Raw genomic sequence first — 55,802 nt, forward strand, 5'->3', positions numbered from 1 at the left:
AAGGAGGCGGCACTCGGCCTATCCTTCGAATTGCCGAACGGGAGACTTTCCATCTTCTCGAACGAGGGCATGGAGGCCTATTTCGATGCCGAGCCACTTGTCACCGATAACGGCCTCAGGGCGCGCGCAATCGTCTTTTCGGTCGGTGATCTGGCCGTGACAGCGGCGCATTTGGCTGCTAACGGGATCACCCATGTCAGTATGAACAATCGTCTGTTGGTGAAGCCGGCGCCGGGACAGGGCGCAATCTTCGCCTTCGAGGAGACCCAATGACAAATACCAATGCAGAAGTTGTCGCCGGCGAGGGTGCTGGCCGCGTTACCTTTTCGAATACGGGCAAGCTGTCGCTGATCGCCGGTCCCTGCCAGATGGAAAGCCGCGACCACGCTTTCATGGTCGCCGGTGTTTTGAGCGAACTCTGCAAGTCGCTCGGTATCGGCCTCGTCTATAAGTCGTCTTTCGACAAGGCGAACCGGACATCGCTTTCCGCCGAGCGCGGCATCGGTCTTGAAAAGGCGCTCGAAGTCTTCTCCGATCTGAAAAAGGAATTCGGCTTTCCTGTTCTGACCGATATCCACACGGAAGAGCAGTGCGAGCAGGTGGCAACCGTCGCCGACATCCTGCAGATCCCGGCCTTCCTCAGCCGCCAGACCGACCTTCTCGTTGCCGCCGCCAAGACCGGCCGGATCGTCAACGTCAAGAAGGGCCAGTTCCTGGCGCCCTGGGACATGAAGAATGTTCTCGCCAAGCTGAATGCCAGCGGCAATCCGAACATCCTGCTCTGCGAACGCGGTGCCTCCTTCGGCTACAACACACTGGTATCGGACATGCGCTCGCTGCCGATCATGGCTGCACTTGGCGCTCCTGTTATCTTCGACGCCACGCATTCCGTGCAGCAGCCGGGCGGGCAGGGCGGCTCGAGCGGTGGTCAGCGCGAATTCGTCGAGACCCTGGCGCGTGCCGCCGTTGCCGTCGGTGTCGCCGGTGTGTTCGTCGAAACGCACGAAGACCCCGACAATGCGCCGTCTGACGGACCGAACATGGTCTATCTGAAGGACATGCCGCGGCTTCTCGAAAAGCTTCTCGCCTTCGACGCCATCGCGAAAGCGGCCTGACGTTCAAAAGGCTGACATGATCCTGTAATAGGCCTCGGATGAGGCCGGAAACGAAGGCATGTTAGGCGGCTCAAAAACGGCCATTGTAATTTGCGTGCCTTCGATTAAGACGATTTCAAACGATTTATCCCACCCACCGAGCAGGAAGAAACCCATGACTGCAATTACCGATATCATCGCCCGCGAGATTCTCGATAGCCGTGGCAACCCCACCGTCGAGGTCGACGTTTATCTGGAAGATGGCAGCATGGGCCGCGCGGCTGTTCCGTCGGGTGCCTCGACCGGCGCGCACGAAGCCGTCGAAGTTCGCGATGGCGGCAAGCGCTATCTCGGCAAGGGTGTTGAAAAGGCTGTCGAAGCCGCCAACACGGAAATCTTTGACGCCATCGGCGGCATCGACGCTGAAAACCAGATCCAGATCGACAACATCATGATCGAGCTGGACGGCACGCCGAACAAGTCGCGCCTCGGCGCCAACGCCATCCTCGGCGTTTCGCTCGCTGTCGCCAAGGCTGCCGCTGAAGCTGCCGGCCTGCCGCTTTATCGTTACGTCGGTGGCGCTTCCGCCCACCTGCTGCCGGTTCCGATGATGAACATCATCAACGGCGGCGCTCATGCCGACAATCCGATCGACTTCCAGGAATTCATGATCCTGCCCGTCGGTGCCGACTCGATCCGTGAAGCCGTCCGCATGGGTTCGGAAGTCTTCCACGTCCTCAAGAAGGAACTCTCGGCTCAGGGCCACAACACCAACGTCGGCGACGAAGGCGGCTTCGCACCGGGCCTGAAGAGCGCGCCTGAAGCCCTCGATTTCATCATGAAGTCGATCGAAAAGGCTGGCTACAAGCCGGGCGAAGACATCTATCTCGGCCTCGACTGCGCCTCGACAGAATTCTTTAAGGACGGCAAATACGTTCTCGAAGGCGAGGGCCGCACGCTGGAGCCGGGCGCCATGGCCGAATACCTGGCGCAGCTCGCTGCCCAGTACCCGATCATCTCGATCGAAGACGGCATGGCTGAAGACGATTGGGACGGCTGGAAGGCCCTGACCGATCTGGCTGGCAAGAAGGTTCAGCTGGTCGGCGACGATCTCTTCGTCACCAACTCTGCTCGCCTGCGCGACGGCATCAAGATGGGCGTTGCCAACTCGATCCTCGTCAAGGTCAACCAGATCGGCTCGCTGACGGAAACGCTGGACGCCGTCAACACTGCGCACAAGGCAGCCTACACCGCTGTCATGTCGCACCGTTCGGGCGAAACCGAAGATTCGACGATCGCCGATCTCGCAGTTGCCACCAACTGCGGTCAGATCAAGACCGGCTCGCTGTCGCGCTCGGATCGTCTTGCAAAGTACAACCAGCTGATCCGCATCGAAGAGGGCCTCGGCCCGCAGGCCCGCTACGCCGGCCGCTCGATCATCCGCGGCTGATAGCCATTAGCGATCAATGCCTTGAAACCCGCGCTTCACCGGCGCGGGTTTTTTCTTGCCCGCAAAAATTCATAGTCAACGGACGGTTAATCTCTCAGCGCTACTCTCATCGCATAGGTAATGCGTTTTAGAGCATGTGTGCGTATGTGGACAAAGCATCATAAGAAAAAGAAGATCGGCCGGTTCGTTGTTCCGGCTATGACGGTCGCCTTTCTCTCCTATTTCGGCTATCATTGCATCCATGGCGATTACGGCCTGCGTGCGACCGAAGTCTTCGAGCAGCGGCGCATCGCCCGCGAGAAGGAGCTTGCGACGCTGAAGGCCAAGCGCGAGCATATCGAGCAGCAGGTCGCGCTCTTGAGTGATGGCTCTCTCGATAAGGATATGCTGGACGAAAAAGCCCGTTACCAGCTGAATATGTCACGCGCCGACGAGGTCGTCATATTCAATTCATATTCCAATTAACCGAAAACAAGTTAATCGTTAATTATATAGAATTATCAGTGGCTTAATCCTGAATACGTGCCATGCATTTATGGCATTGCTGTGGCCATATTTCTTCCCTATGGTACGCGCCACCTAAGAACCGCAAACCCATAGGGAGGGTTGAATGGCGCCGCGAAAGAACGCGACCGTTTCCAGCCGCAAGACCAGCGCAAAATCCGCAGCCAAGGCCTCGAATGGTGGTCCTGTCGCCGATTTCGATCGCGACGAGGAGCTCAAGGCTTACCGCGAGATGCTGCTGATCCGCCGTTTCGAAGAAAAGGCCGGCCAGCTTTACGGCATGGGCTTCATCGGTGGTTTCTGTCACCTTTACATCGGCCAGGAAGCTGTCGTCGTCGGCATGCAGATGGCGCAGAAGGATGGCGATCAGGTCATTACTGCCTATCGTGACCACGGCCACATGCTGGCAACCGGCATGAGCGCCCGCGGCGTCATGGCCGAACTGACCGGCCGCCGCAATGGCTATTCCCACGGGAAGGGCGGTTCGATGCACATGTTCTCCAAGGAAAAGCATTTCTACGGCGGACACGGCATCGTTGGCGCGCAGGTCTCGCTCGGCACCGGTCTGGCATTTGCCAACCGCTACCGCGGCAATGACTCGGTCAGCGTCGCCTATTTCGGTGACGGCGCAGCCAACCAGGGCCAGGTCTACGAAAGCTTCAACATGGCGGCACTCTGGAAGCTGCCGATCATCTATATCGTCGAAAACAACCGCTACGCCATGGGCACCTCCACGGCCCGCGCGACCGCACAGTCGAACTATTCGCTGCGCGGCTCCGGCTTCGGCATTCCGGGCGTACAGGTCGATGGTATGGACGTGCGCGCCGTCAAAGCTGCCGCCGACGAGGCGCTCGAGCATTGCCGCTCCGGCAAGGGCCCGATCATCCTGGAAATGCTGACCTACCGCTACCGCGGCCACTCCATGTCGGACCCGGCCAAGTACCGTTCCAAGGACGAAGTGCAGAAGATGCGCTCGGAGCATGACCCGATCGAGCAGGTGCGTCAGCGCCTCGTCGAAAAGGGCTGGGCCTCCGAAGACGATCTGAAGGCGATCGACAAGGACGTTCGCGACATCGTCGCCGACAGTGCCGATTTCGCCCAGAACGATCCGGAGCCGGATGCATCCGCGCTCTACACCGACATTCTGCTCTAATCGGGGAGGGAACCAATGCCTATCGATATCCTCATGCCCGCCCTCTCTCCGACGATGGAAGAAGGCACGCTGTCCAAGTGGCTCAAGAATGAAGGCGACAAGGTCACCTCGGGTGACGTGATTGCCGAAATCGAAACCGACAAGGCGACGATGGAAGTCGAAGCCGTCGATGAAGGCGTGATCGGCAAGCTGCTGGTTCCGGCCGGCACCGAAAACGTCAAGGTCAACGCCAAGATCGCGATCCTCCTGCAGGACGGCGAATCGGCTTCCGACATCTCGGCCGCACCCGCTGCTGCACCGGCACCTGCCGCTGCTCCCGCACCGGCCGCGGAAGCCAAGCCTGCCGCAGCACTGGTTCCGGCTGAGCCCAAGGCCGCAGCACCGAACGATCCGGAAATCCCCGCCGGCACCGAGATGGTCTCGATGACCGTCCGTGAAGCGCTTCGCGACGCGATGGCCGAAGAAATGCGCGCTGACGACAACGTCTTCGTGATGGGCGAAGAAGTGGCCGAGTATCAGGGCGCCTACAAGGTGACCCAGGGCCTGTTGCAGGAATTCGGCGCCCGCCGTGTCATCGACACACCGATCACCGAGCACGGCTTCGCCGGCGTCGGCGTCGGCGCTGCGATGGCCGGCCTGAAGCCGATCGTCGAGTTCATGACGTTCAACTTCGCCATGCAGGCGATCGACCAGATCATCAATTCGGCGGCAAAGACGCTCTACATGTCCGGCGGTCAGATGGGCGCTCCGATCGTCTTCCGCGGCCCGAACGGTGCAGCCGCACGCGTCGGCGCTCAGCACAGCCAGGATTACGCCTCCTGGTACAGCCAGATCCCGGGCCTCAAGGTCGTCATGCCTTATACAGCAGCCGACGCCAAGGGCCTGCTGAAGGCCGCGATCCGTGATCCGAACCCGGTTGTCTTCCTCGAGAACGAAATTCTCTACGGCCAGCACTTCGATGTGCCGAAGCTCGACAATTTCGTCCTCCCGATCGGTAAGGCCCGCATTCACCGCCAGGGCAAGGACGTCACCATCGTCTCCTTCGGCATCGGCATGACCTATGCGGTCAAGGCTGTAGCCGAACTCGAAAAGATCGGCATCGACGTCGAACTGATCGATCTTCGCACGCTGCGCCCGATGGACCTTCCGACCGTTATCGAATCGGTCAAGAAGACCGGCCGTCTGGTCACCGTCGAAGAAGGCTACCCGCAGAACTCGGTTGGCACCGAAATCGCCACCCGCGTCATGCAGCAGGCCTTCGATTATCTCGACGCACCGGTCCTGACGATCGCCGGCAAGGACGTTCCGATGCCTTACGCCGCAAACCTCGAAAAGCTGGCGCTGCCGAATGTCGACGAAGTCGTCCAGGCAGTGAAGACCGTCTGCTACAAATAAGGGGAGGGTATTTCGATGCCTATCAACATCACGATGCCTGCCCTCTCTCCGACGATGGAAGAAGGCAACCTGGCCAAGTGGCTGGTCAAGGAAGGCGACACGGTCAAGTCCGGCGATGTCATCGCCGAGATTGAAACCGACAAGGCGACGATGGAAGTCGAAGCCGTCGATGAAGGCACCGTTGCCAAGATCGTCGTTCCGGCTGGTACGGAAGGCGTCAAGGTCAACGCGCTGATTGCCGTTCTGGCTGCCGAGGGCGAAGACGTGAAGGCCGCCGCAAGCGGCGCCGGTTCGTCCGCGCCGGCCCCGAAGGCCGAAGCTGCCCCGGCACCGAAGGCTGAAGCCGCAGCTGCCCCGGCAGCTGCCGCTCCGGCTCCGGCTGCAGCACCTGCTGCTGCCGCATCGTCTGGCAACCGCACCTTCTCTTCGCCGCTGGCACGCCGCCTCGCGAAGGAAGCCGGTATCGATCTCGCCGCTGTCGCAGGCTCCGGCCCGCATGGCCGCGTCGTCAAGAGCGATGTCGAAGCTGCCGTATCCGGTGGTGGCGCCAAGGCGGCTGCGCCTGCTGCTGCCGCAGCTGCACCTCAGGCTGCTGCCGCTTCTGCCGCAGCTCCGAAGGGTGCTTCGGAAGAGGCCGTTCTCAAGCTCTTCGAGCAGGGTTCCTACGAGCTCGTGCCGCATGACAACATGCGGAAGACGATTGCCCGCCGTCTGGTGGAATCGAAGCAGACCGTGCCGCACTTCTACGTCACCGTCGATTGCGAACTCGACGCGCTGATGGCGCTTCGCGCGCAACTGAACGATGCCGCGCCCCGCAAGGACAGCGCACCGGCCTACAAGCTGTCGGTCAACGACATGGTCATCAAGGCGATGGCTCTGGCGTTGCGCGACGTTCCGGATGCGAACGTCTCATGGACCGACAACAACATGGTCAAGCACAAGCATGCCGATGTCGGCGTCGCCGTCTCGATCCCGGGCGGCCTGATCACCCCGATCATCCGCAAGGCCGAGATGAAGACGCTGTCTGCCATCTCCAACGAGATGAAGGATCTCGGCAAGCGCGCCAAGGATCGCAAGCTGAAGCCTGAAGAATATCAGGGTGGTACGACCTCGGTTTCGAACATGGGCATGATGGGTGTGAAAGATTTCGCAGCCGTCATCAACCCGCCGCATGCAACGATCCTGGCGGTCGGCGCAGGCGAGCAGCGTGTTGTCGTCAAGAAGGGCGAGATGGCCATTGCAACGGTCATGAGCGTCACCCTGTCGACCGACCATCGCTGCGTCGACGGTGCACTCGGCGCGCAGCTGCTGCAGGCCTTCAAGGGCTATATCGAAAACCCGATGGGCATGCTCGTCTGAGCATTGAGCGGAGGCGGAAATGACGAAGACCGTTCTTTGCTATGGTGACTCGCTGACCTGGGGCTACAGCGCCGAGACGATCGGCCGCCATGCCTACGAGGATCGTTGGCCGAGCGTGCTGCAGGCAGCGCTCGGCAACGGCACGCGCGTCATCGCTGAAGGCTTGAACGGCCGGACCACCGCCTTCGACGACCATCTGGCCGATTGCGACCGCAACGGTGCCCGTGTGTTGCCGACCATCCTGCAGACGCATGCGCCGCTCGATCTCGTCATCCTGCTGCTCGGCACCAACGACATGAAGCCCGTGGTGGCAGGTTCGGCCTTTGCCGCCTGCCAGGGCATCGCCCGCCTGGTGCGGCTGATCCGCAATCATGCCTGGCCCTTCGAATTCGACGGGCCGGATATCCTGATCGTCGCGCCGCCGGTTCTGTGCGAGACGGCGAACGCGCCGTTTGCCGCGTCCTTTGCCGGTGGTGTCGAGGAGTCGGCAAAGCTTGCGACCCTCTATCGCGATCTCGCCGACGAACTCGGCTGCGGTTTCTTCGACGGCAGTTCGGTTGCGAGAACCACGCCGCTCGATGGCGTGCATCTCGATGCGGAAAATACCCGCGCTCTCGGGCGCGGTCTGGAATCGGTCGTCCGGATGATGCTGGGAGTTTGACTGTGGGCACCTTCGCCGCGCTGCGGCCGGCGGAACGGCGGGATGCGGCAGAACTCGCGATCCTCGTCGATATCGGCTCTCACGGTTTCGCCTCCTGGCTTTGGTTCTCCGAGGTCTCTGGCGGCAAGGTCGATACGCCCCTCGAGCAGGGCCGGCTGAAGATGAGCCGGGATGGCGAGTGGGGCAGCTGGCAGAATGCTGTTGTCGCCGAAGCTTATGGCGAAATCGCCGGAGCGGCGGTGGGTTACGAACTCGGCGCCGGCATCAGCGCCATCGAAACGGATCGTCCGGCGCTGGTGCCTGTGATCACCATGCAGAAGACGGTCGCCGGCGGCTGGTTCATCGGTACGCTGGCCGTCTACCGCCATCTGCGCGGCATCGGCATTGGAATGAAACTGCTCGGCGATCAGATCGACAAGGCAAATGGCTTGCCGGTCAGCCTGATCACATCGAGCGACAATGAGGCAGCGCTGGCGCTGTACAAGAAGAATGGTTTCTCGGAAGCGGATCGCGCGGATGCCGTGCCGATTTTCGAGAGCAGCAAGAAACACGAGTGGGTGCTTTTGACCCGCCTCGCCGGATAAAAAGGCAGGAAACATGGCTGAGAATTACGACGTCATCATCATCGGTTCGGGTCCGGGCGGCTATGTCGCGGCGGTGCGCGCCGGTCAGCTCGGTCTGAAGGTCGCGATCGTCGAGCGCGAGCACCTGGGCGGCATCTGCCTGAACTGGGGGTGCATCCCGACCAAGGCGCTGCTGCGCTCCGCCGAAATCCTCGATCATTCGAACCACCTGAAGGATTACGGCCTCGTTCTCGAAGGTTCGGTCAAGGCCGACACCAAGGCTGTCGTCGCCCGCTCGCGCGCCGTTTCCGGCCGCCTGAATGCCGGCGTCGGCTTCCTAATGAAGAAGAACAAGGTCGATGTCATCTGGGGCGAGGCGAAGATCACCAAGCCCGGCGAGATTGTGGTCTCCAAGTCGACGAAGCCGGTCGTCGAGCCGCAGCATCCGCTGCCGAAGAACATCAAGGCCGAAGGCGGCACCTACACCGCCAAGCACATCATCATCGCCACCGGCGCACGCCCTCGCGCGCTGCCGGGCATCGAGCCGGATGGCAAGCTGATCTGGACCTATTTCGAAGCGCTGAAGCCGGATGTTCTGCCGAAGTCGCTGATCGTCATGGGCTCGGGCGCCATCGGCATCGAATTCGCCAGCTTCTACCGCTCGATGGGCGTCGACGTCACCGTCGTCGAAGTCATGCCGACCATCATGCCGGTCGAAGACGCCGAAATCACTGCTATTGCCCGCAAGCAGCTGGAAAAGCGCGGCCTGAAGATTTTTACCAGTGCCAAGATCACCAAGGTCGAGAAATCGGCAGACAGCGTCACCGCGCATGTCGAGACGGCTGACGGCAAGGTGCAGCAGATCACCGCCGATCGCATGATCTCCGCCGTCGGCGTTCAGGGCAATATCGAGAACCTCGGCCTCGAGGCGCTCGGCGTCAAGACCGATCGCGGCTGCGTCGTCATCGACGGCTACGGCAAGACCAATATCCCCGGCATCTACGCGATCGGCGACGTTGCCGGCCCGCCGATGCTCGCCCACAAGGCCGAGCACGAAGGCGTCGTCTGCATCGAGAAGATCGCCGGCCTGCCGAATGTGCACCCGACCGACAAGAGCAAGGTTCCGGGCTGCACCTATTGCAACCCGCAGGTCGCCTCGGTCGGTCTGACGGAAGCCAAGGCCAAGGAGCAAGGCCGCGATATCCGCGTCGGCCGCTTCTCCTTCGTCGCCAACGGCAAGGCCATCGCGCTCGGCGAAGACCAGGGCATGGTCAAGGTGATCTTCGACAAGAAGACCGGCGAACTGCTCGGCGCCCACATGGTCGGCGCCGAAGTTACCGAGCTCATTCAGGGCTTCGTCGTCGCCATGAACCTGGAGACGACCGAAGAAGAACTGATGCACACGATCTTCCCGCATCCGACCGTTTCGGAATCGATGAAGGAAGCCGTGCTCGACGCTTACGGACGCGTGCTGAACGCTTGATAATTTCCGTTTCCGCCCTCTTTCTTGAGGATGGCAGAGGCCATCCCTGAAAGAGGGAAAAACGAAAGGAAATCATCATGTCAATGAGTACGCAGGCATTGCTCATCTTCCTGCTGATCGGGCTTGTCGCCGGCTTTCTGGCAAGCCTCGTGGTCGGTGGGGGTGGGCTGATACGGTGCCTGTTGAGCGGCGTCATCGGCGCCTTCGTGGGCGGGTTTCTGTTCAATGCACTGGGCATCTCGCTCGGCATTGAAAATGCATTGGTGGTGCAGATCATTCACGCCACGGTCGGCGCCATCATCGTGGTGCTGATCGCAAGGGCAATAGCGTAGGGAAAAAGGGTTCATATGGAAGGCGTCGGCTGGATAGCAGCAATCATCATCGGCGGTTTTGCGGGCTGGCTCGCAGGCAAGCTGATGGAGGCACGGTACGGCATTCTGCTGAACATCGTGCTCGGCATCGTCGGTTCCGTCGTCGCCACCGCCATTCTGGCGCAATTCCATATCGAAGTGGCCGGCGGGCGGCTCGGCTACTTCGTCACCGGCTTCCTGGGCGCCTGCCTGCTGATTTTCCTCGCCCGGCTCGTCCGGCGATGATGCACATGACGGCTCGATTGTAAGATCTGAGTAAAACACTTATGTGCAGACTGATGATGAAGCCGCATGGGGCGGCGGAAAGTTGAAACTGCAATGGTCACTATCCTCGACACGATCAATCCCGATGTAAAGCGCGTGCGCCATCCCGAAAAGGCCCACCGGCCGGACCAGGAAGTGCTGCGCAAGCCCGACTGGATCCGCGTCAAGGCGCCGACGTCGAAGGGTTACTCGGAGACGCGCTCGATCGTGAAGGAGCACAAGCTCGTCACCGTCTGCGAGGAAGCCGGCTGCCCGAATATCGGCGAGTGCTGGGACAAGAAGCACGCTACCTTCATGATCATGGGCGAGATCTGTACCCGCGCCTGCGCCTTCTGCAATGTCTCGACCGGCAAGCCGAATGCGCTGGATATGGCCGAGCCTGAGAATGTCGCCAAGGCCGTCAAGCAGATGGGCCTTTCGCACGTCGTCATCACCTCGGTCGATCGTGACGATCTGGCCGATGGTGGCGCCGAGCATTTCGAAAAGGTGATCTGGGCGATCCGCGCAGCGTCGCCAATGACGACGATCGAGATCCTGACACCCGACTTCCTGAAGAAGCCGGGTGCCCTGGAGCGCGTCGTCGCCGCCAAGCCCGACGTTTTCAACCACAACATGGAGACCGTCCCGGGCAACTATCTGACCGTTCGCCCCGGCGCCCGCTATTTCCACTCCATTCGCCTGCTGCAGCGCGTGAAGGAACTGGACCCGACGATGTTCACCAAATCAGGCATCATGGTCGGTCTCGGCGAAGAGCGGAATGAAGTTCTCCAGCTCATGGACGACCTGCGCACTGCCGACGTCGACTTCCTGACGATCGGCCAGTATCTGCAGCCGACCAAGAAGCACCACGCGGTCATGAGCTTTGTCACACCGGAGGAATTCAAGTCCTACGAGACGGTCGCTTATACCAAGGGCTTCCTGATGGTCGCCTCCAGCCCGCTGACGCGCTCCTCGCATCATGCCGGCGACGACTTCGCCCGTCTGAAAGCGGCGCGCGAAAAGAAGCTGTTGATCGCCGCAGAATAAAATCCCTGCTTGCATTTTTTAGAAGCCGCGGCGATTTTCGCCGCGGCTTTTTGTTTGCGAGCGAGAGACGCGATGCCTGCTTATATCGACGATATCGGTGAAGCCGTCCGCCTCGCGCGCCGGTCCTCCCGAATCATGGTCATCGGCTGCTCCGGCGGCGGCAAGAGCACGCTGTCGCGAAAGCTTGCTGCCAGGCTGGGTCTCACCCATATCTCGATGGACAGGGAATTCTTCTGGCTGCCGGGCTGGGTGAAGCGCCAGAAAGCCGAGGAACGGCAATTGATCACCGATACCGTCAACGGCGATGGGTGGCTGATGGACGGAACCGGCCCGTCGACCTTCGATATCCGCGTCCCGCGCACGCAACTGATCCTCTGGGTGCGCATGCCGCGCTGGCTTTGCCTATGGGGCATCTGCAAGCGCGCTTTCCTTCATCTCGGCAAGACGCGGCCGGATATGGCGCCCGGATGCCGGGAACAGCTGCCGGATCGCGAGTTCCTCACCTACATCTGGACGTTTGAGCAGCGGTTCGCACCGCTCGTCATCGCCGGTATCGATCGCTACGGCCATGATGTCCCGGTTTTCCAGCTGAAAAGCCGGCGAGAGGTGAGCCGCCTTCTTGATCTTCTCGATGCGCCCGCTTAACTGCCCTTCATGCCGCAATTCGAAACGCATCGCCCCGTTCCCCATAGTGCCGAGCAGATGTTCGACCTCGTTGCAGATGTCGAACGCTATCCGGAATTCCTGCCGCTCTGCGAGGCGCTGACCGTGCGCAGCCGCAAGGAGCGCAATGGCAAGATCCTGCTCGTGGCCGACATGACGGTCGGCTACAAGGCGATCCGCGAAACCTTCACGACGCAGGTCCTGCTGAACAAGGCCGAGCACGTCATCGACGTCAAATATATCGATGGCCCATTCAAGTATCTCGACAACCGCTGGAGCTTCACCGGCGCCGCCAACGGCTCGACCGTGAATTTCTTCATCGACTACGAGTTCAAGAGCCGCATCCTCGGCGCGCTCATGGGGACGATGTTCGACAGGGCGTTCCGCATGTTCACGGAAGCCTTCGAAAAACGCGCGACGGCGATCTACGGCAGCTGAGCTCAGCGGTCGAGGAAGTGGTCGAAGACCTGCGTTGCCGGATAGGCATAGTAGCCGCGATCGACGAAGCTGCGGCGGTAGAGGCAGTTCCTCAGCGCCGTATTGTAGCGGAGGCTGCGCGTGTCGGGCGAGCCGCGCCACGACACCGATTCCCGCTCGCAATAGGAGAGGGCGCGGTCGTACCGCGCCAGCAGCACCGGATCGGAATCGACACGGATGCCGGTATAGGTCTGGTAATTGGACGGTGCTTCCGCGGCGGAAATGCAGCCGAGGCTCAATGCAACGCCGAAGACGGCCAAGTATCGCATGGGAACAATCCTTCAAAACCGGCATTGGCCGGCAACGCGGCAGGAACGGTAGCAGAAGACTTTTGTTCCGGCATGCTACTTCAGCGATAGCAGCATTTCCAGTGCTGTCGCAACGGTCGCGAGCCGAACCTTGTCGCGGCCGATATCGCCATAGAGCATCTTGCGGTGGATGAGTTCGCCGCGCCGCGATTTGGCTGCGAGATGCACGAGACCAACAGGCTTCTCCGACGAGCCGCCGCCGGGTCCGGCAATGCCGGTAACGGCAACCGCCACAGCGGCGCGCGAGCGGAAGAGGGCGCCATGCACCATCTGCCTCGCCGTCTCCTCAGAGACCGCGCCGAAGCGGGCAAGCGTCTCCTCCTGAACGCCGAGCATCTCCATCTTGGCGGTGTTAGTATAAGTCACAAACCCACGGTCGACGACGGCTGACGACCCGGAAATCTCCGTCAGGGCGCTGGCGATCAATCCGCCGGTGCAGGACTCGGCGGTCGAGACCATCAGGCCGGCGGCCGAAAACTCCCGGATGATCTTTTCTGAAATAGCGAGGATATCAGCCGGAAACATCGTCACTCCTTCGTACCGCGGAAGACGACGGTTGCTGTAGCGATTGCCGCGATACCTTCACGGCGGCCGACGAAGCCGATCGTTTCGTTGGTGGTCGCCTTGACCGAGCAGCGGCCGATCGAGATACCGAGGAATTCGGCCAGATTGGCGCGCATCCGATCGCGGTGAGGGCCGACCTTCGGCGCTTCGGCGATCAGCGAAACGTCGGCATTCATGATCGTGCCGCCGCAGTCGCGGACGATCTTCGCCGCATGCTCAAGAAAAATCCGCGAGGCGGCACCTTTCCATTGCGGGTCGGATGGCGGGAAATGATCGCCGATATCGCCGGCGCCGCAGGTGGCAAGCAGCGCATCCGTCAGGGCATGCAGCGCGACATCGGCGTCCGAATGGCCCTTGAGCTTCTGGTCGTGCGGAATGAATAGCCCGCAGAGCGTCACGCCGTCGCCGGGCACGAGCTGGTGGACGTCGTAGCCATTGCCTGTGCGAACATCGGGTAAGGCAGACGACGACAGCCGGTTGTCGGCAAGGGCGATATCGCGTTTGACGGTCAGTTTCATGTTGTCGGCTGATCCTTCCACGATGGTTACCGGCATTCCGGCCCATTCGGCAATCGAAGCGTCGTCGGTGAAATCGATGCGGCCCGCGGAATGGGCCTTCTCATGAGCTGCAAGAATGGCATCATAGGCGAAGGACTGTGGGGTCTGAGCTGCGAAGAGGTGCTCACGCGACACGGTTTTGAGAACCGTTCCGTCTTTGTCGGCGCGCTTCAGCGTATCGGCGACCGGTGTTGCCGGGAGAACCGCGGGCGCGCCGTCTGTCAGCGCGCCGGCAATGCGATCGAGCAGGACGTGGTCGAAGAACGGCCGCACCGCATCGTGGATCAGCACGTGGGTGATGCCCTGGTCCTTGAGATGTCTCAGACCCGCCAGGACCGACTGCTGGCGCGTTGCGCCGCCATGCACTGCCACGATCGGCGTTGCCGAGAGGATATGGCGCAGCGCCTTGTCGAACAGCGCCTCGTCGTCGGGATGAATGACGACGACGATCTGCGAGGCGTGTTCCCATGTCATGAAGTTTTCAAGCGTGTGGGCAATAACCGGCTTACCACCGATCATCCGGTACTGCTTCGGGCCCTCGGTGGATGCGCCTGCACGTTCGCCGCGCCCGGCGGCAACGACGACGATCCCGGCCGATAATGGTTGCTTCGAATGCATTTGCGCCATAAATCCCTAAAATAAGCAGAAAGCGACACAGGTGCTCTATAGGCTCGGCCACCGGCTTTCCAGCTTCTGCCCGAAAAATATCAATTCTAACCAAAGCCTCTTGGCAAGCCATTCGTCTATGGCTAAAAATAGTGCAGCAATATTGTGTGCCTGAAAGATAATCAATTGCATCGAGTGAACCTAGCAGCGCCTTTGCAGATCGGAAATGTCTCCGTGCGCAACCGCGTTACGCTGGCGCCCATGTCCGGCGTCACCGATATGCCGTTCCGGCAATTGGCCTGGCGATACGGCGCCGGTCTCGTCGTCACCGAAATGGTCGCGAGCCGTGAACTGGTCAACAACACCGCCGAATCCTGGTCACGGCTGCAAGCCGCCGGTTTCAAGCCGCATATGGTGCAGCTTGCCGGTCGCGAAGCCTACTGGATGGGAGAGGCGGCAAAGGTCGCTGCCGACGCAGGTGCCGATATCATCGATATCAACATGGGCTGCCCGGCAAAGAAGGTCATCGGCGGTTATTCGGGCTCGGCGCTGATGCGCGATCCTGATCATGCTCTCACACTGATCGAGGCGACGGTGAAGGCCGTCAATGTGCCTGTCACGCTGAAGATGCGCCTCGGCTGGGACGAGAATTCGCTGAACGCTCCCGAGATTGCCAAGCGCGCCGAGGATGCCGGCGTCCAGCTGATCACCATCCATGGCCGCACCCGCATGCAATTCTACGAAGGCAAGGCGGACTGGGATGCGATCCGCGCCGTCCGCGATGTCATTTCCGTGCCGCTGATCGCCAATGGCGATGTCAACACGCCCGAGGATGCTGAGGAGATCCTCCGCCGCTCGGGCGCCGATGCGGTAATGCTTGGCCGTGGCTGTCAGGGACGTCCCTGGCATGCGGGCGTCATTGCCGGTGCTGCCGGTCCGAAGCGACAGGAGATCGCTGATATCGCCGTCGAGCATTACCGGATGATGCTTGAATTCTACGGCGAACACGTTGCCATTCGCCATTCGCGCAAGCATCTCGGCTGGTATCTGGAGCGCTATGCGCCAGCGCTGTCAAAGGACGACAAGGCCGTGATCATGACTTCGAAGCAGCCGCTGGAGGTGGAGCGGCGGCTTTACGATGCGCTCTCTGCAGAGGCAGAAGCAGCTGAAAGCCGGGAGGCGGCATGACCGACAAGACGCAGGCCGATCAGACGGGTGGTGTGGCGATGGCGGTTCTGAATGCCATCCAGAACCCTGTCATCATGGTGGACGAGGCCGGTCTCGTCGCCTTTGCCAATTGGGAGGCCGAGGCTTTCTTCGGCGCCAGCGCCTCGCATTTGGCGCGCTACAAAATCTCGACCTTCATTCCCTTCGGCAGTCCGCTGCTGGCGCTGATCGATCAGGTCCGCGAACGCCGCGCACCGGTGAATGAATACCGCGTCGATCTGAGCTCGCCCCGCCTTGGCCAGGACAAGCTGGTGGATCTCTATGTGGCGCCGGTGATCAGCGCGCCGGGTTCCGTCGTCGTCGTCTTCCAGGAGCGCTCGATGGCTGACAAGATCGACCGCCAGCTGACGCATCGCGCCGCTGCCCGCTCGGTAACCGGCCTTGCATCGATGCTCGCCCATGAAATCAAGAACCCTCTCTCGGGCATTCGCGGCGCGGCACAGCTGCTGGAGCAGTCGGCCGTCGACGAGGACCGGGCGTTGACCCGGCTGATCTGCGACGAGACCGACCGCATCGTCTCGCTGGTCGACCGTATGGAGGTTTTCTCCGACGAGCGCCCCGTCGATCGCGTCCCGGTCAATATCCACTCCGTTCTCGATCATGTGAAAGCCGTGGCCAAGGCTGGCTTCGCCCGCCAGATTCGCATCACCGAGAACTACGACCCTTCGCTTCCGGCCGTTTACGCCAATCGCGACCAGCTGGTGCAGGTGTTCCTCAACCTGGTGAAGAATGCAGCCGAAGCCGTCGGGGAACGGCAGGATGGCGAAATCCTGCTGACGACGGCCTATCGTCCGGGTATCCGCCTCTCCGTCGCCGGAACCCGCGAAAAAATCTCGCTGCCACTGGAATTCTGCGTGCAGGACAACGGCCCCGGCGTTCCCTCGGACCTGCTACCGCATCTCTTCGATCCCTTCATCACCACCAAGACCAACGGCAGCGGCCTTGGTCTGGCGCTGGTCGCCAAGATCATCGGCGACCATGGCGGCATCATCGAATGTGACAGCCAGAACAACAAGACCACCTTCCGCGTCCTGATGCCGGCATCCAAGGATGCCTCTTCTGATGACGCGGCAATTGCAAACCCCACAGGAACTTCTCGATGACAGCAACGATCCTCGTCGCAGATGATGATGCGGCCATTCGTACGGTGCTCAATCAGGCGCTCAGCCGGGCCGGGTACGATGTTCGCATTACCTCGAACGCCGCCACGCTCTGGCGCTGGGTTTCGGCAGGCGAGGGCGATCTTGTGGTGACCGACGTTATCATGCCCGACGAGAATGCCTTTGATCTGCTGCCGCGCATCAAGAAGGCGCGGCCGGATCTGCCGGTGCTTGTCATGAGCGCCCAGAATACCTTCATGACGGCGATCAAGGCCTCCGAAAAGGGCGCCTACGACTACCTGCCGAAGCCGTTCGATCTGACGGAGCTGATCGGCATTATCGGCCGGGCGCTTTCCGAGCCGAAGAAGAAGCCGGCAAAGCTCGACGAGGACATGCAGGACGGCATGCCGCTGGTCGGCCGTTCGGCGGCAATGCAGGAAATCTATCGCGTTCTGGCGCGTCTGATGCAGACCGACCTGACGCTAATGATCACCGGCGAATCCGGTACCGGCAAGGAACTCGTCGCCCGCGCGCTCCACGATTACGGCAAGCGCCGCAACGGCCCCTTCGTCGCCATCAACATGGCCGCAATCCCGCGCGACCTGATCGAATCCGAATTGTTCGGTCACGAGAAGGGCGCCTTTACCGGTGCGCAGAACCGCTCGACCGGCCGCTTCGAGCAGGCCGAGGGCGGCACGCTGTTCCTCGATGAAATCGGCGACATGCCGATGGACGCGCAGACCCGCCTTCTGCGCGTCTTGCAGCAGGGGGAATACACCACGGTCGGCGGCCGCACGCCGATCCGCACCGATGTGCGCATTGTTGCCGCCACCAACAAGGATCTGAAGCAGGCGATCAATCAGGGTCTGTTCCGCGAGGATCTGTATTACCGCCTCAACGTCGTCCCGCTGCGCCTGCCGCCGCTGCGAGACCGCGCCGAAGATATTCCGGATCTCGTCCGCCACTTCATCCAGCAAGCTGAAAAGGAAGGCCTGGGTACCAAGCGATTCGATCAGGAAGCACTGGAGCTGATGAAGGCCTATGCCTGGCCCGGCAACGTGCGCGAGCTTGAGAACCTTATTCGCCGTCTGATGGCACTTTATCCACAGGATGTGATCAGCCGCGAAATCATCGAAAGCGAACTGCGCTCCGACGTCCCCGACAGCCCGATCGACAAGGGTCCGATCCGCTCGGGTTCGATGACCATCGCGCAGGCGGTCGAAGAGAATATGCGCACATACTTTGCAAGTTTCGGCGAGAATCTGCCGCCACCTGGGCTTTATGACCGTGTGCTGACGGAACTCGAATATCCGCTGATCCTCGCGGCCCTGACGGCGACACGCGGCAACCAGATCAAGGCAGCCGATCTGCTCGGTCTGAACCGCAATACACTGCGCAAAAAGATCCGCGAGCTCGGCGTTTCGGTCTACCGGAGCTCCCGCACAGCTTGACAATGTGGCGGCATGCGTTGCATTTTCGCCACAATGCGTTGCTTAAAGGTCACGCATAGGGTTTGGACAATCGTAACCATAACAGATGGTCTGTGCCGCTGATCTCGATAGACCGGGATTGCGCGGGCGCTGATGGTTTTTCGGCCCGGTGATTGCAGATGTGGCGTGGCGGCTTGCCGCCAGGAGAATGACCAGATGAAGCAGGATGCGGCATCGCCTGCGGCAGAAGACGAAGGGGTGGCAATCGTCACCGATCGTCGCGCGCTCTTTGCATTGCCCGGTCTCATGCTGGCCGGTGGTGCGCTTCTTTGTGCCACCGCCACACTCTTCGTGCTTCTCGGCTTCACGCCGATCGAACCGACCTCCCGCGTGGTCATCACCTCCGTCGTCGTCAATTCGTTCTTCGTTCTCGGCCTGATGGCGCTGATCGGCCGCGAGGTCGCACGGTTGATGAAGGCCCGTACGCGCGGAAGGGCGGCCGCCCGCCTCCACATCCGCATCGTCGTGCTCTTCTCGCTCGTGGCGATCACGCCGGCGATCCTCGTCGCACTCTTCGCCAGTATCACGCTGAATGCCGGTCTCGATCGCTGGTTCGCGCTCCGCACGCAGTCGATCGTCAGTTCGTCGCGCAATGTCGGCCAGGCCTACATGATGGAGAACGCCAGTTATCTCCAGGGCCAGACCGTATCGATGGCCAATGATCTGGAGCGCAATCGCACGCTCTACAATCTCGATCGGACCGGCTTTGCGGAATTGATGACCCGCCAGGCGCGTGGCCGCGGCCTGCTCGGAGCTTTTCTCGTCGAAAGCAATGGCGACGTCATCACCCAGGCGGACATCAAGACCGAGAAGCCGCTGCCGGCGATCCCGCCGGATGCGCTGACCAAGGCCGCTGCCGGCCAGCCGACGCTGATCCCGCCGGGCGTGACCAATCTCGTCGGCGCCATCATCAAGCTCGAATCTATTCCGGATGCCTTCCTATACACAGTGCGTGCGGTCGATCCAAAGGTCATGGGCGCGATGCGGCTCATGCAGGAAAATGCCAACGAATATCAGTCGATGGAGGCAGGCCGCGTCTCGCTGCAGATCGCCTTTGCCGTGCTCTATATCGGCTTTGCGCTGATCGTGCTTCTCGCGGCCATCTGGACCGCGATTGCCGTCGCCGACCGTATCGTCCGGCCGATCCGCTTGCTGATCACGGCGGCCGACAGCGTTGCCTCGGGCAACATGGACATCGTCGTTCCTGTGCATGCCGTCGATGGCGACGTTGCCAATCTTTCGCGCACCTTCAACAAGATGATCTCCGAGATCCGCACGCAGCGGGACGAAATTCTGGAAGCGAAAGACGAGGTCGACGACCGCCGCCGCTTCATCGAGGCGGTCCTATCCGGTGTGACCGCCGCCGTCATCGGTGTCGAGGGCGACCGGGCAATCACCATCGTCAACAGCTCGGCCGAGGCATTGATGACGCTTGACGCGTCCGACATGCTCGGCAAGCAGCTGGCCGATATCGCCCCCGAGGTCGATCAGGTGCTGACCGAGGCCGCCCAGCGCTATCGCGGCGATTTCCGCAAGCAGATCGCCCTCGTGCGGGGCGGTACCGTTCGCACGCTCAGTGTCCAGGTGACGCGCGAAGAGGTGCGTGATGGCGCCGAATCCTACGTCATCACGCTCGACGACATCACCGATCTGGTCATTGCCCAGCGCTCGACGGCTTGGGGCGACGTGGCGCGCCGCATTGCCCATGAGATCAAGAACCCGCTGACGCCGATCCAGCTCTCGGCCGAGCGCATCCAGCGCCGGTACGGCAAGCAGATCAATCAGGACGACAAGACCGTCTTCGACCAGTGCACCGATACGATTATCCGCCAGGTCGGCGACATCGGCCGCATGGTCGACGAATTCTCGGCCTTTGCGCGCATGCCGAAGCCGACCAAGGAGCAGAGCGACCTGCGCGATATCCTGCGCGACGCGATGTTCCTGCGCGAGATGGGCAACACCCATGTCAGCTTCCTGCAGGATCTCGGCGAACGGCCGCTTGAAGGCATGTTCGACAGCCGCATGCTCGGCCAGGCCTTCGGCAACCTCATCAAGAATGCCGTCGAGGCTATCGAGTCGGTGCCGAGCGAGGAGCGCGACGAGCGCAAGGTGCTTGTGCGCGCCGGCATGGACGAGGGCAGGGACCGCTTCACCGTCGATGTCATCGACAACGGGCGCGGCCTGCCTGTCGAAAACCGGCACAGCATTCTGGAGCCCTATATGACGATGCGCGAGAAGGGCACCGGGCTCGGCCTGGCGATCGTCAAGAAAATTATTGAAGAGCATGGCGGGCAGCTTGAGCTGCATGATGCGCCCGCAGATTTTGACCAGGGGAGAGGAGCCATGATCCGCGTGCATCTGCCGCGTCTCGAGCCGGCCTCGTCCGCCCCTGCTGAAACCGACAAGGAAAGCGTTTATGGCCTCTGATATTCTCGTCGTCGACGATGAGCACGATATTCGCGAGATCGTCTCGGGCATCCTTTCGGATGAAGGTCACGAAACGCGCACGGCGCATGACAGCGACAGTGCGCTGGCAGCGATTTCCGATCGCGCCCCGCGGCTGATCTTCCTCGACATCTGGATGCAGGGCAGCAAGCTCGACGGTTTGTCGCTGCTCGACGAGATCAAGACCCGCCATCCCGATATTCCGGTCGTCATGATCTCCGGCCATGGCAATATCGAAACCGCGGTTTCCGCCATCAAGCGCGGCGCCTTCGATTTCATCGAGAAGCCGTTCAAGGCCGATCGCCTGATCCTGATTGCCGAGCGCGCGCTCGAGAATTCCAAGCTGAAGCGCGAAGTCTCGGAACTGAAGAAGCGGGCAGGCGATGCCGTGGAGCTGATCGGTACTTCGGTTGCCGTCTCCCAGCTTCGCCAGACGATCGAGAAGGTGTCGCCGACCAACAGTCGCATCATGATCTTCGGTGCATCCGGTTCTGGCAAGGAGCTGGTGGCACGGATGATCCACAAGAAGTCGACGCGCGCCAGCGGCCCGTTCGTCGCGCTGAATGCCGCCAACATTACGCCGGATCGCATGGAGATCGCGCTTTTCGGCACCGAAGGTTCGCCAGGTCAGGCCCGCAAGACCGGCGCGCTCGAGGAGGCGCATCGCGGCATTCTCTACCTCGACGAAGTCGGCGAGATGCCCCGCGAGACACAGAACAAGATCCTGCGCGTGCTTGTCGACCAGCAGTTCGAACGCGTTGGCGGCTCGAAGCGCGTCAAGGTCGATGTCCGGATCATCTCCTCGACGGCCTATAACCTGGAGAGCCGCATTGCCGAGGGCTGGTTCCGTGAGGACCTCTATCATCGCCTGGCTGTGGTCCCGGTTCGCGTGCCGGCGCTTGCCGAGCGCCGCGAAGACATTCCGTTCCTCGTCGATCAGCTGATGCGCCAGATCTCCGAACAGGCCGGCATTCGCCTGCGCCGGATCGGCGACGACGCGATGGCGGTGCTGCAGGCGCATGACTGGCCGGGCAATATCCGCCAGCTGCGAAACAATATCGAGCGGCTGATGATCCTTGCCCGCTCGGATGGTCCGGATGCGCCGATCACCGCCGACATGCTGCCGACCGATCTCGGCGACATGCTGCCGAAAGTCTCTGCCAAGAACGACTACCACATCATGACGCTGCCGCTGCGCGAGGCCCGCGAGATGTTCGAGAAGGACTATCTCATCGCCCAGATCAACCGCTTTGGCGGCAACATCTCCCGCACCGCCGAGTTCGTCGGCATGGAGCGCTCGGCGCTGCATCGCAAGCTGAAGTCGCTCGGCGTCTGACAATTTTCCGGCGCGCAAGCCCGCGCCGGCGCTCTTCATTGCCCCACAGCCAGGTTTCCCGATGCCAAGAATTTCCTACGTCAACGGCCAGTATGTTCCCCATGCCCAGGCGGGCGTTCACATCGAGGATCGTGGCTACCAGTTCGCCGATGGGGTCTATGAGGTCTGCGAAGTCAGGCATGGCTATATCGTCGATATCACCCGCCACCTCGACCGGCTGAACCGCTCGCTGAGTGAACTCCGGATCGCAACGCCGATGAGCCGCGCGGCACTGGTCACCGTGATTCGCGAGACGCTTCGCCGCAACAAGGTGAAGAACGGCCTGTTCTACATGCAGGTGACGCGCGGCGTTGCGCGGCGCGACCACGTCTTCCCCGCCGAAGGTACCAAGCCGTCAATCGTCATCACCGCCAAGAGCACGGATCCATCGATCATCGCCAGGAAGAATGCCAGCGGCATCAAGGCGATCAGCGTGCCTGATAACCGCTGGGACCGCGTCGATATCAAGACCGTCGGCCTGCTGCCGAATGCGATGGCCCGCCAGCAGGCCAAGGAGGCCGGTGCCCAGGAAGCGATCTATGTCGATCGCGACGGCTTCGTCACAGAGGGGGCTGCAACGAACGTCTGGATCGTCGATGCCGATGGCACGCTGATCACCCGTCCGGCTGAGCACGGCATCCTGCGCGGCATCACCCGCACGACGCTGATCGATGTCGGCGCCAAGCTCGGCCTCAAGATCGCCGAGCGCAAATTCACCGTCGCCGACATGCTGGCGGCCCGTGAAGTCTTCATCACTGCCGCGACAAGCATTTGTTTTCCCGTTGTTTCCCTGGATGGCCAGACGATTGCCAACGGTCACCCCGGCAGCGTCTCCCAGAATATCCGGGAAGCCTTTTTCGACGTTGCGGAAAAGATTGCGATTTGATACCAAGATTTGCTGGACGCAGGGGATGAGGGTTACCTGCTGATGGCTTGGAGAGGCTGATTAGTATTCCACCGGCTGAGACATGCCGGCAATAAAGAAAGAAGCGGCGCGATGGCGGAACGTTCTCAGAATTTGCAGGACTTATTTCTCAATACTGTTCGCAAACAAAAGATTTCCCTGACAATTTTTCTGATTAACGGCGTTAAGCTGACCGGCGTTGTGACCTCGTTCGACAACTTCTGTGTTCTTCTTCGCCGTGACGGTCATTCGCAACTCGTGTATAAGCACGCGATCTCGACCATCATGCCGGGCCAGCCGATGCAGATGTTTGAGAGCGAAGAAGCCGCTTCCTGATAGGATCAGACGTTATTTCGACACGCGATACGAAGAATGATTCCATCATCCCGGAAGCCGAAAAGCTCCGGGACGATATGAACGCGACCGTCGTCGTGCCTGTTCTCAAGCAGGCACGTGGACGCGGCGCATCCGCTGACGGTGCGATCACCGTCACCCGCTCTCCCGAAAGCCGGCTCGAAGAGGCCAGCGGCCTTGCCGAAGCGATCGACCTCGATGTCGTCTATGGTGCCATCGTGCCAATCAGCGATCCGCGGCCGGCAACACTGCTCGGGACCGGCAAGATCGAAGAGATCAAGGCCAAGCTCGAGGAATACGATTCGGGTCTGGTGATCGTCGATCACCCGCTGACGCCCGTGCAGCAGCGCAATCTCGAAAAAGCATGGAACGTCAAGGTCATCGACCGGACCGGCCTGATCCTTGAAATCTTCGGCCGCCGTGCGTCCACCAAGGAAGGCACGCTGCAGGTCGATCTGGCGCATCTGAACTACCAGAAGGGCCGCCTGGTCCGCAGCTGGACCCACCTTGAGCGCCAGCGTGGCGGTGGCGGCTTCATGGGTGGTCCGGGCGAAACCCAGATCGAAGCCGACCGGCGCATGCTGCAGGACCGGATCATCAAGCTCGAGCGTGAGCTGGAGCAAGTGGTGCGCACCCGCCAGCTGCATCGCGCCAAGCGCCGCAAGGTGCCGCATCCGATCGTGGCCTTGGTCGGATATACCAATGCCGGCAAGTCGACGCTGTTCAACCGCATCACCGGTGCTGGCGTGCTCGCCGAAGACATGCTCTTCGCGACGCTCGATCCGACGCTGCGCCGCATGAAGCTGCCGCATGGCCGCACAGTCATTCTCTCCGACACGGTCGGCTTCATTTCCGATCTTCCGACGCACCTGGTCGCAGCCTTCCGCGCGACGCTTGAAGAAGTGCTGGAAGCCGATCTCGTGTTGCATGTCCGCGACATGGCCGATGACGACAATCCGGCCCAGAGCGCCGACGTGCTGCGCATCCTCAACGACCTCGGCATCGACGAGGCCGAAGGTGCCAAGCGCATCATCGAGGTCTGGAACAAGATCGACCGGCTGGAGCCGGAAACGCATGATGTGATGGTCCAGAAGGCCGCCGGCACCAAGAATGTCGTGGCGGTTTCGGCCGTCAGCGGCGAGGGCGTCGATCGGCTGATGGAAGAAATCAGCCGCCGCCTGTCTGGCGTCATGACCGAAGCAACCATCACTATCCCGGTCGGCAAGCTTGCTCTTCTGCCGTGGATTTACGAGCACGCCATCGTCGATGCCCGCGAAGACAACGAAGACGGGTCGATCACGCTCGACCTGCGCCTGTCGGAGACGGAAGCTACGGCGCTCGAAGGGCGGCTCGGCAGCGGGTCGAAGGCCAAGGAAGATTGGGAGCGCTGAGCGCTCCAAGGCTCTAGCTGTATTTTCGGTTTATGGGAGGGGATGGCATGGCTGGGTTCAAGGCGCGTGCTGGAGGGTTGCTGCTGATTGCGCTTGGATGCGCGATCGCGTGGTTCTTTCTCCTGCAGCCGCTTGAGGAAGCGCAGGCCGGTGTTCCCGAAGTCAGCTATCAGCTGAAAGCCTTTCTTGCCGTGCCCGCCTGCCTGGTCTTCGGCCTGGGCTTTCTGGTCGCCGGTGCGAAGCTCAACTATCGCGATGCCGCCGCGAAAAAGCTGACGGCAACCGGCTGGATAATGATTGCCATCGTCGCTGTTCTGACGGCCGCAGGCTACTGGTGGTTCCAGCAGCAGTTCTCCGCGCTCGGCTATAGCCGCGCCGTCTGATTACTCAAGGCAGTTCGCCGTGGGGCGAAAGCCACTCTAGGCCAATGCGACCAACTGGATCGAGCAGCTCGCCGGTGACCAGCGTCGTGATCAGGTTTCGCAGCAGTGGCAGTTTGGTCGCCGGACCGATCATCACATCTCTGCTCATCGGCAGGAGACGGCTGTCGGACTGATAGAAGGGTGTCAGCACCCGGCTCAGCAGTTGATAGAACCGGATGTGCAATTGCCGTTGCCTGAGATGGCGGGCGATCGCCTCGCTGACCGACGGTTCGCGGGCAAGCGCCGCGCACAGCGAGGCGGCGTCGAGCAGCGCCATATTGGCACCCTGTCCGAGCTGCGGGCTTGTCGCGTGCCAGGCATCGCCGATCTTGACGCTGTTTACTGCCGCAAGCGGTACCCGCGTATGATGCCGGTAACGGGCATGAACGGGCTCGGCCGCAGCGGCGAAATGCGCTGCCTCGGGCCAGAAGCGATGCACGGCCTCCATCCAGGCCTCGCGCCCAGCGTCCCGCCAAGCCGCCACATCCTTATTGCGGATGCTCCAGAAGAAGGTCGCCATCGCCGCCGCGCCATCCTTCGCCGTCCCGACCGGCAGGACGCCCGCCATTTGGCTGGCGCGGTGGTAGCGCTGCTCCAGTTCGTCGGAGCGGAAGATTCCCGACCCATCCCATGGGACGGTGGCCCAGAGTGCGCCATAGTCGAGTTCGGTCGACGATTTGTAGCCGATTGGCGAACTCGCACCCATGGCATCGACGACGAGGTCGGATGCCGATGACATCTTGCCATTGCCGAGCTTCAACCGCGGCCGCACGCCCGGCTCGAGCGCCGTCACCCGCGATGCAGTCTCGAAGCCGACGCCGGCGGCGACCGCTGCATCAAGCAACAGATCGAAAAGTGCGACACGCTGGATGGCGATGCCGGAGGCGCCGTTGCGGTAGCCCACGTCGAGAACGGTGCGGCCCGTCGTCGAGAGCTTTCCGTGCATGCGCCGTATCCTAGCGCCGCGTTGCTCGACCTTATCAAGCAGACCCATCGCAGAGAGAACGGCCGATCCCGTAGGCTGCAACACGAAGCCCGATCCGACCGGCTGCGGTGCCGCCATCTGGTCGTAGATGGTCACGGCAGCACCATGGCGGGCCAAGAGTGCCGCAAGCGACAGTCCACCGATCCCGGCACCAGCAATCGCGATCTCAACGCCGGCGAGCTTCATGGCGCCTCAGCCAAGCTGCCGTTCGATGGCCTTGGCGGCCTGCCAGATTTCCTCCATTCGTTCCAGGCTGGCGGCTTGCAATGTCTCGCCTTCCTTCTCAAGAACAGTTTCTATATGATTGAAACGGCGCCTGAACTTGGTGTTGGTTCCGCGCAGGGATTGTTCCGGATCGGCATCGACATGGCGGCCGATATTGACCACGGCGAAAATCAGATCGCCAAGCTCGTCGCTGACCTTGGCCCTGTCTCCCTGCGCCAGTGCTTCCCGCAATTCGCCGATCTCTTCCTCGATCTTGTCGAGGATCGGCTCCGGCGCCGACCAGTCGAAACCGACCTTGGCGGCGCGCTCCTGCAGCTTCAGCGCTTCGGTCAGTGCCGGAAAGCTGCGCTGCACGGAGCCGAGATGTCCTGCGTTGAAATCCTCGCTCAGGCCACGCTTGGCGCGGCGTTCAGCGCGTTCGCGCTTTTCGGCCTGCTTGATCTCGTCCCATTGCTGCTTTACCCGCGCAGGCGTATCGGCATCCGAACGGTCGAAGACATGCGGGTGGCGACGGATCATCTTGCGGGTGATCGCTTCCACGACATCGCCGAAAGAAAACTCGCCGGCTTCCTCGGCCATCCGCGCATGAAAGACCACCTGCAGAAGCAGGTCGCCGAGCTCGTCGCAGAGATCGTCCATATCGTTGCGCTCGATCGCGTCGGAGACCTCGTAGGCTTCCTCGATCGTATAGGGCTTGATGGTCTCAAAGGTCTGGACGATGTCCCAGGGGCAGCCGGTCTCAGGATTACGCAGCGCCGCCATGATCTCGATGAGGCGCGAAATGTCTTTCGAAGGTTCCATGATCGCTCAATTCAGGGGAATGTCGTTGGCGCTTTTCGAGGATTGGTAGCTATCGGAGAGTGCCGCGTAGCGCGCCTTGATTCTGGCTGCCTGTTCCTTGAGTTGGGCGCTGAGATGATGCTCTTCGGTTTCCACCAGGTCGGCAATCGCAAAACTGTTCCAGAAGGCGTTCTGCTTGCGATAGCCGCCGGGTTCCAGCCCGAAGACTTCCTTCAGGATTTTCAGGTCGTGCGGGATCGCGAAGGCGTCACGCGAATCCTCGTGGCTGAAGAAATAGTAGAAATTGTCGAACCCAGCCCAGGTGATCGCCGACATGCACATCGTGCAGGGCTCGTGGGTCGAGAGGAAAATCAGGTCCTTCGTCGCCGGCTTGTCGCCGATCTCGTAAAAGCGCTTCAGCGTATGAACCTCGCCATGCCACAACGGATTTTCGAGCTCGTTGTTGGTTTCGGCGATGACCAGCGACAGATCGGACTTGCGCAGGATCGCCGCGCCGAACACCTTGTTTCCGGACGCGACGCCGCGCTCGGTCAGCGGCAGGATATCGCGTTCCATCACGTCGAGCAGGCGAGGGGCGATCGTCTTTGAGGCCATGGCTTTCTCCTTTTGCCCCGAAGTCTATCCCGCCCGGGCAAGAAGAAAAATGCCGAAATGCCAGATGGACGTTTTTGATCACAGGCTTTATATTGCACTGCAGCGACAACGGCGTCGCTCGGGCGACTTTTCTCAAATCAGTGGCATGCAGGCAAAAGATTACGCGGAGCGCGTAGGCTTTCGAATTTCTGTTTCTTCAACGCCTTGCCCGTTACAGGCATATTGGCGCAACTTCGAAGTGGAATGATAATGCCTTCCAAGAGCGAACAGCTATCGGTTTTCCCTGCCTTCTTCCGTATGGAAGGGCGGGTCGCAGCCGTCTTTGGCAACGGAGACGAGGCCTTTGCGAAGGTGCGCCTGCTGATGAATACGCAAGCGCGGATCGTTGCCTATGCCGACCGCCCTGATGCGAGCTACCACGCTTTCCTGATTGCCAACCGCATCGAGACGGTTCGCGCGGATTTCAGCCCCGATCAGGTGAATGGCGCAGCGCTCGTCTTTGCCGCCACCGGCGAGGCCGTGCAAGATCGCGCGATCGTCGATGCCGCGCGCGCCGCCAGGATTCCGGCAAATGCCGTCGATCAGCCCGACTATTGTGATTTCTATACGCCGGCCCTCGTCAATCGCGCGCCCGTCGCCGTCGCGATCGGCACCGAAGGCGCCGGTCCCGTGCTGGCGCAGATGATCCGCGCGCAGGTCGATCAGCTGCTGTCGCCGTCGCTTGGGCGTCTTGCAACACTGGCGACCAGCTACCGCCGCGCCGTCGAACAGCTAATTCCGCGCGGCGTTTCCCGCCGCGTCTTCTGGCGCGGTTTCTTTTCCGGTGCCGTGGCCGATGCCGTTGCGAACGGCAATCTGCCCGAAGCCAAGCGTGCCGCGAATGCGCTGCTGCAGGAAACCGGCAAGGCGCAGGGCCGCGTCTGGCTGGTCGGCGCCGGTCCGGGTGCCGAAGATCTGCTGACGCTGCGTGCCCAGCGCGTCATGATGGAAGCCGATGTTCTGGTCTTCGATGCACTGGTCCCGCAGGCGATCGTCGATATGGGCCGCCGCGATGCTGAGCGCATCTCCGTCGGCAAGCGCAAGGGCTGCCATTCAAAGTCGCAGGAAGAGATCAACGATCTGCTGGTGCAGCTTGGCCGCGAGGGCAAGCGCGTCGTGCGCCTGAAGTCCGGTGATCCCCTAGTCTATGGCCGGGCAGGCGAGGAGATGGCGGCGCTGCGCGCGGCAGGTATCGCCTATGAGATCGTCCCTGGCATCACGTCGGCTTTCGCTGCCGCCGCCGATTTTGAACTGCCGCTGACGTTGCGCGGCGTTGCCTCGTCGCTGGTCTTCACCACCGGTCACGATCTGACCGGCGATGTGCTGCCCGATTGGGCAAGCCTTGCGGTTTCCGGCGCGACGATTGCCGTTTACATGGGCCGCACCGTTGCTGCTTCGGTCGCCGAGCGGTTGATGGAGGCAGGCATCCCGGCGGAGACCACGGTCGCTGTCATCGAGAATGCCAGCCGCGCCGATCGCCGCCTGCTGCATGGCATTCTGCGCGATCTTCCCGACCTGCAGCATCTTGACGAATTGACGGGTCCCGTCATGGTCATTATCGGCGATGCGGTAGCAGGCGCCAATTTCGAATTGTCCGAGCCGCTGGTGCGCCGTCAGGCGACCGTGCCGGAACTTGCAAGGAGCTGATTATGGTAGACAAGGTACTGACCGCCAACCGCCTGACGGATGGCATTGCCGTCTGGCTCGATGCCAATGGCGCTTGGGTCACCTCGTTGCAGGATGCGCTCGTCGCCCGCCATGCCGAAGCGGTGGCGGCGCTGGAGGAAATCGGCAAGAAGGCTTACGCCGACAACAAGGTTGTTGACGTGAATGTCATCGAAGTTCAGGAAACCAACGGAGTTCTGTGGCCGCTGCGCCTGCGCGAACGTATTCGCGCGCAAGGGCCGACCATGGAATATGCGCCGGGCTACAAGCCTGCCGATCCGGAATTCATTGCAGTCTGAGGAAGCAGATGTACCGTTACGACGAATTTGACCACGCCTTTGTCGCCGAGCGCGTTGCGCAGTTCAGCGATCAGGTGCAGCGCCGTCTTGCCGGCGAGCTTTCCGAGGATGCTTTCAAGCCGCTGCGCCTGATGAACGGCGTCTATCTGCAGCTGCATGCCTACATGCTGCGCATCGCCATTCCCTATGGCACGCTGAGCTCCAAGCAGATGCGCATGCTCGCCCATGTCGCCCGCACCTACGACCGCGGCTATGGCCATTTCACCACCCGCCAGAACCTGCAGTTCAACTGGCCGAAACTCTCCGACATGCCGGCCGTTCTCTCCGAGCTGGCGACCGTCGAGATGCACGCGATGCAGACATCGGGCAACTGCATCCGCAATGTCACGGCCGACCATTTCGCCGGTGCTGCCGCCGACGAAATCGCCGATCCCAGGCCTTATGCAGAGATCCTGCGCCAGTGGTCGTCGGTCCACCCGGAATTCTCCTTCCTGCCGCGCAAGTTCAAGATTGCCGTCACTGGCGCCGAGCGCGACCGTGCGGCGATCCAGGTCCACGATATCGGCTTGCATCTGAAGAAGAACGACAAGGGTGAGATCGGTTTTGCCGTCTATGTCGGCGGTGGCCAGGGCCGCACGCCGATGGTCGCCAAACTGATCCGCGACTTCCTGCCGGAAGAGGATCTGCTCTCCTACACGACTGCAGTCATGCGCGTGTACAACCTGCACGGCCGCCGCGACAACAAGTACAAGGCCCGTATCAAGATCCTCGTCCATGAGACCGGCGCCGAGGAACTCGCCCGCCAGGTCGAGGTCGAGTTCGCGCAGCTGAAGGATACCGAGCTCAGGCTTCCCGAGCAGGATGTCGAGGCGATCACCGCCTATTTCGCGCCGCCGGCCCTGCCGCAGCGCGCCGAAGGCTGGGAAAACCTCGCCCGGTGGAAGAAGGCCGATCCGGCGTTCGCCCGCTGGGTCCAGCAGAATGTCCAGCCGCACAAGAACCCCGACTACGGCATGGTGACGATCTCGTTGAAGCCGATCGGCGGCATTCCGGGTGATGCGTCCGACAGCCAGATGGATTCGATTGCGGATATCGCCGAGGAATATGCCTTCGACGAGATCCGCGTCAGCCACGAGCAGAACCTGATCCTGCCGCATGTGGCGCTGGCCGATCTCGAAGCCGTCTATCGCGGCCTCGTCGCCATCAATCTGGCCGAAGCCAATGCCGGCCTGATCACCGATATCATTGCCTGTCCGGGCTTGGACTATTGCGCGCTGGCCAATGCGCGCTCGATCCCGCTGGCGCAGGAAATCTCGCGCCGATTCGGCGATGCCGAGCGTCAGGCCGAGATCGGTGAGCTCAAGATCAAGATTTCGGGCTGCATCAATGCCTGTGGCCACCACCATGTCGGCCATATCGGCCTGCTAGGTGTGGAAAAGAAGGGTGCCGAACTCTATCAGATCACCCTTGGCGGCTCGGGTGATGAGCACACCTCGATCGGCGAAATCATCGGCCGCGGCTTCGAGCCTGAGAAGGTGACGGATGCGATCGAGACGATCGTCGATACCTATCTGAAGATCCGCAAGGATCCGTCAGAAATCTTCCTCGAAGCCTACCGCCGCGTCGGACCGCAGCCTTTCAAGGATGCGCTCTACGGCTCGGCAGCGGAAGCGGCATAAGGAGGGGATGATGACCAAGATCTGGAGAGAAACCGGTTTCGTCGAAAACGATGCCTGGATCATCGAGACCGAGGAAGTGAAGGCGACCGGCGATCAGAAGCCGCTGCTTCCCCTCGATGAGCTGCTTGCCAAAGTGCAGGAGAGCAACGATGTCGGCCTCGGCGTGCTGATCAAGCCCGCCGACGATGTTCGCAAGCTCGAGCCTTATCTCGACCGTCTCGCGATCATTGCCGTTGCCTTCCCCGCCTTCAACGACGGCCGCGCCTTCAGCCATGCCTCGCTGCTGCGTGATCGCCTCGACTACAAGAGCGAGTTGCGCGCCGTCGGCGACGTGCTGATCGACCAGGTGCCGCTGATGCTGCGCGTCGGTATCGACAGCTTCGCTGTCACCAACGAGACGGCCTTGAAGCGTCTGTCGGAAAACCGTCTTCCGGGAATTCAGCATCATTATCAGCCTGCTGTGCGTGACGCGGACAGTGGCAAGGGCTATAGTTGGCGCCGTCAGGCGAAACCGGCGGCATAAGGCCGGCTCGCCGTCATCTGATGACGGAAGCGATGCGATGAAGAATTTCGAAGTGGCGGTGATCGGTGGCGGTCTCGCCGGCATGGTTGCCGCGGTAGCGATTGCCCGCGGCGGCCGCAATGTGGCGCTGATCGCGCCGCCTGCGCCCAAGGAAGACCGGCGCACCACGGCGCTGATGGATCAATCGATCCGCTTCCTCGACCGCCTGACCCTTTGGGGCAAGCTGAAACCGGCCACCGCGGCGCTGACCAGCATGCGCATCATCGACGGCACGAATCGCCTGCTGCGCGCACCGGCAACGATCTTCCGCGCCCCTGAGGTCGGCCTCGATGCCTTCGGTTACAATTTCCCAAACAAGGCGCTGACCGAGGTGCTGGAAACGGCGATTGCAGGTGAGGGCAACATCACCCGCTTCGATGCCTTCGCCGAGACGATCGAGATCGGTGCCGAAAGCGTGACGCTGACGCTTGCCGGCGGCGAGCAGCTGACGGCGGATTTCGCCGTGGGCGCTGACGGGCGCAAATCGAAGCTGCGCGAGACGTCCGGTATCGATGTTCGCAACTGGTCCTATCCGCAATCCGCCATGGTGCTGAACTTCAGTCATTCCGTGCCGCATCAGAATATCTCCACCGAATTCCACACCGAGCATGGGCCGTTCACACAGGTCCCGCTTCCCGGAAGCCGCTCCAGCCTCGTCTGGGTCCAGAACCCGGCGGAAGCGGCTGCAAATGCGGAGCTCTCCCTGGAGGATTTGAGCCGGCTCGTCGAGGAGCGCATGCAGTCGATGCTTGGAAAAGTCACCGTCGAGGACGGCGTCCAGGTCTGGCCGCTCTCGGGCATGATGGCGCACCGTTTCGGCAAGGGCCGCATTGCCCTTGTCGGCGAGGCGGCGCACGTCTTCCCGCCGATCGGCGCTCAGGGCCTCAATCTCAGCCTGCGCGATATCATGGCGCTGACCGACATTCTTTGCAGCCGCGCCGAGCTGCCGGTGGCAGCCGATTCGGGCGATCAGTTCGACCGCAAACGCCGCGCCGACATCATGACGCGCACCGCGAGCGTCGACTTGTTGAACCGGTCTCTGCTGTCCGATTTCCTGCCGGTACAGATGCTGCGGGCCGCTGGGCTGCATGTTCTGTCAGCCATCCCGCCGCTGCGCAGCATCGTGATGCGCGAGGGCATAGAGCCAGGCCGCGGTCTGCGCGGCATACCGGCTGCGTTGAAGGAAAGGCTAAGCCGGCAGAAAGCCTGATTTGATCGCGATCAGAAACACCGACACCGTCACGACGGAAAGGGCCGTTGCGATGAGAATCGTTGCCGAGGCGCGTTCCTGCCAGACGTGATACTGCTGGCCGATGACGAAGACGTTGGTCGCGGTCGGCAGCGCCGCGAGCAGCACCGCGGCATAGACCCAGATCGGATCGAACCCGCCGACCAGTGTCAACGCCCCATAGACGACGAGCGGGTGCATGATCAGCTTTGCCGGAACGATATAGCCGATTTCGGGCGGGATTCGCTTCAACGGTCTAAGCGCGAGTGTCACACCCATCGCAAACAGTGCACAGGGCGCGGCGGCCTGCGCCAGATAATCGACGAACTGCCGCAGCGCTGACGGTTGCTCGAATTGCAATGCGGCTGCGAGAAAGCCTGCTGCCGTCGACAGGATGAACGGGTGCAGCGCCACCTTCTTGATAATATCCGCGGCGATCTGTCCGCGTGAACGATCGTCATCGCCAGCCGCCGCCATCATCGCCGGCGCGACGATGAAATGCATCGCATTCTCCAGACAGACGATCAGCGCCACCGGGACGGCCGCCTTGTCGCCGAAGGCGATCAGCGCCAGACCCGGCCCCATATAGCCGATATTACCGTAAGCACCCGCGAAGGCCTGGATCGTCGATTCGTCCATGCGGCTTTTCCGGACATAACGGCCGATGACGAAGAGTGCGATGAAGATCGAATAGGTGGCGGCGAGATCGGTGGCGATGAAGTCGATTCGCGCCAGGTCTTCCACCGGTGTCCGCGACACCAGCTTGAAGAACAGCGCAGGCAGCGCGGCATAGATGATGAAGGTGTTCAGCCACCCGAGCGCCTCGGCGGGCTGCTTGGTCGCCTTTGCGGCAATATAGCCGATCAGGATCAGGCCGAAGAACGGCAGAAGAAGGCTAATGATGTCGGTCACGGGACCGTCCGATGATGTTGCAGTTCGAAGCTTGTGCTTCCGGCTTAGCCGATCTGCATCAGGATTGGAAAGGTCTGCTGGAACCAGATTGCGGCTTGACTGATGAATCCGAACATGAAGGCCAGCCCCGTCAATACCAGAAATGCGCCGAGAACCTTCTCGACCGTGCCGAGGTGACGGCGGAAACGCGCCAGGAAGCGCATGAACGCGCCGGAAAAGCCTGCAGCAATCCAGAACGGAATGGCAAGCCCGAGCGAATAGATCGCCAGCAGGCCAGCGCCGGAACCGACCGTTTCGCGCGAAGCGGCGACACCAAGGATCGCACCCAGTACCGGACCGATGCAGGGCGTCCAGCCGAAGGCGAAGGCAAGGCCCATGACATAGGCACCGGTCAGCGTCGCCGGCTTGCCGCCGCTCTGGAACCGCGCCTCACGTGCCAGCAGGCCGATTCGGAAGAGGCCGAGAAAATTCAGCCCCATGATAACGATGATCAGCCCGCCGATCTTCGACAGCAGATCAAGGTGCTGGCGAAGAGCCATGCCAATACTGGAGGCGCCGGCACCCAGCGCCACGAAAACGGTGGCAAATCCAAGTGTAAAGAACAGCGCCGAAAAGAACACGCTGCGGCGTACATCGGGCGCGACGGTCACCGCCGCGCCGCCACGGAACTGATCGACGGAAATGCCTGCCATATAGCAGAGATAGGGCGGAACGAGCGGCAGGACACAGGGAGACAGGAATGAGAGGGCGCCGGCGATCAACGCGCTCCACAAGGAAATATCGGCAATCGACACGCATTCTCTCCGGCTGCAATCCAGGCCGTTGTCTAGCGCTGCGACCTGCCGATTGCCAATCACCTTTTTGCGCTCCCGCAAGAAATGTGCCTAACGCTTGTGAAAGTCATGATTTTTCGGTTGACCGCAATGGGTCGCCTGCCTATGTTCCGCGCACTTCCGGCAGGGGCAGCAAAAATGCTGTTCTTGGGGTTAGGTTGCGTAGCTCAGCTGGTAGAGCATTTGACTTTTAATCAAAGGGTCCTGGGTTCGAACCCCAGCGCAGCCACCACACACTTCAAGCTTTGTTTTTCGCAATCGATGCGCCGGGTTGTCCGCGTGTCGTTCTAAGCTTTGCCTGAAATGCAATGGGCCTACACCGTAGCGCCGGTGCAAGCCCATGGAATAGCCGGTTAGCGTCTTCCGGTCAGGCTGCGTCAGACCGGTGAGGGGCCGGAACCGCCGCGGTTGCCTGGCTTGTCGTTGCCTGGCTTGTCGTTGCCCGGCTTGTCATTGCCCGGCTTGTCGTTGCCTGGCTTGTCGTTGCCCGGCTTGTCGCTGCCCGGCTTGTCGTTGCCTGGCTTGTCGTTGCCCGGCTTGTCGCTGCCCGGCTTGTCATTGCCCGGCTTGTCGTTGCCCGGCTTGTCGTTGCCTGGCTTGTCGTTGCCTGGCTTGTCGTTGCCCGGCTTGTCATTGCCCGGCTTGTCGTTGCCTGGCTTGTCGTTGCCTGGCTTGTCGTTGCCCGGCTTGTCGTTGCCTGGCTTGTCATTCCCCGGCTTGTCATGACCAGGCTTGTCATTGCCCGACTTGTCATGACCAGGCTTTCCCTCACCGGGCTTACCATGGCCAGGCTTTCCCTCACCGGGCTTACCGTGGCCAGGCTTTCCATCACCAGGCTTACCGTGGCCAGGCTTTCCGTCACCGGGCTTGCCATGACCAGGCTTTCCGTCACCTGGCTTGCCGTGGCCAGGCTTTCCGTCACCGGGCTTGCCATGACCAGGTTTTCCATCACCTGGCTTGCCGTGGCCAGGCTTTCCGTCGCCGGGCTTGCCATGACCAGGCTTTCCATCGCCGGGCTTGTCATGGCCCGGCTTTCCGCCGCCACCGTTGTCACTGCTGCCGCCGTTGTCGCTATTGCCGCCATTGCCGCCATTGCCATTGCCATTGCCATCGCCGCCGGCCGTCCCGGCGTTGGATGACTGCTGGCCTCTGCTGCTGCCCTGGCTGCCGCCCTTGCTATCGTTTGACCCGCTGTAGCCAGCGTCCGGGATCGACTCCGTCGGCTTGCAGAGCCGGTATTCAAGCGTGCCTGGCTTGGCAATTCTGCAGTTCAGGAGGGTGGTAGGCGCTGCAAATGCGAGACTGCTGCTGGCCAATAGGTAAGCAACGGCGACGCTGTACTTCGCTGCTTTGCGGATCATTGATTTGTCTCCCAAGGTTAACGAAATGCTAACGGAGACAATTCTTATATTAGCAACTAATTAATATGAAGAAATATTTGTGGATAGCCGGACGAGATCTTAATCTATAGTTAATTACGTAAGTATAAAATTTTACTAAAGCTCTAATAAAAAGCATGTTATTGTCCCGCCGCAAATAGAGGGGCTTACATATGATTCGTCTTATTGCTGCTGTTTTCGCTTTGTTTCTTTCTCTGCAATTTCAAGCCTTTGCGGGTCAGTTCCTGCCGGTCACGCGCAGTATCGGCGCGCCTGTCGGATTCGCGTCGGCCTGCGCCAAGTACAGGTGGCTTTGTCACAAGACCTCGTCGCATCAGGCCGGTGAGGGCGCCGGTGTGCCGTTGCTGCAAAAAGTCAACCGTGCCGTAAACGGACGGGTCATTCCGCAAAATGATGGTCCGCTGGCCGCAAATGGCGACGACTGGTCGCTGCCGACAGGCGGCCGCGGCGATTGCGAAGACTACGCGCTGCAGAAGATGAAGGATCTGATCGATGCCGGTTTCCCGGCGGACCGGCTGGCGCTGTCGGTGGTGATTGGCCCGCACGATCAGAATCACGTCGTGCTGATTGCCCGCACCGATGGCAGCGACTACGTGCTCGATAATCTGACGAATGCGGTGCGGCCCTGGCAGCGTACGCCTTACACCTTCCTGGCAACCCAGGATTTCCGGGCGCGATCGGTCTGGCGCGTGACGCTTGCAGGCCCTCGGGCGGGCGAGTTCTCCTGATCGCAATGCGGCCGGAAAGGCGTGCGTGGTGCACACGTCGTTAATGCTGGATTAATCGCAATGATGCCATTGTTTCCATGTTTGAGTGCGGTGCGCGAAGCGCGGAAGCTCGACTGGAGACATGATGAAGAAGATACTCATTTCGACCCTTGCGGCGGTCATCGCGGGAAGCGCCATGCTGGCGACCGCGCCGGCTTCCGTCGCTCAGGATTATGGATGGCAGCGGCGTGACCGCGGCTATTACCCGCCACCACCACCGCCGCGCCGCCGCCACCATGACAATACCGGTGCTGCGATTGCCGGTGGTCTGGCTGCAGGTGTGATCGGTGGCATGATCGGTGGCGCGATCGTCAATAACAGTGGTCCGCGCTATGTCGAGCCGCCACCGCCGCCTCCGCCGCGCTGCTGGTTCGAAGACCGCCGGGTACCCAACGCCTATGATGGCGGCTGGCATATGGAGAGCATGCGCGTCTGCCGCTGATCGCAGACAAGCCTCAAAAGAAAAGCGCGCCGTCAGGGCGCGCTTTTTTGTTTCCGACTGTCAAAAGAAATTGCTGGATCAGCGCCGGGGAAAGTCGTTCCAGCCCGAGGCGCGTGCCTTCGCAACCACCGTCTGCGCCTCGCGGCCGATGAACAAGATGCTGAAGATTGCGACGATCGTAATGATATCCCACATGGCCTGATCCCTCGTTTTGCGGCCCCGCCTCGGGGTCGCTCTATCCTGGCGCGACCGCCATCGCGCGTTTGGATGGCATAGTTATGATCGAAGGCCGCGTTTCAGGATATCGTGAGATTTGGGGATGCCCCGCCGAACGCGCAGCGGGGCATGGCATGACATCAGGCTATGCTCAGCTCTTCAGCTTCGCATTGCAGAGGCTGTAGTAACCGCCGCCTTTCTGGATCCACTTCAGACCGCCAAGCGAATTGCTGGCCTTGTCCTCGTTATAGGCGTCGACGCAGGTATGCATGCGTGCCTTGCCGGGTTTTTCGCTGGCATATTTCGTCGAGATCGCCGTCGGGAACTTGACGCCTGATGGAGCCGCCGTGGTGGGTTTTTCCGGCTCTTCGTTGGTGTTGAGCGAGACATCGGGCTCGGCGGTCGCGTCCGCGCCGCACTGTGCCTTGCGGAAGTCGTTCCACTTGACGCCCTTGGCCGAACCATCCGTCTGCGCGGACTTATACTTGGCGCTACATTCCTTCATCGTCAGTGCCGAAGCGGGCGTTGCCATGAAGGCGGTAGCGCCGAGAAACGCAAGCGAGGTCAGCAGAACTGCACGATTAAGCATTGGTCCATCCTCCGATTGTACCTTGTACGGGTAAACTATCGGTCCGGACGAAATTCTTAGTCAACGTGGCATTTCATCTCACCAACCATAAGTATAATTCCTGAAAATATTGAAGGTTGCACTTTCGTCTTCCTGGCTGGGCTGTCCTTTCCATCATGCGGCCGCGCCCTAGTTTCCTTTGGAACCGAAGGAGGGATGTTTCATGTCAGAGCAATCATGCGAGGGGATCACTGCGCCCCGCAAAGTGCTGCGCGGGCGCCCCTACAGCATCAGCGAATTCGCCCGCAAATACCGGCTCGACGATGAAGAGGCGAAACGGCTGTTCGAGAAATTCGGACCATCGGCGACCGAACTCGACCTACTGATGGCGGCCAAGCGCAAGCCGCCGCTCCCGGCGCCGGGTGTCCGCATGTGAGCCTGTCGCGTAAAGGCGCTTGCCTCTGCGGCGCCGTCCGCTACGTCATTGCCGGCGCGCCTTTGCTCTCCGGTCTGTGCCATTGCGCGGATTGCCGCAAGGAAAGCGGCTCCCTGTTTTCAGCCTTCGCCATCTGGCCGCGCGCTGCATTATCTTATTCGGGCACGGTCTCAGCCTTTGCGGGCCGCAGTTTCTGCCCGCTCTGCGGCGGCCGGCTTTTCTGTCTGACCGAAGACAAGGCCGCCCGCTTTCCGTGGCAATGCGCCTCTATCGCTAATCTCCGGTTCATCTTGCCTATGACTATCTAGGGCTGAACCGAGCAGATGCTCTTATATCTCTGTTTGAGGACTTTCATGAGCGATTCCGAATCTGGAACCGGCCCGAAACCGTCTGCCCCGCAAGCGCCCGGCCATGCCGATCTGGCAGCCGTTCTCGCCGCGTCGGGCAAGCAGCGCCGGTCCGGCCGGTGGCGCGGCAGGCTGCTGGCAGCGGTGGCAATCATTATCATCGGCGGCGGCGCGGCCTATTATTATGCCGGCCGCGGCGGCAACGAATACAGCTACACGACCCAGCCGGTGAAGCGCGGCGATCTGACGGTTCTGGTGACCGCGACCGGCTCCGTCCAGCCGACCGAGCAGGTCGATATATCGAGCGAGCTGTCCGGCACCGTCCGGGACGTCAATGTCGACTACAACAGCACCATCAAGGCAGGCGACGTGCTTGCCGTTCTCGACACCACCAAGCTGGAGGCTGACGCCAAAAGCTCGCGGGCGAAGCTGGCATCGGCACAGGCCAATGTCACCAAGGCCAGCGCCGATCTCGAATCGGCCCGTACCTCGCTGGATCGCGTGAAGAACCTCGTGCAGAGCAACGTCACCACCCGCCAGAGCCTAGACGACGCGACCTACAAATATGACTCCGCCGTCGCCGCCAAACAGATCAACGAGGCCGATGTGCTGTCTGCCGAGGCCGATCTCCAGCTTGCCGAGGTCAATCTGCAAAAGTCGCGTATCGTTTCGCCGATCGACGGCGTCATCCTGACCCGCTCCGTCGATCCCGGCGCGACGGTCGCCGCATCGCTGTCGGCGCCCGTTCTCTTCGTCATCGGCGGCGATCTGAAGAAGATGGAGCTGCAGGTCGATGTCGATGAGGCCGATGTCGGCCAGATCGCTGTCGGTCAGAAGGCGACTTTCACCGTCGATGCCTATCCGGACCGCACGTTCCCGGCTGAAATCGAGCAGATCCGCTTTGCCTCCGAGACCACCAACAATGTCGTCACCTACAAGGCGGTGCTGTCGGTCGACAATGCCGATCTTCTGCTGCGCCCCGGCATGACGGCGACCGCAGACGTGACGGTCGAGGCCGTCAAGAACACGCTGATGGTGCCGAATGCCTCGCTGCGCTATGCCCCGCCGGAAGCGGGCTCCGGCCGCAACCGCGGACTGCTCGGTCTCTTCCGTCCGCCGCGCATGGGGCCACGTTCGGGTGCCGGCGGTGAAGCGCTGACGGGAAACAAGCGCCGCATCTGGGTTCTCCGGGGCGAGCGGCAGGTACCCGTGGTGATCCAGGTCGGCTCCTCCGATGGCCAGTTCACACAGGCGGCGTCTGGCGACATCAAGGAAGGCGACGCGCTTGTGACCGACGCCACGGCGAAGACCCGGTAGGCGGCAGAGCGATGAGCAATCCGCCGCTTCTGGAATTCAAGCAGGTGTCGAAAGTCTACGGCGAGGGCGAGGCGGCAATCCGCGCGCTCGACCATGTCGACATGACGATCAATGCCCATGAGTTCGTCGCCATCATGGGCCCCTCGGGCTCCGGCAAATCGACGGCTATGAATATCCTCGGCTGCCTCGATGTGCCGACATCGGGCGACTATGTCTTTCAGGGCATCTCGACCGGCGGGTTCGATCGCAGCCAGCTGACACTGTTGCGGCGCCACATGCTGGGCTTCGTCTTCCAGGGTTTCAACCTGCTGTCGCGCACATCCGCTGTCGAGAATGTCGAGCTGCCGCTAATCTATCGCGGCATGCCGGCCGGCGAACGCCACGAGCGGGCCAGGGAAGCGTTGAAGCTGGTCGGCCTGTCTGGCCGTGAAAACCACAAGACTCAGGAGCTTTCTGGCGGCCAGCAGCAGCGCGTCGCCATTGCCCGCGCCATCGTCACCGAGCCGGCGCTGCTGCTCGCCGACGAACCGACCGGCAATCTCGACACCAGGACCAGCGTCGAAATCATGGATCTGATGACCCGGCTGAACCGGGAACAGGGGATCACCATCGTCATGGTCACGCACGAGCCTGACATCGCCGCCTATGCACAGCGGCTGCTGCGCTTCGTCGATGGCAAGCTCGAAACCGAAACCGTGCATCAGGCGAGGGCAGGCCATGTTTCTTGAGACGCTGAAGCTGGCACTGCGCGCCATCACCCGCAACATGCTGCGTTCGTTCCTGACGGTGCTCGGCGTGGTCATCGGCGTTGCCGCCGTCATCGCCCTTGTGACGATCGGCAACGGTACGACGGCCCAGGTCACCACTGAATTGCAGCGCCTCGGCACCAACATGCTGTTCGCAAGGCCCGGCCAGTTCGGTCCCGGACGCGCGAGTACCGAAGCGCGCCGCTTCACGGTCAAGGACGTCGAGGCGATCCGCGATCAGGTCGGCGGTCTGCGCGCTGTTGCCCCGCTCAACCAGACGACGGCGACGGTCATCTATGGTGGCCAGAGCCATTCAACCAGCGTCATGGGGACGACCAACGACTATTTCGTGGCGCAGGATTGGGACATGGCCCTTGGCCGCACGTTCGATGCCGCGGAGGAACGCGGCAGGGCGCGCTGCATTCTCGGCGAGACCGTACGCTCGCAGCTCTTCGGAGCCGCCGATCCGACCGGCCAGCAGATCCGCGTCGGCAAGGTCTCCTGCAGCGTCATCGGCGTTCTCGCCAAGCGTGGCCAGTCGGGCATGGGCAACGACCAGGATGATGTCGTCATCATGCCGGTGAAGGTCTACCAGCGCCGCATCGGCGGCAAGGCCAACGCCAACGTGCAGATGATCGTCATCTCGGCCCGAGACGGCGTTGCGACATCGAAGATCCAGGACGAGACGGAGAACCTGCTGCGTGAGCGGCGCAAGATCATTCCTGGCCGCGAGGACGATTTCAACGTCAACGACATGACGCAGATCGCCGAGGCGATGACCGGTACGACGACGCTGCTGACCGGCCTGCTCGGCGCGGTCGCGGCCATCAGCCTGCTCGTCGGCGGCATCGGCATCATGAACATCATGCTTGTTTCGGTCACCGAGAGGACCCGCGAGATCGGCATTCGCCTGGCGATCGGCGCGCTGGAAACGCAGGTGCTGATGCAGTTCCTCGTCGAGGCGGTGGCGCTGTCGCTCTTCGGCGGCATCACTGGCATCGTGCTCGGCATGGGGATCGGCTTCGTTTCGGTGACCCTACTCAAGGTTCCCTTCGTCGTCAGCCCGCTGATGATCGGCGTCGCCTTTGCCTTCTCGGCGGCGATCGGCATGATCTTCGGATATTTCCCAGCCCGCCGCGCCGCGCAGCTGAACCCGATCGAGGCGCTTCGTCACGAGTGAGGTGTCTTTGATTTGCCGTTCGCATCTGTGATCTTGTCATCGCCCGAAAGGCATGCAAGGGATGATATATCAGTAACTTGCAGCGGATCGCCTGATGCAGAACTCGCAAAGCCACCAATCCTATCTGGCGCTGGAGCACGCGATCGTCACGCTTGCGCTGAAGCCGGGTGCTCTGGTGACGGAACGGCAGCTGATCGACATGACCGGCCACGGTCGTACCCCGGTTCGCGAGGCGATCCAGAAGCTTGCCTGGCAGGGCCTGATCGTGGTGCGCCCGCGTGTCGGTTTGCAGATCGCCGAGATCGCGCCGGGTGATCATRCAAGCGTCATGCAGGTGCGCCGCGAACTGGAGCCGATTGCTGCCTCCCTCGTCGCCGAACATGCCGGTGACGACCATCGAATTGCTCTGGCGGCGTGCGAGAGCGCCATGCGGGCCTGCGCAGATAGCGGCGATCTCGCCGCCTTTTTCGCTGCCGACAAGGCTTTCGACGAAATCCTCGAGGAAGCCTGTCCCAACCAGTTCATCACCGCGGCGCTCGGCGCGGTACAGACGCATTCGCGCCGGATCTGGTACTCGACGGCCAATCCGTCGCGCATGGAGCGCTCCATCGCTCTGCATGCCGCCACGATTGAGGCGATCCGCGAGGCGCGCACCGATGAGGCGCGCGACACCATGGTGGTGCTGATCGACTATCTCAGCCAGAAATGAAAACGGCCCCGTTTCCGGAGCCGTTCGAAACAATCTGATGGGGCGTGTCAGCCGACGAAAGCACGCTCGATGACGAATTCGGCCGGCTTGCTGTTGGCGCCTTCTTCAAGGCCAGCCTTTTCCAGCAATTCCTTGGTGTCCTTCAGCATCGCAGAGGAGCCACAGATCATGCCGCGGTCGATGGCCGGATCGATCGGCGGAATGCCGAGATCGGTGAAGAGCTTGCCGGATTCAATCAGGTCGGTGATGCGGCCGGTGCGCTCGAAGTCCTCGCGGGTAACGGTCGCGTAGTGACGCAGCTTGTCACCGACGACTTCGCTGAGCAGTTCGTCGTTGCGGATCTCGTCAACGAGGTCGAAGCCGTATTTCAGTTCGGCGACGTCGCGGGTCGTGTGGGTGAGGATGACTTCCTCGAACTTTTCGTAGGTCTCAGGATCGCGGATCAGGCTGGCGAAGGGCGCAATGCCAGTGCCGGTCGAGAACATGTAGAGACGCTTGCCGGGGGTCAGTGCATCGAGAACCAGCGTACCGGTCGGCTTCTTGCGCATCAGCACCTGGTCGCCGGGCTTGATGCCCTGCAGATGCGAGGTCAGCGGACCATCGGGAACCTTGATCGAGAAGAACTCGAGTTCTTCGGCCCAGGCGGGGCTCGCGATCGAATAGGCGCGGAACACCGGCTTGCCTTCGACCATCAGGCCGATCATCGCAAACTCGCCGGAGCGGAAACGGAAGCCCTGCGGCCGGGTCATCGTGAAGCGGAACAGCCGGTCGGTATAATGCGTGACGCTCAGCACCGTTTCGGCATAGACGTTTGCCGGAATGGAGGAGGCGAAGTCTTCGGTCTTTGCAGGGGCGTTCATTTCGGTATCGGATCCCGTATTCATCGCACGATAATTCTATTGCGAGGCTGATATTACAAAACCACCGCAAATTAAAGGCAATCCATTCTCTGCCGCGTGCCAGCCGCGAAATATGCATGTCATTCTCATGATTCAATGCCCTGTGGGCTCTTTTCGCTTTTGATCTGGCGGAGCGGGGCAAAGGATGCATATTAGGGCCAAAACGCGCCCGGTAGTAATGGGGGCGGCAGGCGGTACGGGGAAACATGAAGATTTTCAATTACAAGCGCGTGCCCTATGCGGAGATGCGCGCCTTTTCCGTCCACATTCTGACGGCTTCCGGCTCGTTTCTGGCTTTTCTCGGTGTCGTCGCCGCTGCCGAGCATCGCTTCATCGATATGTTCTGGTGGCTGGGTCTGGCACTGCTCGTCGATGGTATCGACGGCCCGATCGCCCGCAAGGTCCGCGTCAAGGAAGTGCTGCCCAACTGGTCTGGCGATACGCTCGACAACATCATCGACTACGTCACCTACGTGCTGCTGCCAGCCTTTGCGCTCTATCAGAGCGGCATGATCGGCGAGCCCTGGTCTTTTGCCGCGGCCGGCATGATCGTCGTCTCCAGTGCCATCTATTATGCCGACATGGGCATGAAGACGGAGGAGTATTTCTTCTCCGGCTTCCCTGTCGTCTGGAACATGATCGTCTTCACATTGTTCGTCATGGATGCCAGCGCCTTGACCGCGATGATCGTTGTCACGGTTTCTGTGGTGCTGACCTTCCTGCCGATCAACTTCCTGCATCCGGTCCGCGTCAAGCGGCTGCGGCCGCTCAATCTCGGCGTCTTCTTCCTCTGGTCGGCGATCGGCATCTATGCGCTGCTGATGCATTTCAGCATTCCGCACTGGGCTGTTGTTCTCTTCATCATCAGCGGTATCTATCTCTATTGCATCGGCGCCGTGCTGCAGTTTTTCCCGGCGCTCGGAAAATCGGCATAAGGACAGGCACGATGGCACAGACGAAGGCAGTCGCATTCAGCCGCAACGGCGGACCAGAGGTTCTGGAATATGTCGATGTCGATCTGCCGCCGCCATCTGCAGGTGAAGTGCAGTTGAAGCATGCCGCAATCGGCCTGAATTTCATCGACGTCTATTTCCGCGATGGCACCTACAAGGCGCCGCATCTGCCCTTCGTTACCGGCAAGGAAGCCGCAGGAACGATCACAGCGGTCGGGCCCGGTCTCACCGATTTTGCCGTCGGCGACCGCGTTGCCTATGCCGGCGCGGACGGCGCTTATAGCGTCGAGCGCAATGTCGAGACGAAGCATCTCGTCAAGGTTCCCGACGGTGTCAGCCTGGAGACCGCGGCGGCGATGATGCTGAAGGGCATGACCGCCGAGTATCTCCTGAACCGAACCTTCAAGGTCGGCCCTGAAACAGTGCTGCTGTTTCACGCTGCTGCCGGCGGCGTCGGTCTGATTGCCGGGCAGTGGGCGAGGGCGCTTGGCGCAACGGTCATCGGCACGGCCGGTTCCGACGACAAGGTCAAGCTGGCGCTGGAATACGGCTATGACCACGTCATCAACTACAAGTCCGGAAACTTCCTCGACCGCGTGAAGGAAATCACCGCGGGCAAGGGCGTTGACGTCGTCTATGACTCCATCGGCCGCGACACCTTCCCGCAATCGCTCGACTGCCTGAAGCCGCGCGGCCTGTTCGTTTCCTTCGGCCAGTCCTCGGGCGCCATCGAGAACTTCACCATGTCGGCGCTGGCGCAACGGGGCTCGCTCTACGCCACCCGGCCGACGCTCTTCAGCTATATTGCGACACCGCAGGAGCTTAAGGATTGTGCAAACGCGCTATTTGCTGTTGTGCTGAGCAACAAAGTGCGTATCAATATCAATCAAACCTATCCGTTGCGTGAGGTGGGACGGGCTCACACGGATCTGGAAACAAGAAAAACGACTGGAACTACGCTGCTGATCCCATAGGGATTCCGTGCAAAAAGGACGGATCGGCAGAGAGAAATGAGGGGAACGTGTCGTCATCCAATGCGCCGTCGTCTGGTGCGTTACTGTCGGTCCAGAAGCTGACCAAGCATTTTGGCAGTTTTGCTGCCTGCAATGAAATCGACCTCGATATTGCGCCCGGCGAAATCCATGCATTGCTTGGGGAAAACGGTGCGGGAAAATCGACCCTGGTGAAAATGCTGTTCGGCGTGCTGGAGCCGACGGCAGGTCACATCCTCTGGCAAGGCAAGTCGGTCTCGATCGGCTCTCCCGGCGAAGCCCGTAATCTCGGCATCGGCATGGTCTTTCAGCACTTCTCGCTGTTTGAGGCGCTGACTGTTGCCGAAAACATCGCGCTTTCCCTCGCTGACACCATTCCGATCGGCAAGATCGCCGAAGAGGCGCGCACGCTGTCGGCAGCTTACGGTCTGCCGCTCGATCCGCATGCCCATGTTGCCGATCTCTCGGTTGGCGAGCGCCAGCGTATCGAGATTGTCCGCGCATTGCTGCAGAACCCCAAGCTGATCATTCTCGACGAACCGACATCAGTGCTGACGCCGCAGGAAGCCGACAAGCTGTTCGAAACGCTTTTCAAGCTCAAGGCCGAGGGCCGGTCGGTTCTCTATATCAGCCATCGTCTCGAGGAAGTGCAGCGCATCTGTGATCGCGCCACCGTCCTGCGCCACGGCAAGGTGACGGGTGCCTGCGATCCAAAGCAGGAGACGCCGGCATCGCTTGCCCGCATGATGGTCGGCAGCGATGTCGCAGCCGTCACCCACCCCGATCGCGGCAACAAGGGCGAAGTCCAGCTTGCTGTCACCAGCCTGTCTGTCGCCGCGCGCACGCCCTTCGCGATGCCGCTGAGGGACGTTTCGCTTGCGGTGCGTTCCGGTGAAATCCTGGCGATCGCCGGTGTTGCCGGAAATGGCCAGGGCGAGCTCTTCGATGCGCTGTCGGGCGAGTATCCGGTCTCCGAGCCATCGGCCGTCGTCATTCGCAGCAAGCCGGTGGGCAACGTCGGGATTACCGCGCGCCGCCTGCTGGGCGCAGGCTTCGTTCCCGAGGAACGCCACGGTCACGCGGCTGTCTCCGCCATGAAGCTTTCCGACAATCTCGTCCTGGCGCGCTGCCAGTCCGACCGCAAGTCGTTCCTCGGCGGCGGCTTTCTCGGCGTCATCCGCCACGGCGCGGTCAAGAATGCGGCTCGCCGCATCTCCGAAGCGATGGACGTGCGCAAGAGCGGCGAGGATCCCACAGCCGGATCGCTGTCGGGCGGCAATCTGCAGAAATTCATCGTCGGCCGCGAACTCGACCGCCAGCCGGCCGTGCTCGTCGTCAACCAGCCGACCTGGGGCGTCGATGCCGGTGCGGCAAGCCGCATCCGCCAGGCGCTTGTCGATCTGGCGCGCGCAGGTTCGGCCGTCATCGTCATCAGCCAGGATCTCGACGAGATCTTCGAGGTGGCAACCGAGATCGCCGTCATCTCCGAGGGACGTCTGTCGCCACCGTTCCCGGCAGGCGAACTGACGCGCGAAAAGATCGGCCTGCTGATGGGCGGCCTGCACGACAGCAAGTCCGCTGCGGAGGCCGCACATGCGCATTGAACTCGAAAAGCGCCCGCAGGTCTCGAAGCTATACGCTTTCGTCTCGCCGCTGCTGGCTTTGGCACTGACGCTGATCGCCGGTGCCATCATGTTTGCGATCCTTGGAAAGGATCCGATCCAGGCGCTAGACGCCTTCTTCATCGAGCCGCTGCTCGAGGTCTGGTCGCTGCATGAGCTGGCGATCAAGGCCGCACCGCTGATCCTGATCGCCGTCGGCCTGTCGGTCTGTTATCGCTCCAACAACTGGAATATCGGTGCCGAAGGTCAGTTCACGGTCGGCGCCATCACCGGCTCGATCCTGCCGATCGTCTTCACCGAATGGCATTCGCCGATGGTGCTGCCGCTGATGCTGATCATGGGCGCGATCGGCGGCGCTCTGTTTGCCGCGATCCCGGCGCTGCTGAAGGCACATTTCAATACCAACGAGATCCTGACATCGCTGATGCTGGTCTATATCGCCCAACTGTTCCTCGACTGGCTGATCCGCGGCCGCTGGCGCAATCCACAGGGCTTCAATTTCCCTGAGAGCGTCAGCTTCCCGCCGGAGGCGACGCTTCCGGCCATCTGGGAAGAATCCGGACGAGCCCACTGGGCCTTCATCTTCGCGATCGTGGCGGCAATTCTTGTCTGGTTCATGGTGAAATACACGCTGAAGGGCTTCGAGGTTGTCGTCCTCGGCCAGTCGGAACGGGCAGGGCGCTTTGCAGGATTTTCCTCGAAGCGGATGATCTGGTTCGGCTTCCTCTTCTCCGGCGCGCTTGCAGGCCTTGCCGGTATTTCGGAAGTCTCCGGCTCGATCGGCCATCTGCAGCCGGCGATCTCGCCGGGCTACGGCTTCACCGCAATCATCGTCGCTTTCCTTGGGCGCCTGAACCCGCTCGGCATCATTCTCTCCGGCCTGGTGCTGGCGCTGACCTATCTCGGCGGCGAGGCGGCGCAGCTCTCAATCGGCGTTTCCGACAAGGTGACGCGCGTCTTCCAGGGGCTGCTGCTGTTCTTCGTGCTCTCCTGCGACACGCTCATTTACTACAAGATCCGCATCATCTGGTCGCGGGTCCGGGGAGGTGCGGCATGAGCATCTTCGAAGCCATTCTGCTCACTGTCATCACCGCCTCCACACCGCTCGTCATCGCGGCACTCGGCGAACTGGTGGCGGAGCGCTCCGGCGTGCTGAACCTCGGCGTCGAGGGCATGATGATCATGGGTGCTGTCGCCGCCTTTGCCGGTGCGCAGTTGAGCGGTTCGCCCTATATCGGCCTGATCTGCGGCATCGCCGCCGGTGCGCTGTTCTCGTTGCTCTTCGGCTTCCTGACGCTGACGCTGGTCGCCAACCAGGTCGCGACAGGTCTGGCGCTGACCATCCTCGGCCTCGGTGTTTCAGGCATGCTCGGCGAATCCTTCGTCAGCGTCCCCGGTATCCGGCTGAGCCCGATCGTGTTCCCGTTCCTGTCTGACATTCCGGTGATCGGCTCGGTGCTCTTCCGCCAGGACCTGACTTTCTACCTGTCGATCGCACTGCTGATCGGTGTCAGCTGGTTCCTGTTCCGCAGCCGTGCCGGGCTGAAGCTGCGCGCCATCGGCGATAATCACGCCTCGGCCCATGCACTCGGCATCAATGTCATCAGAACCCGTTATCTCGCCGTCATCTTCGGCGGCGCCTGCGCCGGTCTGGCCGGTGCTCAGCTGTCGCTGGTCTATACGCCGCAATGGGTGGAGAACATGTCATCCGGGCGCGGCTGGATCACGCTGGCGCTGGTCGTCTTTGCCTCCTGGCGGCCGCTGCGCGTCTTTGCCGGCGGTTATCTCTTCGGCGCCGTGACGATCCTGCAGCTGCATGCCCAGGCCTTCGGCATTGGTATCCCGGCGCAGTTCCTGTCGATGCTGCCCTATGCGGCCACTATTGTGGTTCTCATCATCATTTCTCATAATCGGCGCACGACGTTGATCAACACGCCCGCGTCGCTTGGCAAAGCCTTCGTACCGGAGCGATAGAAGAACAAGAATCAGACGGGTTTCCGGAAATCTCTTCAAAACCAACAGGGGTCACCATGAAGAAAATAGCACTCGCACTCGCCGCTTCCGCTGCCGCGCTGATCAGCGTCGGCTCGGCTCAGGCTGCGGACAAGACCAAGATCTGCTTCGTCTATGTCGGTTCGCACACCGACGGCGGCTACTCGCAGGCACATGATCTCGGCCGCCAGCAGATCCAGAAGGAATTCGGCGACAAGATCGACACGCCTTACCTCGAAAACGTTCCGGAAGGTCCGGATGCAGAGCGCGCCATCGAGCGTCTCGCCCGTTCGGGCTGCAAGCTGATCTTCACCACCTCCTTCGGCTTCATGGATGCGACCGTCAAGGTTGCCGCCAAGTTCCCGGATGTGAAGTTCGAGCACGGCACCGGCTACAAGTCCGGCCCGAATCTCGCGACCTACAACTCGCGCTTCTATGAAGGCCGTTACATCCTCGGCCAGATCGCCGCCAAGACGTCGAAGAAGCACGGCGCGGCCTACATCGCTTCCTTCCCGATCCCTGAAGTCGTGATGGGTATCAACGCTTTCGAACAGGGCGCAAAGTCCGTCGATCCGAGCTTCAAGCTCAAGGTCATCTGGGTGAACACCTGGTTCGACCCGGGCAAGGAAGCCGACGCTGCCAAGGCGATGATCGACCAGGGTGTCGATGTTCTGACCCAGCACACCGACACGACCGCGCCGATGCAGGTTGCCGAAGAGCGCGGCATTCACGCTTTCGGTCAGGCATCCGACATGATCGCAGCCGGCCCCAAGGCGCAGCTGACGGCAATCGTCGATACCTGGGGCAACTACTACTCCAAGCGCGTGCACGCGCTGCTCGACGGCACCTGGAAGTCCGAGCAGAGCTGGGATGGTCTGAAGGATAACATCCTGAAGATGGCGCCCTACACGAACATGCCGGATGACGTGAAGAAGATGGCCGAGGAAACCGAAGCCAAGATCAAGTCCGGCGAGCTGCATCCCTTCACCGGTCCGATCAACAAGCAGGACGGTACGCCGTGGCTCAAGGCTGGCGAAAAGGCTGACGACGGCACGCTGCTTGGCATGAACTTCTATGTCGAGGGCGTCGACGACAAGCTGCCGCAGTAATATCTGGCCGCAACTTTTGCGATTGCGAAAGGCGCTCCGAAAGGGGCGCCTTTTTTTGCTGCAGCGCATGCTAAAATGTCCATTTACAAAAGTAATACTATATGATTTTTTGAACCTGCCGCGAGGAGCGGCAATTGGGAGAGACAATCATGAAATTGAAAACTGCACTTTTGAGTGCCACGGTTTTGGCTGCCTGCATGTTCGGTTCGGCCAACGCGGCCCAGCTCGTCGTCGGCTTTTCGCAGATCGGCTCGGAGTCGGGCTGGCGTGCGGCGGAGACGACCGTCACCAAGCAGGAAGCCGAGAAGCGTGGCATCGACCTGAAGTTCTCCGATGCTCAGCAGAAGCAGGAAAACCAGATCAAGGCGATCCGCTCCTTCATCGCACAGGGCGTTAATGCCATCCTTCTCGCACCGGTTGTCGAAACCGGCTGGGACGACGTTCTGAAGGAAGCCAAGGAAGCCGAAATCCCGGTCATCCTTCTCGACCGCACGATCAAGGCTCCGGATGACCTCTATCTGACGGCTGTGACATCGGACCAGATCCACGAAGGCAAGGTTGCCGGCGACTGGCTCGTCAAGAATGTCGGCGACAAGAAGTGCAACGTCGTCGAGCTTCAGGGCACAACCGGCTCCTCGCCGGCGATCGCCCGCAAGAAGGGCTTCGAGGAAGCCATTGCCGGCCACAAGAACTTCAAGATCGTCCGCAGCCAGACGGGTGACTTCACCCGTGCCAAGGGCAAGGAAGTCATGGAAAGCTTCCTGAAGGCTGAAAATGGCGGCAAGGATATCTGCGCCCTCTACGCCCATAACGACGATATGGCCGTCGGCGGCATCCAGGCGATCAAGGAAGCCGGGCTGAAGCCAGGCAAGGACATCCTCGTCGTCTCGATCGACTCGGTTCCGGATATCTTCACGGCGATGGCCGCAGGTGAGGCCAACGCGACCGTCGAGCTGACGCCGAACATGGCAGGCCCGGCCTTCGAGGCCCTCGACGCCTACCTGAAGGACAAGAAGGCACCGCCGAAGTGGATCCAGACGGAATCGAAGCTCTACACCCAGGCTGACGATCCGAAGAAGGTCTACGAGTCCAAGAAGGGTCTCGGTTACTGATCGGCACTGAACCCGCACCGGCCCATCATGGGCCGGTGCGGACCTGCCTCTGCACGCGGGACATCATGTCCCGCGCCTGCAACGGCAAGACGGCTGAATATCAGGAAAAGACCGGACCATGATTCACGATTTCGAGAACGTCCTCGTCGCGTCAGGCATATCGAAATTCTTCCCCGGCGCGGTAGCGCTGGACAAGGTTGATTTCACGCTGCGCAAGGGCGAAGTGCATGCGCTGCTCGGCGAAAACGGGGCAGGCAAGTCGACGCTGATCAAATGCATGACGGGCGCCTATCGCCGCGACGAAGGCACGCTGACCCTCGACGGCAACCACATCGATCCTGCCGATACGCTGGCAGCTCAAAAGCTCGGCATCGGCACCGTCTATCAGGAGGTCAACCTCCTCGCCAATCTCAGCGTCGCGGAGAACCTGTTTCTCGGCCGCCAGCCGCGCCGCTTCGGCATGCTGGATAACCGCGCCATGAACCGCCAGGCGCGCGACCTGCTGGCACAATACGGTCTTACCATCGACGTCACCGCACAGCTCGATCGCTTCTCGGTCGCCGTGCAGCAGGTCATCGCCATTGCCCGCGCCGTCGATCTCTCAGGCAAGGTCCTGATCCTCGACGAGCCGACCGCCAGCCTGGACACCCAGGAAGTGGCGATGCTCTTCGGCATCATCAAGAACTTGAAGGAGCGGGGACTAGGCATTGTTTTCATTACCCACTTCCTTGAGCAGGTTTATGAGATCAGTGATCGCATCACCGTGCTGCGCAACGGCAAGCTGGTCGGCACCCGCGACAAGACGGACCTGCCGCGGCAGGGGCTGATCTCGATGATGCTCGGCCGCGAACTGGCCCATGCCGAAGAGGCCGCCAAGGAGCGCAGCATCGCCGCCGGCGCCGTCAAGTATCACTTCGAAGGCTATGGCAAGCGCGGCAAGGTGAAGCCCTTCGATCTCGATGTGCGTGTCGGGGAAGTCGTCGGCATCGCTGGTCTCCTCGGATCCGGCCGCACCGAGACTGCGGAATTGCTGTTCGGCATCGAGAATGCTGATAGCGGCAAGGCCGAAGTTGACGGCAAGCCGGTAGCGCTGGCCAACCCGAGGGCGGCGATCCGCCATGGCTTCGGCTTCTGCCCGGAGGATCGCAAGACCGATGGCATCATCGGCGACCTGTCGATCCGCGAGAATATCGCGCTCGCGCTTCAGGCCCGCCGCGGCTGGGCGAGGCCGCTCTCCCGCAGCGAGCAGAATGCGCTGGCCGACCAATATATCAAGGCGCTGGATATCCGCACCACGGATCGAGAGAAGCCGATCCGGCTGCTGTCAGGGGGGAACCAGCAGAAGGCCATTCTGGCGCGCTGGTTGGCCACCAATCCGGATTTCTTGATCCTCGACGAGCCGACACGCGGTATCGATGTCGGCGCCCATGCAGAGATCATCCGGCTGATCGAAGAGCTCTGCGCCAAGGGCATGTCGCTGATCGTCATTTCATCCGAACTGGAAGAGCTCGTCGCCTACAGCTCGCGCGTCATCGTGCTGCGTGACCGCGAGCATATTGCCGAGCTGACAGGCGACCGCATAACCGCATCCGGCATCGTCGATGCCATCGCTGCGGCTGACAAGAAAACGGAGGATGCATGAGTTCCTCGCTGAAGGCGCTTGCCATACGCCTGGCGCCGCAATTGATTGCGCTTGCTGTCATTCTTTTGTTGAATTTCATCATGTTCCCGCAATTTTTTAATGTCGTTATTCAAAATGACCGCCTCTATGGCAGTTTGATCGATGTGCTGAACCGCGGGGCGCCGGTGGCGCTGCTGGCGATCGGCATGACGCTCGTGATCGCCACCAAGGGGATCGATCTCTCGGTCGGCGCCGTCATCGCCATCTGCGGCGCGGTCGCGGCTTCCTCGATCGTCTCAGGAAACTCGCTCGGCTATACGCTGGTTGCGGCCCTTGTCGTCGGTCTGCTGTGCGGGGTCTGGAATGGCTTCCTCGTTGCCGTCCTCAACATTCAGCCGATCATCGCCACACTGGTGCTGATGGTCGCCGGACGCGGCATCGCCCAGCTGATCACCGAAGGGGTGATCATGACCTTCAACGATCCCGGCCTGATCTTCTTCGGCAGCGGCTCCTTCGCCTTCCTGCCGATGCCCGTCGTCATCTGGCTGGTGGCCGGGGCGATCGTGATCGCGCTGGTTCGCCGCACCGCTCTTGGCATGCTGGTTGAAGCAGTTGGCATAAACCACAGAGCGAGCACGCTTTCCGGCGTTCGCACGCCCGTCTTGTTGATGGCCGTCTACATGCTGAGCGGCCTTTGCGCTGCCATCGCCGGGATCATCGTTGCCGCCGATATCAAGGGCGCGGATGCCAACAATGCCGGGCTCTGGCTGGAGCTCGATGCCATCCTGGCAGTCGTCGTCGGCGGCAATTCGCTGCTCGGCGGGCGGTTCAGCATTCTCGGTTCGCTGATCGGCGCGATGATCATCCAGTCGGTCAACACAGGCATCCTGCTGTCGGGCTTCCCGCCGGAGTTCAACCTCATCATCAAGGCGGTGATCATCCTGGTGATCCTGATCATTCAGTCGCCGGCGCTGCAGTCTGCCGCCGTCTTCTTCAGCCGCAAGTCCAGAGCGGAGCAGCCGAAATGAATTCCCGATACCTGCCGCTGCTCGCGACCATCGTCATCTTCATCCTGGCCTATGCGGCCTGTGCGCTGCAGTACCCCAACATGCTGTCGACGCGCGTTGCCGGAAACCTTCTGACCGACAACGCCTTCCTTGGCATCGCCGCCGTCGGCATGACCTTCGTCATCATTTCCGGTGGTATCGATCTGTCAATCGGTTCGGTCATCGCCTTCACCGGCGTCTTCCTCGCCGTCATCCTGCGCGACACCTCCATTCACCCGCTGCTCGCCTTCGTGCTGGTGCTTGTTATCACCACCGTCTTCGGCGGGCTGATGGGCGCGGTGATCCACTATCTGAAGATGCCGCCCTTCATCGTCACGCTCGCCGGCATGTTCCTGGCGCGCGGCATGTCCTATGTGCTGTCGATCGACAGCATCCCGATCGAGCACGACTACTATTCGACGCTGACCAGCATCTACTACCGCCTACCGGGCGGCGGACGTCTGACGCTGATCGGCGGCATCATGCTCATCGTCTTCATCGCCGGCATCTTCGTCGCCCACCGCACCCGCTTCGGCGCCAACGTCTATGCGCTTGGCGGCGGAGTGCAGACGGCCGAGCTGATGGGGGTTCCGGTCGCCAAGACGACCATCCAGATCTATGCGCTTTCAGGCTTTCTCGCGGGCCTATCCGGAATCGTTTTTTCTCTCTATACCTCGGCCGGTTATTCCCTTGCAGCGGTAGGCGTCGAGCTCGATGCCATCGCAGCGGTCGTCATCGGAGGGACGCTGCTGACTGGGGGTGCAGGATTTGTAGCAGGGACCTTCATCGGTCTCCTGATACAGGGGCTCATTCAGACATACATCACCTTCGACGGGACCCTGTCGAGCTGGTGGACGAAGATCTTGATCGGGCTTCTGCTCTTTGCATTCATTCTGATGCAGAAGGCCATTCTGTTCCTTTCCAGCCTGAACAAGAGGTATGCCTGACGGAGGACGTGTTGCTTGCGCAACAGAATGATTGATACCCGCAGAACGGGGCGGAAGACACGGACAAGCCACGCACAGGTCGTGGACGAGCTTGGCAGGGCCATGGTCGCCGGAACATATCCGGTCGGCTCGATCCTGCCCGGCGACGTGGAGCTCGCCCAGCGCTTCAAGGTTTCCCGCACGGTGCTTCGCGAAACCATGAAGACGCTTGCCGCCAAGGGTATGGTCGTTGCCAAGGCGCGCGTCGGAACGCGTGTGACGGAGAAGAACCTCTGGAACATGTTCGACAGCGAGATCATCGCCTGGCACTTCGATAACGGCGCCACCGAAGAATTCCTGCTGCAGCTCTACGA

General features: G+C 61.3%; 60 protein-coding genes and 1 tRNA gene (2 of these 61 running past the window's edge). 50 read left to right on the top strand and 11 right to left on the bottom strand.

Annotated elements, in window-relative coordinates:
* From AC1DJO_RS18215 to AC1DJO_RS18285, 15 genes are all read left to right on the top strand, one after another.
* Window positions 1-273, top strand: the end of a protein-coding gene (locus AC1DJO_RS18215) for a VOC family protein (protein ID WP_477972225.1). Its footprint begins 606 nt before the window's first position; 273 of the gene's 879 nt are visible here — the last part of the coding sequence; its start codon lies beyond the left edge, outside the window; its stop codon occupies window positions 271-273.
* The gene (kdsA, locus tag AC1DJO_RS18220; RefSeq protein ID WP_310299137.1) at window positions 270-1,115 is read left to right on the top strand and encodes a 3-deoxy-8-phosphooctulonate synthase; all 846 of its coding nucleotides are present in this window, start codon (window positions 270-272) and stop codon (window positions 1,113-1,115) included. Before AC1DJO_RS18215 ends, kdsA begins: the two co-directional genes overlap by 4 nt.
* Window positions 1,116-1,269: 154 nt before the next feature.
* Window positions 1,270-2,544 (top strand): phosphopyruvate hydratase, encoded by a 1,275-nt coding sequence (eno, locus tag AC1DJO_RS18225; RefSeq protein ID WP_112388121.1) that lies wholly within the window; start codon window positions 1,270-1,272, stop codon window positions 2,542-2,544.
* 144 nt (window positions 2,545-2,688) lie between these two features.
* Window positions 2,689-3,009, top strand: a complete 321-nt coding sequence (locus tag AC1DJO_RS18230) for an FtsB family cell division protein (RefSeq protein ID WP_112518610.1) — start codon at window positions 2,689-2,691, stop codon at window positions 3,007-3,009.
* A gap of 145 nt (window positions 3,010-3,154) precedes the next feature.
* Window positions 3,155-4,201 (top strand): pyruvate dehydrogenase (acetyl-transferring) E1 component subunit alpha, encoded by a 1,047-nt coding sequence (gene pdhA, locus AC1DJO_RS18235; protein WP_112388123.1) that lies wholly within the window; start codon window positions 3,155-3,157, stop codon window positions 4,199-4,201.
* Window positions 4,202-4,216: 15 nt separating this feature from the next.
* Window positions 4,217-5,596, top strand: a complete 1,380-nt coding sequence (locus AC1DJO_RS18240) for a pyruvate dehydrogenase complex E1 component subunit beta (protein WP_477972227.1) — start codon at window positions 4,217-4,219, stop codon at window positions 5,594-5,596.
* 15 nt (window positions 5,597-5,611) lie between these two features.
* Window positions 5,612-6,955: a pyruvate dehydrogenase complex dihydrolipoamide acetyltransferase gene (locus AC1DJO_RS18245; RefSeq protein ID WP_477972229.1), complete on the top strand. Its 1,344-nt coding sequence runs from the start codon at window positions 5,612-5,614 to the stop codon at window positions 6,953-6,955.
* 19 nt (window positions 6,956-6,974) lie between these two features.
* Window positions 6,975-7,616: an SGNH/GDSL hydrolase family protein gene (locus tag AC1DJO_RS18250; protein ID WP_112539530.1), complete on the top strand. Its 642-nt coding sequence runs from the start codon at window positions 6,975-6,977 to the stop codon at window positions 7,614-7,616.
* Between the two features lie 2 nt (window positions 7,617-7,618).
* On the top strand, window positions 7,619-8,200 hold the full coding sequence (locus AC1DJO_RS18255) for a GNAT family N-acetyltransferase (protein ID WP_112388127.1): 582 nt from the start codon (window positions 7,619-7,621) through the stop codon (window positions 8,198-8,200).
* Window positions 8,201-8,213: 13 nt separating this feature from the next.
* Entirely contained in the window at window positions 8,214-9,662 is a 1,449-nt protein-coding gene (lpdA, locus tag AC1DJO_RS18260) for a dihydrolipoyl dehydrogenase (RefSeq protein ID WP_477972232.1), read from the top strand.
* Window positions 9,663-9,739: 77 nt separating this feature from the next.
* Window positions 9,740-9,994, top strand: a complete 255-nt coding sequence (locus AC1DJO_RS18265; protein WP_112539526.1) for a GlsB/YeaQ/YmgE family stress response membrane protein — start codon at window positions 9,740-9,742, stop codon at window positions 9,992-9,994.
* A gap of 15 nt (window positions 9,995-10,009) precedes the next feature.
* Complete coding sequence (locus AC1DJO_RS18270; protein ID WP_112388129.1) at window positions 10,010-10,258, top strand: GlsB/YeaQ/YmgE family stress response membrane protein; 249 nt, start codon at window positions 10,010-10,012, stop codon at window positions 10,256-10,258.
* A 93-nt stretch (window positions 10,259-10,351) separates the two neighbouring features.
* Window positions 10,352-11,323: a lipoyl synthase gene (gene lipA / locus AC1DJO_RS18275; RefSeq protein ID WP_477942626.1), complete on the top strand. Its 972-nt coding sequence runs from the start codon at window positions 10,352-10,354 to the stop codon at window positions 11,321-11,323.
* Between the two features lie 72 nt (window positions 11,324-11,395).
* Window positions 11,396-11,968, top strand: a complete 573-nt coding sequence (locus AC1DJO_RS18280; protein ID WP_477972234.1) for a P-loop NTPase family protein — start codon at window positions 11,396-11,398, stop codon at window positions 11,966-11,968.
* A gap of 9 nt (window positions 11,969-11,977) precedes the next feature.
* The gene (locus AC1DJO_RS18285) at window positions 11,978-12,424 is read left to right on the top strand and encodes a type II toxin-antitoxin system RatA family toxin (protein WP_477972236.1); all 447 of its coding nucleotides are present in this window, start codon (window positions 11,978-11,980) and stop codon (window positions 12,422-12,424) included.
* 2 nt (window positions 12,425-12,426) lie between these two features.
* On the opposite strand, the gene AC1DJO_RS18290 is transcribed toward AC1DJO_RS18285, so the two are convergent.
* From AC1DJO_RS18290 to AC1DJO_RS18300, 3 genes are all read right to left on the bottom strand, one after another.
* Entirely contained in the window at window positions 12,427-12,732 is a 306-nt protein-coding gene (locus AC1DJO_RS18290; protein WP_112388133.1) for a hypothetical protein, read from the bottom strand.
* A gap of 75 nt (window positions 12,733-12,807) precedes the next feature.
* Window positions 12,808-13,302 (bottom strand): CinA family protein, encoded by a 495-nt coding sequence (locus AC1DJO_RS18295; RefSeq protein WP_477972238.1) that lies wholly within the window; start codon window positions 13,300-13,302, stop codon window positions 12,808-12,810.
* Entirely contained in the window at window positions 13,299-14,519 is a 1,221-nt protein-coding gene (locus AC1DJO_RS18300) for a bifunctional 2-C-methyl-D-erythritol 4-phosphate cytidylyltransferase/2-C-methyl-D-erythritol 2,4-cyclodiphosphate synthase (protein ID WP_477972240.1), read from the bottom strand. Before AC1DJO_RS18300 ends, AC1DJO_RS18295 begins: the two co-directional genes overlap by 4 nt.
* 144 nt (window positions 14,520-14,663) lie before the next feature.
* Between AC1DJO_RS18300 and dusB the strand changes: the two genes are divergently transcribed.
* The 9 genes from dusB to AC1DJO_RS18345 all read left to right on the top strand — a co-directional run bounded on the left by dusB (window position 14,664) and on the right by AC1DJO_RS18345 (window position 25,167).
* Window positions 14,664-15,686, top strand: a complete 1,023-nt coding sequence (gene dusB / locus AC1DJO_RS18305; protein WP_477831709.1) for a tRNA dihydrouridine synthase DusB — start codon at window positions 14,664-14,666, stop codon at window positions 15,684-15,686.
* Window positions 15,683-16,828, top strand: coding sequence for a two-component system sensor histidine kinase NtrB (locus AC1DJO_RS18310; RefSeq protein ID WP_112388137.1), 1,146 nt, complete (start codon window positions 15,683-15,685; stop codon window positions 16,826-16,828). The genes dusB and AC1DJO_RS18310 overlap by 4 nt, the downstream gene beginning before the upstream one ends.
* Entirely contained in the window at window positions 16,825-18,276 is a 1,452-nt protein-coding gene (ntrC, locus tag AC1DJO_RS18315) for a nitrogen regulation protein NR(I) (protein WP_112388138.1), read from the top strand. The genes AC1DJO_RS18310 and ntrC overlap by 4 nt, the downstream gene beginning before the upstream one ends.
* Window positions 18,277-18,471: 195 nt before the next feature.
* A complete protein-coding gene (locus AC1DJO_RS18320) occupies window positions 18,472-20,742 on the top strand; it encodes a sensor histidine kinase NtrY-like (RefSeq protein WP_112388139.1) in 2,271 nt (756 codons plus the stop codon).
* Window positions 20,732-22,096, top strand: coding sequence for a nitrogen assimilation response regulator NtrX (ntrX, locus tag AC1DJO_RS18325; protein WP_112388140.1), 1,365 nt, complete (start codon window positions 20,732-20,734; stop codon window positions 22,094-22,096). Before AC1DJO_RS18320 ends, ntrX begins: the two co-directional genes overlap by 11 nt.
* A gap of 61 nt (window positions 22,097-22,157) precedes the next feature.
* Window positions 22,158-23,021 carry a D-amino-acid transaminase gene (locus AC1DJO_RS18330; protein ID WP_477972242.1) on the top strand — a complete coding sequence of 288 codons (864 nt, stop codon included), beginning with the start codon at window positions 22,158-22,160 and terminating at the stop codon, window positions 23,019-23,021.
* A gap of 111 nt (window positions 23,022-23,132) precedes the next feature.
* Window positions 23,133-23,375 carry an RNA chaperone Hfq gene (hfq, locus tag AC1DJO_RS18335; protein WP_003539403.1) on the top strand — a complete coding sequence of 81 codons (243 nt, stop codon included), beginning with the start codon at window positions 23,133-23,135 and terminating at the stop codon, window positions 23,373-23,375.
* 77 nt (window positions 23,376-23,452) lie between these two features.
* A complete protein-coding gene (gene hflX / locus AC1DJO_RS18340; RefSeq protein WP_477972244.1) occupies window positions 23,453-24,784 on the top strand; it encodes a GTPase HflX in 1,332 nt (443 codons plus the stop codon).
* Between the two features lie 47 nt (window positions 24,785-24,831).
* Window positions 24,832-25,167, top strand: coding sequence for a hypothetical protein (locus AC1DJO_RS18345; RefSeq protein WP_477972246.1), 336 nt, complete (start codon window positions 24,832-24,834; stop codon window positions 25,165-25,167).
* 4 nt (window positions 25,168-25,171) lie between these two features.
* Here AC1DJO_RS18345 and AC1DJO_RS18350 read toward each other — a convergent pair whose 3' ends face one another.
* The 3 genes from AC1DJO_RS18350 to AC1DJO_RS18360 are packed head-to-tail and all read right to left on the bottom strand — an operon-like array spanning window position 25,172 to window position 27,811.
* A complete protein-coding gene (locus AC1DJO_RS18350) occupies window positions 25,172-26,377 on the bottom strand; it encodes an FAD-dependent oxidoreductase (protein WP_477972248.1) in 1,206 nt (401 codons plus the stop codon).
* 6 nt (window positions 26,378-26,383) lie between these two features.
* A complete protein-coding gene (gene mazG / locus AC1DJO_RS18355) occupies window positions 26,384-27,217 on the bottom strand; it encodes a nucleoside triphosphate pyrophosphohydrolase (protein ID WP_477972250.1) in 834 nt (277 codons plus the stop codon).
* 6 nt (window positions 27,218-27,223) lie between these two features.
* The gene (locus tag AC1DJO_RS18360; protein WP_477972252.1) at window positions 27,224-27,811 is read right to left on the bottom strand and encodes a deaminase; all 588 of its coding nucleotides are present in this window, start codon (window positions 27,809-27,811) and stop codon (window positions 27,224-27,226) included.
* Between AC1DJO_RS18360 and AC1DJO_RS18365 the strand changes: the two genes are divergently transcribed.
* From AC1DJO_RS18365 to AC1DJO_RS18390, 6 genes are read left to right on the top strand one after another with little or no spacing between them, the layout of a single operon-like run.
* On the top strand, window positions 27,810-28,058 hold the full coding sequence (locus AC1DJO_RS18365; protein ID WP_477972254.1) for a hypothetical protein: 249 nt from the start codon (window positions 27,810-27,812) through the stop codon (window positions 28,056-28,058). The genes AC1DJO_RS18360 and AC1DJO_RS18365 overlap by 2 nt on opposite strands.
* A 2-nt stretch (window positions 28,059-28,060) precedes the next feature.
* A complete protein-coding gene (gene cysG / locus AC1DJO_RS18370) occupies window positions 28,061-29,497 on the top strand; it encodes a siroheme synthase CysG (protein ID WP_477972256.1) in 1,437 nt (478 codons plus the stop codon).
* 2 nt (window positions 29,498-29,499) lie between these two features.
* Entirely contained in the window at window positions 29,500-29,814 is a 315-nt protein-coding gene (locus tag AC1DJO_RS18375; RefSeq protein ID WP_477972258.1) for a DUF2849 domain-containing protein, read from the top strand.
* 8 nt (window positions 29,815-29,822) lie between these two features.
* The gene (locus tag AC1DJO_RS18380) at window positions 29,823-31,493 is read left to right on the top strand and encodes a nitrite/sulfite reductase (RefSeq protein WP_477972260.1); all 1,671 of its coding nucleotides are present in this window, start codon (window positions 29,823-29,825) and stop codon (window positions 31,491-31,493) included.
* A gap of 10 nt (window positions 31,494-31,503) precedes the next feature.
* Window positions 31,504-32,016 (top strand): DUF934 domain-containing protein, encoded by a 513-nt coding sequence (locus tag AC1DJO_RS18385; RefSeq protein ID WP_477942874.1) that lies wholly within the window; start codon window positions 31,504-31,506, stop codon window positions 32,014-32,016.
* A 37-nt stretch (window positions 32,017-32,053) separates the two neighbouring features.
* Entirely contained in the window at window positions 32,054-33,265 is a 1,212-nt protein-coding gene (locus AC1DJO_RS18390; protein ID WP_477972262.1) for a UbiH/UbiF family hydroxylase, read from the top strand.
* Here AC1DJO_RS18390 and AC1DJO_RS18395 read toward each other — a convergent pair.
* Window positions 33,245-34,195, bottom strand: coding sequence for an AEC family transporter (locus tag AC1DJO_RS18395; protein WP_477972264.1), 951 nt, complete (start codon window positions 34,193-34,195; stop codon window positions 33,245-33,247). The two genes, AC1DJO_RS18390 and AC1DJO_RS18395, sit on opposite strands and share 21 nt — an antisense overlap.
* A 44-nt stretch (window positions 34,196-34,239) precedes the next feature.
* Window positions 34,240-34,989, bottom strand: coding sequence for a cytochrome c biogenesis CcdA family protein (locus AC1DJO_RS18400; RefSeq protein ID WP_112387438.1), 750 nt, complete (start codon window positions 34,987-34,989; stop codon window positions 34,240-34,242).
* A 195-nt stretch (window positions 34,990-35,184) separates the two neighbouring features.
* On the opposite strand from AC1DJO_RS18400, the gene AC1DJO_RS18405 reads away from it, so the two are divergent.
* Window positions 35,185-35,260 (top strand) — tRNA-Lys (locus AC1DJO_RS18405).
* A gap of 145 nt (window positions 35,261-35,405) precedes the next feature.
* Here AC1DJO_RS18405 and AC1DJO_RS18410 read toward each other — a convergent pair.
* Window positions 35,406-36,389, bottom strand: coding sequence for a hypothetical protein (locus AC1DJO_RS18410; RefSeq protein ID WP_477972266.1), 984 nt, complete (start codon window positions 36,387-36,389; stop codon window positions 35,406-35,408).
* Window positions 36,390-36,580: 191 nt separating this feature from the next.
* Between AC1DJO_RS18410 and AC1DJO_RS18415 the strand changes: the two genes are divergently transcribed.
* Both AC1DJO_RS18415 and AC1DJO_RS18420 read left to right on the top strand, forming a co-directional pair.
* A complete protein-coding gene (locus AC1DJO_RS18415) occupies window positions 36,581-37,156 on the top strand; it encodes a transglutaminase-like cysteine peptidase (protein ID WP_112387435.1) in 576 nt (191 codons plus the stop codon).
* 124 nt (window positions 37,157-37,280) lie between these two features.
* A complete protein-coding gene (locus AC1DJO_RS18420; protein WP_112387434.1) occupies window positions 37,281-37,637 on the top strand; it encodes a hypothetical protein in 357 nt (118 codons plus the stop codon).
* Window positions 37,638-38,004: 367 nt separating this feature from the next.
* On the opposite strand, the gene AC1DJO_RS18425 is transcribed toward AC1DJO_RS18420, so the two are convergent.
* Window positions 38,005-38,442, bottom strand: a complete 438-nt coding sequence (locus tag AC1DJO_RS18425) for a hypothetical protein (protein WP_112387433.1) — start codon at window positions 38,440-38,442, stop codon at window positions 38,005-38,007.
* A 202-nt stretch (window positions 38,443-38,644) separates the two neighbouring features.
* On the opposite strand from AC1DJO_RS18425, the gene AC1DJO_RS18430 reads away from it, so the two are divergent.
* The 6 genes from AC1DJO_RS18430 (at window position 38,645) to AC1DJO_RS18455 (ending at window position 43,156) form a co-directional block, all read left to right on the top strand.
* On the top strand, window positions 38,645-38,857 hold the full coding sequence (locus AC1DJO_RS18430; RefSeq protein ID WP_477972268.1) for a hypothetical protein: 213 nt from the start codon (window positions 38,645-38,647) through the stop codon (window positions 38,855-38,857).
* Entirely contained in the window at window positions 38,854-39,165 is a 312-nt protein-coding gene (locus AC1DJO_RS18435; protein WP_477972270.1) for a GFA family protein, read from the top strand. Before AC1DJO_RS18430 ends, AC1DJO_RS18435 begins: the two co-directional genes overlap by 4 nt.
* Before the next feature lie 45 nt (window positions 39,166-39,210).
* Window positions 39,211-40,521 (top strand): efflux RND transporter periplasmic adaptor subunit, encoded by a 1,311-nt coding sequence (locus tag AC1DJO_RS18440; RefSeq protein ID WP_477972272.1) that lies wholly within the window; start codon window positions 39,211-39,213, stop codon window positions 40,519-40,521.
* An 11-nt stretch (window positions 40,522-40,532) separates the two neighbouring features.
* Entirely contained in the window at window positions 40,533-41,249 is a 717-nt protein-coding gene (locus AC1DJO_RS18445) for an ABC transporter ATP-binding protein (protein ID WP_477972274.1), read from the top strand.
* Window positions 41,239-42,447 (top strand): ABC transporter permease, encoded by a 1,209-nt coding sequence (locus AC1DJO_RS18450; protein WP_112387428.1) that lies wholly within the window; start codon window positions 41,239-41,241, stop codon window positions 42,445-42,447. The genes AC1DJO_RS18445 and AC1DJO_RS18450 overlap by 11 nt, the downstream gene beginning before the upstream one ends.
* 94 nt (window positions 42,448-42,541) lie before the next feature.
* Window positions 42,542-43,156 (top strand): GntR family transcriptional regulator, encoded by a 615-nt coding sequence (locus tag AC1DJO_RS18455; protein WP_477972276.1) that lies wholly within the window; start codon window positions 42,542-42,544, stop codon window positions 43,154-43,156.
* Window positions 43,157-43,203: 47 nt separating this feature from the next.
* Here the strand turns inward: AC1DJO_RS18455 and AC1DJO_RS18460 are convergent, their stop codons facing one another.
* Window positions 43,204-44,016, bottom strand: a complete 813-nt coding sequence (locus AC1DJO_RS18460; protein ID WP_112387494.1) for a ferredoxin--NADP reductase — start codon at window positions 44,014-44,016, stop codon at window positions 43,204-43,206.
* A gap of 245 nt (window positions 44,017-44,261) precedes the next feature.
* On the opposite strand from AC1DJO_RS18460, the gene pcsA reads away from it, so the two are divergent.
* The 11 genes from pcsA to AC1DJO_RS18515 all read left to right on the top strand — a co-directional run.
* Window positions 44,262-44,990, top strand: a complete 729-nt coding sequence (gene pcsA, locus AC1DJO_RS18465; protein WP_112387426.1) for a phosphatidylcholine synthase — start codon at window positions 44,262-44,264, stop codon at window positions 44,988-44,990.
* Between the two features lie 11 nt (window positions 44,991-45,001).
* Window positions 45,002-45,982, top strand: coding sequence for a quinone oxidoreductase family protein (locus tag AC1DJO_RS18470; RefSeq protein ID WP_477972278.1), 981 nt, complete (start codon window positions 45,002-45,004; stop codon window positions 45,980-45,982).
* Window positions 45,983-46,029: 47 nt separating this feature from the next.
* Window positions 46,030-47,604, top strand: coding sequence for an ABC transporter ATP-binding protein (locus AC1DJO_RS18475; RefSeq protein ID WP_477972280.1), 1,575 nt, complete (start codon window positions 46,030-46,032; stop codon window positions 47,602-47,604).
* Window positions 47,594-48,679, top strand: a complete 1,086-nt coding sequence (locus AC1DJO_RS18480) for an ABC transporter permease (RefSeq protein WP_477972281.1) — start codon at window positions 47,594-47,596, stop codon at window positions 48,677-48,679. The genes AC1DJO_RS18475 and AC1DJO_RS18480 overlap by 11 nt, the downstream gene beginning before the upstream one ends.
* The gene (locus AC1DJO_RS18485; RefSeq protein WP_112387423.1) at window positions 48,676-49,596 is read left to right on the top strand and encodes an ABC transporter permease; all 921 of its coding nucleotides are present in this window, start codon (window positions 48,676-48,678) and stop codon (window positions 49,594-49,596) included. The genes AC1DJO_RS18480 and AC1DJO_RS18485 overlap by 4 nt, the downstream gene beginning before the upstream one ends.
* A gap of 56 nt (window positions 49,597-49,652) precedes the next feature.
* Window positions 49,653-50,723, top strand: a complete 1,071-nt coding sequence (locus AC1DJO_RS18490; protein ID WP_112443912.1) for a BMP family ABC transporter substrate-binding protein — start codon at window positions 49,653-49,655, stop codon at window positions 50,721-50,723.
* 149 nt (window positions 50,724-50,872) lie between these two features.
* Window positions 50,873-51,835, top strand: a complete 963-nt coding sequence (gene ytfQ / locus AC1DJO_RS18495) for a galactofuranose ABC transporter, galactofuranose-binding protein YtfQ (RefSeq protein WP_477972283.1) — start codon at window positions 50,873-50,875, stop codon at window positions 51,833-51,835.
* A 118-nt stretch (window positions 51,836-51,953) separates the two neighbouring features.
* On the top strand, window positions 51,954-53,477 hold the full coding sequence (gene ytfR / locus AC1DJO_RS18500) for a galactofuranose ABC transporter, ATP-binding protein YtfR (protein WP_477972285.1): 1,524 nt from the start codon (window positions 51,954-51,956) through the stop codon (window positions 53,475-53,477).
* On the top strand, window positions 53,474-54,484 hold the full coding sequence (locus tag AC1DJO_RS18505; protein ID WP_477972287.1) for an ABC transporter permease: 1,011 nt from the start codon (window positions 53,474-53,476) through the stop codon (window positions 54,482-54,484). Before ytfR ends, AC1DJO_RS18505 begins: the two co-directional genes overlap by 4 nt.
* Entirely contained in the window at window positions 54,481-55,449 is a 969-nt protein-coding gene (gene yjfF, locus AC1DJO_RS18510) for a galactofuranose ABC transporter, permease protein YjfF (RefSeq protein WP_477972289.1), read from the top strand. Before AC1DJO_RS18505 ends, yjfF begins: the two co-directional genes overlap by 4 nt.
* 27 nt (window positions 55,450-55,476) lie before the next feature.
* A protein-coding gene (locus AC1DJO_RS18515) for a FadR/GntR family transcriptional regulator (RefSeq protein WP_477942870.1) crosses the window boundary here: on the top strand, window positions 55,477-55,802 show its beginning. The gene runs 415 nt beyond the window's last position; only the first 326 of its 741 coding nucleotides appear in the window; the start codon lies at window positions 55,477-55,479; the stop codon falls past the right edge of the window.

Source organism: Rhizobium sp. 05N430, assembly GCF_056396985.1.

Coding starts and splice junctions, on each gene's coding strand:
- ytfQ (WP_477972283.1), top strand. CDS start 50,873: ATGAAATTGAAAACTGCACTTTTGAGTGCCACGGTTTTGGCTGCCTGC.
- AC1DJO_RS18285 (WP_477972236.1), top strand. CDS start 11,978: ATGCCGCAATTCGAAACGCATCGCCCCGTTCCCCATAGTGCCGAGCAG.
- AC1DJO_RS18375 (WP_477972258.1), top strand. CDS start 29,500: ATGGTAGACAAGGTACTGACCGCCAACCGCCTGACGGATGGCATTGCC.
- AC1DJO_RS18490 (WP_112443912.1), top strand. CDS start 49,653: ATGAAGAAAATAGCACTCGCACTCGCCGCTTCCGCTGCCGCGCTGATC.
- ytfR (WP_477972285.1), top strand. CDS start 51,954: ATGATTCACGATTTCGAGAACGTCCTCGTCGCGTCAGGCATATCGAAA.
- AC1DJO_RS18300 (WP_477972240.1), bottom strand. CDS start 14,519: ATGGCGCAAATGCATTCGAAGCAACCATTATCGGCCGGGATCGTCGTC.
- AC1DJO_RS18265 (WP_112539526.1), top strand. CDS start 9,740: ATGTCAATGAGTACGCAGGCATTGCTCATCTTCCTGCTGATCGGGCTT.
- AC1DJO_RS18425 (WP_112387433.1), bottom strand. CDS start 38,442: ATGCTTAATCGTGCAGTTCTGCTGACCTCGCTTGCGTTTCTCGGCGCT.
- AC1DJO_RS18450 (WP_112387428.1), top strand. CDS start 41,239: ATGTTTCTTGAGACGCTGAAGCTGGCACTGCGCGCCATCACCCGCAAC.
- AC1DJO_RS18505 (WP_477972287.1), top strand. CDS start 53,474: ATGAGTTCCTCGCTGAAGGCGCTTGCCATACGCCTGGCGCCGCAATTG.
- AC1DJO_RS18330 (WP_477972242.1), top strand. CDS start 22,158: ATGCCAAGAATTTCCTACGTCAACGGCCAGTATGTTCCCCATGCCCAG.
- AC1DJO_RS18270 (WP_112388129.1), top strand. CDS start 10,010: ATGGAAGGCGTCGGCTGGATAGCAGCAATCATCATCGGCGGTTTTGCG.
- AC1DJO_RS18385 (WP_477942874.1), top strand. CDS start 31,504: ATGACCAAGATCTGGAGAGAAACCGGTTTCGTCGAAAACGATGCCTGG.
- ntrC (WP_112388138.1), top strand. CDS start 16,825: ATGACAGCAACGATCCTCGTCGCAGATGATGATGCGGCCATTCGTACG.
- AC1DJO_RS18230 (WP_112518610.1), top strand. CDS start 2,689: ATGTGGACAAAGCATCATAAGAAAAAGAAGATCGGCCGGTTCGTTGTT.
- AC1DJO_RS18365 (WP_477972254.1), top strand. CDS start 27,810: ATGGCTTTCTCCTTTTGCCCCGAAGTCTATCCCGCCCGGGCAAGAAGA.
- AC1DJO_RS18380 (WP_477972260.1), top strand. CDS start 29,823: ATGTACCGTTACGACGAATTTGACCACGCCTTTGTCGCCGAGCGCGTT.
- AC1DJO_RS18320 (WP_112388139.1), top strand. CDS start 18,472: ATGAAGCAGGATGCGGCATCGCCTGCGGCAGAAGACGAAGGGGTGGCA.
- AC1DJO_RS18410 (WP_477972266.1), bottom strand. CDS start 36,389: ATGATCCGCAAAGCAGCGAAGTACAGCGTCGCCGTTGCTTACCTATTG.
- pcsA (WP_112387426.1), top strand. CDS start 44,262: ATGAAGATTTTCAATTACAAGCGCGTGCCCTATGCGGAGATGCGCGCC.
- kdsA (WP_310299137.1), top strand. CDS start 270: ATGACAAATACCAATGCAGAAGTTGTCGCCGGCGAGGGTGCTGGCCGC.
- AC1DJO_RS18460 (WP_112387494.1), bottom strand. CDS start 44,016: ATGAACGCCCCTGCAAAGACCGAAGACTTCGCCTCCTCCATTCCGGCA.
- ntrX (WP_112388140.1), top strand. CDS start 20,732: ATGGCCTCTGATATTCTCGTCGTCGACGATGAGCACGATATTCGCGAG.
- AC1DJO_RS18430 (WP_477972268.1), top strand. CDS start 38,645: ATGTCAGAGCAATCATGCGAGGGGATCACTGCGCCCCGCAAAGTGCTG.
- lpdA (WP_477972232.1), top strand. CDS start 8,214: ATGGCTGAGAATTACGACGTCATCATCATCGGTTCGGGTCCGGGCGGC.
- pdhA (WP_112388123.1), top strand. CDS start 3,155: ATGGCGCCGCGAAAGAACGCGACCGTTTCCAGCCGCAAGACCAGCGCA.
- AC1DJO_RS18470 (WP_477972278.1), top strand. CDS start 45,002: ATGGCACAGACGAAGGCAGTCGCATTCAGCCGCAACGGCGGACCAGAG.
- AC1DJO_RS18280 (WP_477972234.1), top strand. CDS start 11,396: ATGCCTGCTTATATCGACGATATCGGTGAAGCCGTCCGCCTCGCGCGC.
- AC1DJO_RS18250 (WP_112539530.1), top strand. CDS start 6,975: ATGACGAAGACCGTTCTTTGCTATGGTGACTCGCTGACCTGGGGCTAC.
- AC1DJO_RS18485 (WP_112387423.1), top strand. CDS start 48,676: ATGAGCATCTTCGAAGCCATTCTGCTCACTGTCATCACCGCCTCCACA.
- AC1DJO_RS18310 (WP_112388137.1), top strand. CDS start 15,683: ATGACCGACAAGACGCAGGCCGATCAGACGGGTGGTGTGGCGATGGCG.
- hfq (WP_003539403.1), top strand. CDS start 23,133: ATGGCGGAACGTTCTCAGAATTTGCAGGACTTATTTCTCAATACTGTT.
- mazG (WP_477972250.1), bottom strand. CDS start 27,217: ATGGAACCTTCGAAAGACATTTCGCGCCTCATCGAGATCATGGCGGCG.
- AC1DJO_RS18390 (WP_477972262.1), top strand. CDS start 32,054: ATGAAGAATTTCGAAGTGGCGGTGATCGGTGGCGGTCTCGCCGGCATG.
- AC1DJO_RS18245 (WP_477972229.1), top strand. CDS start 5,612: ATGCCTATCAACATCACGATGCCTGCCCTCTCTCCGACGATGGAAGAA.
- cysG (WP_477972256.1), top strand. CDS start 28,061: ATGCCTTCCAAGAGCGAACAGCTATCGGTTTTCCCTGCCTTCTTCCGT.
- hflX (WP_477972244.1), top strand. CDS start 23,453: ATGAACGCGACCGTCGTCGTGCCTGTTCTCAAGCAGGCACGTGGACGC.
- AC1DJO_RS18420 (WP_112387434.1), top strand. CDS start 37,281: ATGAAGAAGATACTCATTTCGACCCTTGCGGCGGTCATCGCGGGAAGC.
- AC1DJO_RS18415 (WP_112387435.1), top strand. CDS start 36,581: ATGATTCGTCTTATTGCTGCTGTTTTCGCTTTGTTTCTTTCTCTGCAA.
- AC1DJO_RS18240 (WP_477972227.1), top strand. CDS start 4,217: ATGCCTATCGATATCCTCATGCCCGCCCTCTCTCCGACGATGGAAGAA.
- AC1DJO_RS18480 (WP_477972281.1), top strand. CDS start 47,594: ATGCGCATTGAACTCGAAAAGCGCCCGCAGGTCTCGAAGCTATACGCT.
- AC1DJO_RS18290 (WP_112388133.1), bottom strand. CDS start 12,732: ATGCGATACTTGGCCGTCTTCGGCGTTGCATTGAGCCTCGGCTGCATT.
- eno (WP_112388121.1), top strand. CDS start 1,270: ATGACTGCAATTACCGATATCATCGCCCGCGAGATTCTCGATAGCCGT.
- AC1DJO_RS18440 (WP_477972272.1), top strand. CDS start 39,211: ATGAGCGATTCCGAATCTGGAACCGGCCCGAAACCGTCTGCCCCGCAA.
- AC1DJO_RS18445 (WP_477972274.1), top strand. CDS start 40,533: ATGAGCAATCCGCCGCTTCTGGAATTCAAGCAGGTGTCGAAAGTCTAC.
- yjfF (WP_477972289.1), top strand. CDS start 54,481: ATGAATTCCCGATACCTGCCGCTGCTCGCGACCATCGTCATCTTCATC.
- lipA (WP_477942626.1), top strand. CDS start 10,352: ATGGTCACTATCCTCGACACGATCAATCCCGATGTAAAGCGCGTGCGC.
- AC1DJO_RS18345 (WP_477972246.1), top strand. CDS start 24,832: ATGGCTGGGTTCAAGGCGCGTGCTGGAGGGTTGCTGCTGATTGCGCTT.
- AC1DJO_RS18350 (WP_477972248.1), bottom strand. CDS start 26,377: ATGAAGCTCGCCGGCGTTGAGATCGCGATTGCTGGTGCCGGGATCGGT.
- AC1DJO_RS18360 (WP_477972252.1), bottom strand. CDS start 27,811: ATGGCCTCAAAGACGATCGCCCCTCGCCTGCTCGACGTGATGGAACGC.